The sequence below is a fragment of the Williamsia sp. Y844 genome (genome assembly GCF_056786475.1).
Genome location: NZ_JBXCJB010000002.1, coordinates 229,135 through 286,805, shown reverse-complemented (window position 1 = coordinate 286,805; position 57,671 = coordinate 229,135). Strand labels below are relative to the sequence as shown.

Here is a 57,671-nt window from a genome sequence, read left to right as displayed (position 1 = left end):
GCGCGCTGGTCACCTGATTCGCAGCCCCGATCTACCAGCGCAACATCTTGCGCACCGTTGCCCGGGTCAAGTGGGCCGAGGCGATCGGCCGATCATCAAGACGACGGTGCCGATGATCTGGAACGTCGATGCATCACCGGTGGCGATCCGGATCGGCATGATGGACGCCGAGAACGGGGGATCCACGCCAGTGTCTGCATGATGGTGCTGTCGAGGGAGCCGATGCCGAAGATCGCCGAGTAGTCAACTGCTCCGGTCCACAGATGACGTCGACTCGGCCCGCCGGACCGCCAGCTACCAGCGTGACCACTCTGGCGGCGGCCTCCTCTGTCGCGATCGGCAAAAGCCGGATTGACGGACAGACGGTCCCGGGCGAGGAGCGTCGTAGAGGTGGGAGACGGGGGCTGCAAGGCCTTCTGTGAGGTAGCCGGGTCGCCGGCGGTCTATTTACGTATCACCTCGGGGGTAAGTCATTGGTGGGCATCCTTTGTGGTCGTAGTGATGGTGTGAGCGTCGTAGAGGTAGCCGGTGTCGCGCACCACCGCGTTGATTGCGTCTTTCGTTCAACGCGGCCTCAGCCGCGGGTATCAATTCGACAAGCAACGGAGTGTTGCTGAGCTTTGGGGACTATCCAACACTGCGCAGAAGAACCGGACGTACTGAACCCGCGGAGACTGCTTGAGCGCCTACACCGTCGCTGCACAACCACCGACCGCATTCCTCGGCGTGCAAAGATCGGCGTCGCCGACAGTGCTCGAGGGAGCTCGTACCCTCTCGGACTAGGCACGAGAAGGTCGAAGCCGCGACTCGACGCTCGCGCCGCACCATCCGAAACAACCAGCGACTCCCGCAGGCCGCACGGCGCGAACCTCGGCGGTGTTGAGCAGCCGAGATGCGTTCAAGACATCGATCCCCGCAGCAAAATTTTCCGATGATTCCCACGAGTACAGAGGGGGCGACAAAAAGCCGAAAATCGACCTTCTCACAAATTCCTGCGGACAAACTGCGGACAATAAGCCACAAGGCAAACTAACACCAGTAGGCAAAAATAGCCTCTGACCTGCGGATATAGAGTGGAGCTAAGGGGAATCGAACCCCTGACCTTCTCGATGCGAACGCGATCAACTGGACGTTTGCAGGCGTTGGTTGGTGTTGAGAGTTGGAATCGTCGCAGTTGGGGGCGTTTTCGGCATTGGCGGTTGACGGCCGGTCTCGGAGATTCTGCGGACAAACTGCGGACAACGAGTCACCCGCCCGAAAGCACCCCCTCGTACCGTCGCCCACCCAACACCACCAACTCGATAGCGACAGCGGTGGCGATACAGGCACCCAGATCGTGAAAGCGATGCTCGCTCCCAACTCCAGGATTGCCGCGTCGTCGCTACAGAGCCGTGCCCAGTTATTATTCAGGTGCGCTAGATGTAGCCCGACGACACCTTGACTACCCAGAAAATTGGATCGACGTCGTTCAAAACGTCACAGGCCGTTCAGATAGCCGATGAGACTGGTTCCGAGCATGAGAGAGCCTGCACCGTATTCCGCTTCGTGTACTGCCGCCGTGAGATCGAATGCAACGAGGCCTGTCCGTTTTACTGCGACGGCACCGAATCGCCAAGGCGGCCGTTGCATACCTCGTGCGCATTCCAAATCGGGTTGCGTGTCCCCAGCCAGGGAACGTCACTGTGGCGACCACGGGACACCGGCTCGTGGGACCGACCCCTAGCTAGAAAGCATGTTTCCGCCAGCACCGCCCAGTGCTCCGATCGCGATCTGCGATGCCGCTCCACCCAGCAATAGCGCGACCTGGCGGAAACGGCTACGTTCATCATCTGGTCGCGAGTCGTCGTCTGCTATGGCCTGTAGCGCGGAGATCAGGCGCTCCAGTTGCACCTCGGGTAACGGCCACTGCCCGGCAACCCTCAGGGCGTCACCGGTCGGCGGGCCAGCGACATAGACACCCCCGTCATAGTCCGTTTCCACATCGAAATACGGTTCTCGACCGAGGGCGCGCACCGCGCGTTTCACCGTATCGAGATCGAACCCACAGGCTCTCGCAAGTTGGGTTGGCTGCGCTGGATCACCGGTTTGGTCGTATATCTCGATAACTGCACGCAATACAGGCAGGTCTCGGCCTGTCCAGGTATCTCCCATAAGCGCGAGTATGCCTCGCAACACTGACATGTCGGGACGAACTTTCACGGCATTGGTAAGACGACGAATCTCACGATAGGCCGACATGACGTTTCGGGCGAACCATCCGAGCGGGTCGGTACAGTTCGGCGGTGACGATGAACGCTAACCACTCCCTAGAAGTCTGCCGAGACCGCGTAGCCCAAGCCGCCGAGATTCGCTCCACGATCGGGTCGCTATGGAACGAGTACATCGACCAGGATCCGCGTCGGTTCGTATTGAAACCGGGGCGCGACGACGACCATCGAATCGTTGCCGTCGAGACCTTCGAGCAGATGCCGGTTCGGCTAAGCACGTTATTCGGCGAGTGGCTGTACGAACTCAGAGCGGCTCTCGACGGCGCGGTCTATTTCATGGCGGTGCGCGACAGTGGCCAGAACCCGCCACCGAATGAGCGGTCGCTGATGTTCCCGACTCTCACCGACGCCGCGAAGTACGACACCAGAGACTTCCGAGGAAAGTTGAAAGCACTCTCAGACAACAGCTTTGATCTGCTGCGGGTCGTCCAGCCGTTCAACCCCCGGCCGAACCACTTCGGTAACGTGCTGTGGTGGCTCGACGAATTGGCGCGGATCGACCGCCACCGCTACGGGCACGCACTGGCCGCTCACGCCGACCGCATCAGGGTCGGGGTGTCACCGCCGCTTGCGATGGTCGAGAGCTTCCTTCCGCCCAACCCAACGGGCCCGATAGTCGTCGACGAGACACAGCCCGTCAAGATCATCGAGGTCAAGGCCCCCGTGGGGTGGGACGACGTCGAAATTCAGAAACACCTGATGATCGACGACGGCTGGTCAAATGGCCTTGACGTCCCCGAGTGGCGGTCGCGGGCAGCGCAGGTGTTGCGTGGGTTGTCACTCGACAAACGTATGTACGCCTGTGAGATCTTCGTCCTCGACGACACCATCGAGCCACTGGTGACGGGCACGGCAACTCTTCCCGAGTCAGGAGACAGAGACCGCAACGCGACCGGCGAAACGTCGCAGTGACACCTCACGCCTTCGGCATCCACCCGTCCTGAATGTCCTTCTCATGCGCCGAGACAATGTAGCCGACTGCGGTGACCACGGCCGGGCAAACCTCGTTCATCGCCTCACCAAGTGGTAGCCACCGCTCATCGCGAGCCGGATCGACGTATCGAAACACTTGCTCGAACGCGAACGTCGGCACCAGGTCGACCTCGCTATTGTCTAGCGGCCGAACGAACTCGGCCCTCGCCAGAACAGCACCGGCGGAGACAACGCCCTCCTGCACTGTCGACTTAACGCCGCCCGGCGGGTGTGGGTACACACGGACCTCACTCATCGCGACGGCGTTGTTCGCAACTACATTGAGTAGCTGGTGCTTGTCAGTGTTCGAGAGGTACTGAAGGATATGAAGAGGGTGGAGCTTCGCGGTGCCCGCATGGTATGGCTGCTGGGAATCAAGCACCTCGACCACGGCCGGCCCGTACCAAGCCTTTCGCTTCCGCATCCACTTCTTGAATCCCTCCTCGGACGTGTGGAGGGGGAACACTACGTCTCGCGGGCAGTTCTCCTGGATTCGTGCCGGAGTGACTGCCCAGACCGCGTGATCCATTGCTGCGCGGAGATTGTGGATCATGTCGCCCATGAGGAGCGACGACTGCGTGTAGTCCGGTACCTCGTCGAGGGTCCACTCAGCCCACACCGTGCGAGAAGTTCGCTCTGAGTTGTTGTCGCGCCGCGTATAACTCCTATCCGCTGTAAGAAGCTCTTCGAGTAAGTCCCGCAATTGGTCTCGCACTTCGAAGGCGCGGCGGATTTTGGCCAGGCCTGGGAGGTTCGCACCATCGCCGTCACTCATCGGACAATCGTACGACTCATTCCGCCGTGGCCCGGACAAGGTGACACGTGCCGAGCAGGCCCTGAAGGACGCTGCCGGATCGGCCAATGAAGTGTTCGCAGACTATGCTGATCGGCTCCCGAATGCGGAGGCCACAAAGGCGTTGGAGGGTATCGCGCGGCGTCTCATCGGCTCGACGACGGCCCGGCCCGTACTGTCTTCCGTTTGGCCCGCCATCTCGGCTTGACTGACGACATCCCTTATTTGGCAGCCCTTGGGTCGTCCTCTCAGGCTATTTCCGGAATGGAACACGGGATCCAGTAACCACATGGGGGTCGTGTCCGTGCATCTTTAACAGCGCCCGGGCTGCTGCTACCTGGCCATCCTTTCCGGAATGAGGGCCGACGACCAGCGCTCCGATGGTGGGGTGCGTGCACTGGGACTCGTCCAACCGTACATTTACACCCACCTCTAGGTAGGGCACCAATCCGGAACGTCCCGAACGGACGTTCACCGGATATCTCGCTTCACTGATCGCCCAGAGCCGCCACTCTTGCTCTTCAACGAACGAATCGTCCTTGACCGTTGCGATTTCACGGAACACCTCACCCGCCAGAAACTGCAGGTGCGGTGCATCGTTCATCCTAATCAATGCGTTAGCTCCGGTGGAGTGCCAGCGGGCGATCGTGGACAACACGAAGAGTTCTGCTCGCCGCTCGGCCTCCGCTTCGCCGTACCCCACTTTGCGTAATTGGGTTGGAAACGGCGTCGTCCCCATAGCAGTCGATTTGGGATGGAAAGCGTAGGTGTGGCCGGCCAGTGCGTCCCAGGTGAAGCCGATCGCGAATCCGCCGGTGCCGCCGCCGTATCCGCGCCACTGCGACAGCAAGTCCGGCTCCGCACTGAGCGACACTGCGAAGCACCCAAACTCCCAGTTGTAGACCGACTGAGAGTCAAAAGCATCCGCGACCGCAGTGAATGCGCCCCCCAGCACGTCGTCGACATCGGGCGACTTGGCCGCTTGACGTAGGTAACGGCAGAACACTTTCGCGCCGAAGAGTAGTTCCTGCTCGTCGTTCATATAACGGGAATCCGAAGCCCACAGCTTCGCGGCAGACCCATAAATCTTCTGGGAGTTCCGGTACTCGATCGGCCATCCCCCAGCCGCGATGATCCCTATCAGAGCAGCTGAATCGGTGTAGTGGTACAGCAGATCAGGTTCGGGAACCGATAGTGCTTCGTTAGGGACGGACCCCGCGGCAAATAACTGACTAATAGGAAAACTGCTCTCCGCTGTGGGATCACCAAATACCATCGCTTGAGTATTACGTAACCGTCGCCCCGCGGTGGCGGGTATGCAGTCGGAGGGCGAGCTTGTCGGTTGGGCGCTAGTGAGTGGGTCAGCAGATGATTCGCGCCCCCGGTCGTCATTGTTCGGGGTGCTGCCATTCATGTGTCGGGTGCGAGGTCCGCGAGGCTCCCCCGGGTTCGGATGGTGTCCGAATGATCGTGACCCAGCCGAGATTCACATGTGGCGAGCAATTGCGATACAACGCGACGGCCTCCTGGGTACGCCCAGGGGCCCGAACGCGACATTATGGGCGAACGTCATCGTATCCGGATGGGACGGGCTCAGTGCGTGTTCCAGCTCGCATAGCACCCCGCTACATGTGTCTCGGATACCGGACCGACCCATCGACGACTGACGACGCTCCTTTTCAACTATTCCGGGGGCGCCTGCTTGCGTTGGCCGGCCACCCGCCTTCATTGAGGCCGTAGGCGCGCCAGATTGAGTCGTCGCCTCGTTGCATCCATATGTTCATCTCCGGCGCACTTCGATGGTCGGACGTCATCGAGGTATTCGCATACCGTAGCGAGACGCCCAGGCAACAGAGAATCAATCGATCAAACCGTCGAGAATGATTGCACAACAATACCTTTCGTTTTCAAAATTAAGGTTTGGCTAGACTCGCCGAATTGCAACCGTTGCCGTATGTTTCGAAGGTGGAACTCACATTGGCAGTCGTGCAGATCATGACACTGTTGGTCGCAGTCGCAGGCCTCGGACGCTTGGTGCGCGAGGCTAAACAGGCAAGTCGACGACAGCAACAGCAAGCCACCGTCGACTACATCACGACAACGATGCAGCGCCAGCACGAGTTGTATAGCAAAACCCACCTGGACAAATCTTTCGCAGCGAAGGCCATGGTCATCGATAGTCCTCAATTCCATGAACTCACTTCATATCTCGGATACCTCGAGTACCTCGCCGCAGGCGTCAACATGGGGATCATGGATCTCGACGTCGTAAATCGTACGATTGGATCCAGGATCATCCGGGCGACGGAGGTCTACAAAGACTGGATAGCGAGAGAACGAGCGCGCCTTACGCCCGCTACCTACCAAGAGATCGAAAAACTCGCTAACAAACTTAGCGCCCTTCGTGTGACCGACTAGGACTCACACCAATTCCCCAATGCTTCCCAAAGAACGGAGTTGCTCGTGTCCGCCACTGCCATCAGTGTCGCCGCCTTGGCGTTGTCCGTCCTCACAGCCGGGCTGTCTGCGATTTTTGCCATCCGACAGACGCGTCTGTCACTGAACGCGAACCATATCCCGACGATGGCGACTGTCATGGCCGAATTTCGGTCTTCCAAGTTCCATGACGACCATGCGACCGTATTGAACCTTGCTACTCCAATTGAGCCACAAGGCTTCTCGAAGCTTCCCGAAGTAGAGAGGTCTGCGTTTATCAATGTGGTGTACTTCTACCAGATGCTCTCGGCGCAGATTGCAATGGGAGTACTCAGCGAAGAGCTCATCCTTGCGCAATTCCGGTCACGATTCATTGCCGTCTGGGCTGCCGCCGAGCCGTACATCCGTGCCGAACGCGATTGCAACCCATACGGAGACGAAAAGATGCTGAGTCTTTTAGAGCGATATGCGGTTCGGGCCGGCAGTATCTGAAGAAGCCACAAAGGCGAGCGCATACGCCCGAACCTCTCGCAAGATGCAAACTTATACAACCCCGGCAGCAATGTTTTGCCAGCTCGCAACAGCACTGGGGGCGTCCCGTTGCGAAGCGCCTGATGCAGCAGAGTCGCTACCAACGGCCGGTCATACAACTACCCAAATCCTGCAGATCGTGTGTACACGCTGAATCGGAATACTCAGATGCGACTCGGCTCGTGACCTCACGCATTCATTCAATGACCGCATGCAGGCCGACGGGCGACCTACTGCCGTCGATGTGGCGTAGCATCACCGTCCACCAAACAAGTGACCTAATCATCCAACCACAGTTCGAGATCGACACGTTGACCGAAGTCTTCACTAATTGCAGCACCGCCCCCACCGACTCTGACTACGCTGCGAGAGGTGCCCCCGAGCACCTGTCTCCTCGCTGCGAGGCACGCGGACCACGCGCCTGGTTGGATCGGTAGCTCTATGCATTAGGGGGATGACGCCACGGCTCCCTGTCGAACTGCTCGACCACCACCTGCGGGCGCACCAACAGCCCGGCCATCTGTCGAAACCGCTCATGATAATCGCTGGGGTCGCCACCAGTCGGGACTACGGTGGTGAACCGTTCGCGCACTTGTATATTCACCTCCGCCAAGTAAGTGTCAACCAACACCGTCTGAAGCGCGGACCACACTTCGGCCCGTCGATCACGATACCGGTCCATCTGCTGAGCAAGTTTGAGAGCACCGGGGTCAACCTCGCGCCGTACGCCCGCCAGAATTGCATCCAACTCCGATTCGAAGATCTGTTCTGCCGGCACACCAGAAGTATCTGGTCGAAGCGCTTCGGCTGCAGCCAGATCGGTAATCGCCGTCACGACAGCCCCTTCGACAAACGCGTCTCCAGGAACCTTCGATAAACCGACCGGTAGCTCTACGGTTCGCACCCGGCCGATGACTCGCGGGTCGATCGCAAGCGAGATGGATCCAACGGCTTCCTGGACATTCACATACCGAACAGCTCGGACGGCACGGTCGCTGAGCTCGGTCATCGACACATCTCCAAACATGCCGGACAGTTCCTTCCCGACGCCTGCGGCGAGGTCTCCGGGCTTCAGATCAAGCTGCACCTGGTGCAGCCAATACGTGTGCTCGGGTGAATCCTGGTAGGCCATGCGCCTCAGAATGTTCTCGACCGCTGCGGCATAGGTACCCAGATGCAGCGCCAGTGAGCACTTGTACCTGAGCTGTTCCGCCTGCTGCGCAGACGTCAACGGTGTTTTGGTGATCATTTTGGCGGTGTCATCAAGGTATGTCCGGGAGGGCCAATCCTGAAATGTGCTGGAGTGGTACCAAACGTGTTGGCCGACAACGTTGTCAATGAAGTCGATGTCGGCCGGGTCACGAACTGCTGGATGCGCCTGGGCGATGTCGATTTCGTTTCCACACTGGCACCTGGGGTACGGCGCGTTGCTCTGGCACTGCAGGTCATAGGCGGCAGCAGCCACCCTGACCCGTTTGCCGCAGTCGCACTCGAACCAGAAGTCGTGATCGAAATTGAGGCCATCAGGATGCCCCTTGGTCGTTTCTGGGATCGAATCCATCCGCGCAGTGTAGGTCAATCACCCAATGTTCACCTTCGTTCGCCTCGGGGCAGCACACCTCCAGAGGTCGCAAAGGACGCTCCGCGATAGTCAATCGACAATCGAATCCCGCAGCTGTTGATACTGGCTCTCAATGTGCGCCTCGGTGATACCCGCCCGGGCAAGCAACCTCTTGAGCACGCGGTCGCACGCCTGATCCGCACTGAGAAGTAAGTCCCGAATTTCGTCCGCGCCGTCGACCATCCGTTGCCGACCACGTACGGTAAGGAAACCCTCCGCGTGATCACGAAAGAAATGGTGTACGAGCCTATTTCGTTCACTGACGGCATTCCGACACAAATCGATATCAGCTGCGCCAAGGCGGTTCTCGCTCTCGGCGTTCGATACAAGCTGCCCAGAGGTCTTACGAAAGTACTTGTCCCAAAGCTCGTCTATCCTTTCGACCGGTATATCGGACTCGACTCGGGTCGCGAAGGCAAGGAGGTTGACGAGTCCGTGGTCAAAGACCTGCGCCTGGTACGTGGCTAGGCCAAACCGGGCGTAGACCTCCTTCTGTTGCGCTCCATCGTCGGAAATATCAGCAATGAGCTCAAATCCAGCGGAGTCCGGCACGCGAGTCAGATTAGACGGCCCGGCAAGCAAGTCGTCTACGCATCGACAGATACGAATCACCGCGACCGACCAAACGAACACAAACCGAGTCCGCCGCTCTGTCAATACCCTTAGCTCCACACCCCGCGCTTACATGAAACCAGGTTGCCGTCGGTATCTAGACCTTCCGTACTTTCCATCGGGCAGGGATCACCTGGGGACACGTTCGGGTAGGCCACCCCCACCCACGTGCCATGGATGCAGATCAGGTTATTGTTGTTCGCCGTCGCTCCGTTGTCACTGCAAGATGTTCCTTTGACCGCGGTCGCTTCGGGCTCCACGACCTCAGGCTCCACGACTTCGGAGTCGGCATTGTTATCGGCCGCGAACATGCCTTCACAGGTGAACTTCCAGGCTCCATCTTGAAGGATCCAGTGCTGGGTTTCATCCACACCACTTCGCCCACGGGTCACCGAGGTGCCGTCAGCGCCATCATCTGCGACAGACAGCAGTTCCACTGCCCCTGTGTCTTCTGGCTCTGCATCGCCGAACGCCGCGTACAGACCCTCAAATACCGTGGCGCACTCCGTTGTTGCGTACTTCCGAATCATCTTCATGTAGTCAACGGTCTCGCCAGTCGCGGCGGCTGATTCGATTGCTCGGCCTTCTGCCATGAACGCTTCAACCGTCTCGCGCAACTCCGGAATCTCGGGGGTCAGGTCAGGCAAGGTCGTGAAGTCGCCGAACCAGTTCTCCGAACCGAATAGCGTAAAAGTCCCCGACTTCAGCACCTCGGGAAGCATCGCAAAACCCCACGAGAGCTCAGCGCGGGCACCGCTTCGGAACACCCCGTCAACACCAGACCGCATATCCTCCAGGACGGTGTAGTCCACGCTCTTCTCGCCCTCGGGCGTGAACGTCGCCATCGGATCCCACTGGGCCGTATCCTCGCCCGTGTTCTCGGCTTCTGCATAGAGCACGACGTAAACCACGTTGGAGTCAGCGGGCCGGAACGTGCCCCACCCGGTGAGATGGAACTTCACACCGTCATCGACAGTGACTTGATCCGCCGGCTTATGGATCCTGTCGTCATCCGCGGCCGCAGACGTGGCAGTGCTGTCTCCCCCATCGGAGCAACCTGCCAGCAGTAGGGCTACGCCAGCGAGAGCAAAGATGATGCGCTTCATGCATGCGTCTTTCGTTCAACGCGGCCCGTAGCCGCGGGTATCAATTCGACAAGCAACGGAATGTTGCTGAGCTTAGGGACTATCCAACACTGCGCTGAAATACGGGGCGTACTGAACCCGCGGAGAATCTGCTTGAACGCCTACACCCGTCGCCGCACAACCACCGACCGATTTCTTCGGCGTGCAACGGTCGGCACACCGACAGTGTTGCCCCACTGCAGTGCGCCACACAGGCGCGTTCAAGAAAGCTTGTACCCTCTCGGACCTAGCACGAGAAGGTCGAAGCCACGACTCGACTCGCACGCCGCACGATCCGAAGCAACCAGCGACCCCCCCCCAGGCTGCACTGCGCGAACCTCGGCGGTGTTGAGCAGCCGAAAAGCGATCAAGACATCGATCCCTGCAGCGAATTGTTCCGATGACTCTCACGAGTACAGAGGGGTGGCAAGATGCCAAAAATCGGCCTTCTCAGAAGTTCCTGCGGACAAACTGCGGACATTAAGCCACAAGGAAACTAACGTCAGTAGGCAAAAATAGTCTCTGAGCTGCGATAATAGAGTGGAGCTAAGGGGAATCGAACCCCTGACCTTCTCGATGCGAACGAGACGCGCTACCAACTGCGCTATAGCCCCTTCGTTGCCCTTGCGAGCAACTTGAACAGGTTAACACTGGGTCGTTACTGGCCCACAACCCGACGGTACGAATGGTCGCGGTCGATGTCTTCGAGGCGCGAAGCGGGCACGTAGCGGGGCAGGTGATCGAAGATCGGGTCTTCGTCGTCGATCTCCAGAACAATCGCTCCGGGCCGGCGCAGGCGTGCCGGGATGTCGGCGCGGGGGTCGACTTCTGGGTGGGCGCGACGCTGTTCTTCCTCACGCCGGGCACGGGCCAGACGACGCATCCGCTGCTGGTAAATCCGTTGCTCGTTGCGTACTGCGCGACGCAGGAAGGACATGTAGCCGACGAGCCCGGCGACCAACAGGCCTGCCGCGACCCAGCCGGCAGTTCCGACCATGACGCCCGCGAGCATGCTGACCAGAGCCAAGGCACCCAGCAGGGCCATCACACGCTGACGGAACCGATAGCGCTTGTCGCTGCGTTCACGATCGGCTTCTGGGTCGAAGCCGCCGCGGCGGGCTCGGCGGGCCGAATTGTCTTCGGCCACTTCCTCGTCGGCGTCGTCTTCTTCGTGGTCGTCGTATTCGGCGTCGTCCTCGAACTCTTCGTCATCGACATCGTCGTACTCAGCTTCTTCGAGGTCAGCCTCGTCGAGCTCGCTGTCTTCGAGTTCAGCTTCTTCGGAGTCGTCGTCGACCTCGGCCTCGATGTCGTCTTCGACCTCGGCGACGGAGTCGTCCGCACCGGCTTCGGCGGTCTCGATGTCATCAGCCTCGTCGACAACCTCAGCGTCAACCGCTGCCTCATCGTCGGCTTCGGCCTCGATGTCAGTATCGGCTTCGTCCTCGACTTCGGCATCAACAACATCAGCGGCGGAATCGACCTCGACGGCAACCTTTTTCATCACCGGGGTCTTCTCGACCTCAGGTGCCTCGACGTCAACGTCCTCGTCAACCTCGGCCACATCAACGTCGGCTTCTTTGACCGCCGTGGCGGTTCCACCCTTCGCGACAACCTTGCGGTATTCGCGAACCGGCGGTTCCCATTCGGCGTCGTGCGGGTGCCGGCCAGAGGCCATGCGTCGTTTGGTCTTCGCAATGGTCCGGCCACCGCGGTGGAGCACGCGCGTTGCCAGCGCTGCATCAGATGTCTTGCGCACGGTCGGCCGCGATTTCACGACCATCGGCACCAAAACAAACAGCCAGATCGCCACCAGACACACCCACAACAGCGAGTTCGGCATGGGCAGCTCCTTCCCTTCGGCAACCTCGCTCGACCAGTCAGTCGAGTGCGCGTTCGTCACACCAGTAACAAGCGCTCCAAGCCAGGCTATGGCCATAGCCTGTTCAAGCAGCGAAGACGCGCCGACAACCCTTCGATTTGTCGAGACTGAGCACAGGGCGTGCAGCGCCTGGGTCAGCTCGTGTTAACCATCGTTCAAATTCAGTCGATTAGGACGGGCCGAGTCCATTAACGTCGGCGGTAGACCGAATCGATCGAAGGTGGAGGGTATGCCAAAGCTTGTGTACTACATCGGGATTTCGATCGACGGCTATATCGCCGGACCCAACGACGAGGTGGACTTCTATCCGATCTCCGACGACTACATGCAGTGGATGCTCGACGAGTTCGGAGACGCTCTGCCAGGGCATGTACGTGCGCAGGCAGGCATCGCTGACAGACCACTGACCAGATTCGGCAGCATCATCATGGGTCGTCGCACCTACGATCCGGCGTTGGCCCAGAACATCACGAGCCCGTATCCACACCTCGACCAATACGTGGTGTCGCGGGAGCTACGCGTGGACGATCCGGCGATCACGGTGATCCGTGGCGATCCCGCCGACACTGTCGACATGCTCAAACACGAGGGCTCCGACTTGGACATCTACCTGGCCGGTGGCGGAAATCTCGCAGGCCAGTTACTCCCCCAGATCGACGTGCTGGTGGTCAAGACGTACCCCGTGGTCACCGGTGCAGGCCGGCCCGCGTTCGACACCAGGTTCAACCCGACCCAATTCGCCCTCGAAGACGTCCAGACCTTCTCAGGTGGCCACATCGTGTCGACCTACAGCCAGGAAACATCCAACTTCCTCGACTGACCAGAGCATTACTCCGGCGACGCTCAGCGCGTTGCGCGACCTTGGCGCACAAGCGTTTCGACGGCACCGCCGGGCAGTTCTTCGATGGTCAGCGCCAAGAGAATATGGTCGCGCCACGACCCGTTGACATCCATATAGCGCTTGAGCAACCCCTCGTCGCGGAACCCCACTTTGTGAAGCACCGAGAGCGACGCGGCATTGTCGGGCTGAACGGTCGCTTCGAGCCGGTGCATTCCCGCGGTCGAGAAACAATGGTCGACGCCAAGGGCCAGCGCGCCCGTGGCCACGCCCCGACCGGTGACCGCAGCATCGACCCAATAGCCGATCCAGGCGTTGCGCAGCGCACCGCGCTGAATGTTGCCCACCGTGAGTTGTCCGCAATATTCGCCGTTGAGCTCGATGACCATCGGCAGCATGTTCCCGGCTCTTGCTTCGGCCCGGAGCACAGAGTGCAATCCGGGCCACGCCGCCGGGTTGTGCCTTGCCGACCACAATCCGGTGCCGGTGGGTTCCCACGGCATCAGCGAATTTTGATTCTCGATCCGCAACCGACTCCACGCCCGCGCGTCACGCAGACGGACTGGCCGGACCGTGACGGTGCCACCCGCAACGCCGATCGGACCCAACTTTGCCGGCCACCCTCGCCGCGACGTATCCCCTCTGGTCCAGGACCGCACAGTTGCAGTCCTATCCGCGCTGAGCCAGGAAAGCCACATCAACCTCGTCGCCGGGCCGCAACTCCACATCCTCGGGTTCGATGATCACCAAACAATTCGCCTCGGCCAGCCCGGCCAGCAGATGCGAGCCGCCATCGGGTGCGGAAATCACCTGCGCGAGGTACTCACCGGTCTGTTCGTCGCGCATCAGCTGCCCTCGCAGATATCCGCGGCGACCTTCGACCGACGTGATCGCACCCACGGTCCGCGCGCGCACCACCCGCCGCATCGGCTGACGCTTGCCCATCGCGATCCGGATCAGCGGCCGCACCATGACCTCGAAGGCCACCAACGCGCTGACCGGATTCGCCGGGAGCAGGAACGTCGGGACCTCGTCCCGTCCGAGTTGTCCGAAACCCTGGACCGACGCCGGGTACATCGCGATTCTGGTGATCTCGAGTTCGCCGAGTTCGGCAAGGGCTTCCCTGATCGTTTCCGAGGCAGCGCCGCCGACCGGACCGGTGATGACGACGATCTCGGACCGAATCAGTTGTCCTTCAACGATTTCGCGCAGCTGCGTCGGTTCGCTGTCGGCGATGCCGACCCGGTTCACGTCCGCACCGGCATCGCGCGCGGCCGCCGCGATCGCATAGCTGTTGACGTCATAGACCTGTCCGCCGCCTGCGGTGCGATCGATGTCGACCAGTTCGCCACCGATCGAGATCACCGACAACCGGGGCCGGGGGTGAACCAGAACCCGCTCGCATCCGACCGCGGCGAGCAATCCCACCTGGGCCGGACCGATGATCGTCCCGGCCCGCACAGCCACATCACCGGGCTGCACGTCAGCGCCCTCATGACGGACGTACTGGCCGCTGCGCACCGCGTGACCGACACGCACCTTCGGGAGACCGCCGTCGGTCCAACGACGCGGGACCACAGCGTCCGCGAGGGTCGGCAGCGGCGCGCCCGTTTCCACTCGGACCGCCTGCCGCGGTTGCAGCCGTGTCGGCGTACGCGAACCCGCCTTGAGCTCCCCGACCACCGGCAGGACCACGATCACGTGGTCCCCCGGCGACTCGGAGTCGTCGCCGGCGATACTGCCGGCTTCGGCGACATCGACACTGCGCACCGCGTAGCCGTCGATGGCCGACTGATCAAAACCGGGAAGCGGCCGATCGGCCGTCACATCCTCGGCACAGAGAAGACCTTGCGATTCGGAGATCGCCACCCGCACCGGCCGAGGTGCCACCGCTGCAGCGGTCACCCGACTCAGCTGATCCTCCACCGAACGCACCGATCATCTCCTCTCACCCCGCCCTGACCACGTGAGCCGTACGGCACGGGGAGTCTGCACACGCAAGACATGACGTTAGCGGGTTTCGACGGCCGAATCGGTTCACCGGCCCGGCAGTTCGGGCGCGTTGTCGAAAATTCTCAGGCGGACCTTAGAGACCAAGGCGCTGAACGAGCCACTCCCGAAGTTCGGGACCGTAGTCGTCGCGGTCGAGGGCTAGATCAACCGAAGCCTTCAGGTAACCGCCCGGGTTACCGAGATCGTGACGGGTGCCGCGGTGCACGACCACGTGGACCGGGTGGCCCTCTTCGATCAGCAGTGCGATCGCGTCGGTCAGCTGCAATTCGCCGCCCGCACCCGGCTTGATGCGACGGAGGGCATCGAAGATGGCGCGGTCGAGGATGTACCGACCGGCAGCCGCGTAGTTCGATGGCGCATCTTCGGCCTTCGGCTTCTCGACCATGCCCTTGAGCTTCATGACATTCGGATTGATGGCGTCGGGCAGTTCCTCGACATCGAAGACGCCGTAGGCGCTGAGTTTGTCGGTGGGGACCTCGATCGCGCACAGCACGGTGCCGCCACGCCGCGCGCGGGTCCGCGCCATCACTTCGAGCACACCGGAGGGCATCACGAGGTCGTCGGGCAGCAGGACCGCGACTGCATCCTCATCGTCGTCGAGTTGTGCTTCGACGCAGCCGACCGCGTGGCCGAGGCCGAGGGGCTTTTCCTGGATCACCGAGGCGACCTCCAGCAACGACGGCGCGTTGCGGACCTTCGCCAGCATCTTGTCTTTGCCGCGCGACTCCAGAGTGTGCTCGAGAACGAGGTCCTCGACGAAGTGGGCAACGACCCCGTCCTTGCCGGGCGAGGTGATGATCAGCAGGCGTTCGGCGCCTGCAGCCTTGGCCTCTTCGGCCACGAGCTCGATACCCGGGGTATCAACGACCGGCAGAAGCTCTTTCGGGACCGTTTTGGTCGCGGGCAGAAAGCGTGTTCCCAAACCGGCGGCAGGAACTATTGCGGTCCTCGGAATAGGGGGTGTTCCGGGAACCGATTCGTATTCCATCTCGTCAGTCGGACTCATCTTCGCATCAATCATTTTCCACCCTACTTTGCTTAATAACGGCATCCAGGGATAAACCTATCGGCAGAACGCTTCGGATGAGAGGCTGCACCCATCAATTTTACGAAGATTACTTTGCGAAAACACCTACAGCGGGCACGCGAGAATATGTCACCGCAGGTTAAACGGGCGGCAGACGCCCGACTTGTGACATGGATCGCCCATCTAGAGGACACCGACCAGCTGGCCGGCGAAAAAGCCACCACGATTGCCGCCTACGTTCCGGTCGGCACTGAGCCCGGATCCGTCGCCATGCTCGACGCTCTGCGCGAGCGCGGCCACCGGGTCGTGCTCCCCGTTGTCAGTCCCGGTCCGCCGGCACCTCTGGGCTGGTCGAACTACGACGGACCCGACTCATTGACAACCGGTCGCTTCGGCCTGTTGGAACCGGCAGGGGCTACCTTGCCGAGCGAGGTCATCGACACCGCCCACCTGGTGCTGGTCCCGGCGTTGGCCGTGGACCGCAGCGGTGTCCGCCTCGGTCGAGGCGCGGGCTACTACGACCGAACGATCCCGTCGGTCGACACAAAACGCCTGGTGGCCGTCGTATATGACGATGAGCTTCTCGACGAGATCCCCGCAGACGATCTGGACGTGCCGATGGGTTGGAGCCTGACGCCGTCGGGCGGTTTTCGCCGCCTCGGAACAACCTGACCCTGGCACTCGTTAACCTAGAGTGCCAACTGCGCTGTAGAATCCACAAAGTTCTCGGCTAAATACTTCCGGAGGTCCTCGGTGCCCACTTATTCGTATGCTTGTACACAGTGCGATAACCGCTTCGACATCGTGCAGTCGTTCAGCGACGATTCGCTGACCGAATGCCCACAATGTGCCGGTAAGCTGCGCAAACTGTTCAACAGCGTCGGTATCGTCTTCAAGGGCAGCGGCTTCTATCGCAACGACAGCCGGTCGACGTCGACCAGCAGCGAAGCGAGCTCCAGCGACTCCTCGAGCAAGAAGGAATCGACCTCGTCGTCGACTTCTTCATCGTCGAGCGACTCGAGCAGCAGCTCATCGACCAGCTCTTCGACCCCCAGCACCCCGGCCGCAACAGCCTCCTGACACCGGCGTTTATCCACAGTGGCGGCGTCTGCCCACAGTTCAGTCGGGCAGGCGCGCACTTATCGGATTTGGCCACCCTGGTGACCTAGCGTTCGGCCATGCCCGACCGCAACCCACTGCAACCCACCGCGCTCGACCGTTTGAGGCATGCACTTCGCCCGGGCTGGACGCGCGCGCTTCTGCTCCGACGGATCTGCGCCGCGGCGTTGGTGGTGATCGCGATCGTCGCGGCCCTGAGCGCCCAGCGCGACAAAGAGCTGCAGTCGGTTGTCGTCGCCGCCCGCGAGATCGCACCCGGAATCCATCTGACCTCCGCCGACCTGGAAGTTCGCAGAGTCGACGCAGCCGCGATCCCCGTCGGCGCGATCACCGACCTCTCGCACCTGGTCGAACAAACGGTCACCGGCCCTGTTCATCCCGGTGAGATATTCACCGATACCCGCGTGCTGTCCAGTCGCCTGCCTGCCGCCCTGTTGGGCCGCGACGATGCCCGCCTGGTCCCGGTCACCTTGTCCGACTCATCCATCGTGGACCTTCTACGCGAGGGCGACGTGGTGGACGTCCTGAGCATCGACGAGTCCAACGATGGCGAAGCACCTTCAACTTCAACCGTTCTGGTGAAGAACGCCGTGGTGGCGCTTGTATTCACACCCGGCACAGCGCGATCCGGCCGAGATACCCGACCGACAATTTTGGCCATGCCCGAGCGGGATGCGCACCGTGTCGCCGTCGCAACGCTCGCTGCGCCGATCACCGTGGTCTTTCACTGAATCCGCATGTTCCATCCACGATCTGGGTCGATAGATGGTTAAGATCGAAAAATGCACCCAAGCATATGCGCGTTTTCCCAGGTGGGAAGGTCCACGACATGTTAAAGGGTTTTAAAGACTTCCTCATGCGGGGAAACGTCGTTGACCTGGCCACCGCCGTTGTTGTCGGTACAGCATTCACCGCCATTGTGACTGCGTTCACCACCAACATCATTGAACCTCTGATCAATTCACTCGGAGGGACAGATGCGGCACAGGGCCTCGGCTTCACCATTCGCGACGGCAACTCCGAGACATTTGTAGATATCGGCGGATTGATAACCGCAATCATCAACTTCGTGATCATTGCCGCAATTGTGTACTTCGTCATTGTGATGCCGTACGAAAAATTGAAGGCGTTTGCCGCCAAGGACGGCGACGACGCGGTCGCTTTGTCCGAATCCGAATTGCTCACCGAGATCCGCGACATTCTGCAAGGCAAAGATGCGTCGGAGGAGAAGGCCAAGATCGCTGCGGCCAAGAGCACACAGACCGACAAGGACGACGCCTACATCGAGCGGGCCCACGAGGGCCACGCATCGCAGCCCCTGGTGGGAGCGGCCGGAGCTGCCGGTGGCCTCAGCGCATCAGAGGCAGGCACCCAGCAGTTCTCGGCCCAGCCCGAACAGGCCCGTCGCCCGCCGTCATATTCGCAGAACCCCCCGCCGGGCTACCAACCACCGGCAGGCCCACCGCCCGCGAATGATCCGCTGAGCGGTCCCCCACCGGGCTACCAACCGCCGGCAGGCCCACCTCCCGGCTACAACCCGAACCAGCCGCCACAGCGTCCGGGACCACCCCAGTACGGGCCACCCGATTACGGTTCACAGAACCCCGGCTACCGACCCGATCCGCTGACCGGTCCTCCCCCCGGCTACGGGCCGCCACCGGAGCGCCCCGAAGACGGCCCCGGACGCCACAGCCAGTAACCCATCGACAACATCACGACTGTGCCCCGGCCCCGGCCGGGGCACAGTCAGTTCTGCCTCAATCCGGACAACAGGTCATCGTGCGACCGGACAAACCTGGTCGCACGACACCTTCGAGGTTAAGGCTTGACGCCTCCGGTCAAAGGACTCAGGAGGGCAGCGCCGATGTGCCACGCCACCTCGGTCCGCGCCTGGACGACTTCTTCAACTACGACCCAGGGGTTTTCGAACATATACGCGAAGGTCTCGTTACGCCCCTCCCAGTCAACTTTCGCGGCTTCGTTGAACGTGTAGGACCACGTATTGACCGCGACTCCGGTCAGATACAGCACTGGACTTCCGCGTTTTGCACCGAACTGGGCGAGTTGATCACCAGCGAAGCTCGTCGTGGAGAACGCAGCATCCACATAGGCTCCGCGGTCGACTGCACTGAGTATCCCCATCCACTGCAATGTTGCAGACAGAGCGCCGACGCCGGCTAAGGCGGCAAGGTCACTGTTGATGCCGACTAGTTTTTCAAAGCGTTCACCTTCGAAGACCCCATTCAGCTCTGTGATCGTCTGGTTAGACGAAGGATAGGTGCGAATCGGCGGGGTCACAACAATTGGCGTGGCCGTTGAAAACGACGCTGTATCAAATACCAGCACATTACCCTGGTGGCCCGTCACATAGATGTACTTGCCGTCTGGAGTTATCACGGCGCTGCCATTCGGCAGGTTCGAGTCCTTCGCGGCAATGACATAGGTGCCGATCACACTGTTGTCAGCAGTATCAATCACGGTGACCACTTGATCGGTGCTGAAGTCGGTAAGGGATGCGAAGACGTAGAGGCGGCTGCCGTCAGGACTCACCACCAGGTCGCTGATTTGGCCACCCTCATACGTGACGGGCACCGCGACTACTGAATTCGTGTCGGTATCAATCACCGAGACAACCGTATCGTTGGCACTCGCGGTGTAGAGGTATCGCCCGTCGGGGCTCATCACCAGATGATTCATCGCACCCGTACCCGCCACCGGCGGACCGAAGTACACCGGCACAGTTGAGATCACTTCACCACTGGATGCATCGACGACCGAGACCGCCCCTAGATCGATTGGCTGACCATCGACGTAGGTACGACCTTGGGTCGGCACGTATAGCCGGGTGCCATCGGGACTGATCGCCACTTCTCCAAAAACCGTTGTAGATCCGTCGATTTCAAAGCGATCGATCACAGTATTGGATGCAGTATCGACTACCGTCACCCATTGCAATTCATTTGCGATGTTGCCGTCAAGATCAGTGGCCTGACCCACGACATAAGCACGGCTGCCGTCGGGACTGAAAACAATGCCGGAAACATCTCCATCGATGGCAATCGAGTCCGGTAGGACTGAGTTTGTCGACGTGTCAATGATGTAGACGACGCGCTCGACACCCGATATTCCGGTCACGTAGACCCGCTTACCGTCGGGACTGACAACCACCCCGTTCTCAACCGCCGATCCACCGCCCTGAATGTGAACGACCGTATTCGTTGTGGTGTCGATAACCCACAACCGACTGTCCTGCATGCTTCCGACGTATATGCGGGTCCCGTCCGGGCTGACAGCGATGGGATAACTGGAATTGAAGGCGGGGAGATCGATGATCTGTGGGTCGATCACCGTTCCTTCGCTGCTGGTCACTTCATCGGCAACCGCAGCGGACATCAATGGCGTACCTGCGGTCTCAGAGCCCAAGAACTGCAGCTCTTCGAGGTGGAAATCAGCGACTGCTGTGGCAGTCGAAACGTCGGGAAGCCGGTGCCGGCCAACGTATTCGGTACCCGATTCAGCGCCCGGAACTACTGAGGTCTCCTGTTGGAACTCAACGACATCGCCGACTTCATCTTCAACTTCTTTGGCCGGTGCCGCGTCGGAACTGGAGGCCGGTGTATCCGTCGTCGCCGGAGCGGCCGAGAGTTGGGTGTCGACCACCGGCACCTCTGGTCCATTCGCCGGCATCGAAGCAAGTCTCTCAGCATCAACTGCCGAGCCGGACGACTCAACGACGGCGACCGTCGACGGCGCCTCATCCGGGGTATCCGCCGAGGCGGCACCGTTACCTATCGCGCACGCCCCTGCAACCGCGATTCCACCGCCCGCGAGTTTCGCCGCCACCATCCATCGTTTCGATGACTTCATCGTGCCCCTTCGAATTGGCCGACCTCAACTAGGCGCGCGCTCTCGCCGCAAAAATTCCAGCCGTCGTCAGATTCTTAATCTGAGTGCGCAAACTAACCTGTTCCGGACGATTTCCGAATCTGAACGTACCAGTGCCGCAATAGATCTCGCGTCACCTGATCGTATGGAAGAGGGTCAATCGGCCAACAATGCACCCCGAGACAAGCGTTCACGCGTTAACAAATCGATCGACGAGAACTCAGTCGGTTTCTGTCGCAAACCCCGGGCGAGAATGAAATCTGGCGCACAACAAAAGCCGGGACACCTTGTGGCGTCCCGGCTTTCGTTGATATTCAGTTGTCGAGCAGGCTTGCTATCAGCCGATGCTGAACGGCTTGCCCCACAGGGTAACGATGCCGGTGGTCGATTCGGTCTCGACGGTCACCTTCACGTAGGCCTTGGCCTCAGCAAATCCGGCGCAGCTGGGAATTCCGATGGTCTCCTGGCTATAAACCAGACCACCTGATGCACCTTCGAATTCGAAGCCGCTGCCGTTGCTCTCATCGAAGAATGGGTACGACTTGGCTTCACCGGGCGCAAGCGTGAAACCTGCGTCGCCCTTGCCTTCGTCAGGTGCAACGTTGAAAGATCCACCCGGGGTCTCCGGGAAAGCTCCACCAATGCCACCCTTGGCCCCAGCGGAGGCACCGAACTGGAGCTGGCAGCCAACAAGGTAACCAGCTTCAATGGTGCCGCCTTCGGCACCACCGGAGACGTTGACGGCAATCTTGCCGTCCATCCATACGTTGCGACTGGTCGGGACAGCAGCCATCGACGGGGTGTAACTGACATTCTCGCCGAACAGGCTGACCGTCACCGAGGTGCCGTCGTCGAGGGTCTGGGTGGTTTTGCCACCGGGAAGCGGTCCGGCAGCAGCGGCGCCGACGCCCATCGAGGCGAGCGCCACAGCGGAGACACCGGCGATACCGGCGGCCGCCGCGATACGACGCGAAGTTGTGTTCTTCATAATTCCCCTTACGGAAATATCAATCTGCTTGCGGCAGATAAAGTGTTTCAAGACTTGGGCGGGATTATCTGCCGACGATCAGTTGAGGCTGAACGGCTGGCCGTAGAGGGTCGACTTCACAACGAAGTCACCGCTGGTGACGACGGTCGAGAAGGCGCGTGCCTGGGCGTATCCACCGCACTGCTGCACATCGATGCTCTGGTTCTTGTACTGGATCGACGCGTCAGTTCCGTCGAAGTCCTTGCTGCCCAGCGACACGAAAACAGCCTGGCCCGGATTCAGCGGGATCGACAACGAACCTGAGACACCACCGGACAACGCTAGAACGTTCAGGTTAGCCCCGAGACCGCCCGAGAATCCGGTGATGTCGACCTGGCAGCCCACGATGTAGCCGGTGGTCAGCGTTCCTGCTGAGCCGCCCGAGTAGACCTTGACCTTGCCGTTGACCTCTGCGGCGCGGCCTGCGCCGTTGTTGGCCACCGACGGAACCGGGTAAGCGCTCTCGCCGGTGCGCTCGATCTTGATCACGGTGCCATCGATGCCTTCAGTGACCTTGCTGCCCGAAGCCAGCGGGCCTGCGGCGGCGTTTCCGGCGCCCATGCTGGCCAAGCCGATGGCAGCAACCGCGGTAATGGCTCCAGCGCCGACAACGCGGCGTAGACCGAACATGCTGAACTTGCTCATTCGTTCCCTCTCACAGGATTGCTGTGTAATCCAGACTCAACCAAATCGCGAGCCTGAAGTGACCTGACGGTTGGTCGGAATAATCCACGGGATGCGTTAACGGGCGGAGAGCCCAACGTTTCCCAGAAGTTAATTCCAGCCGTACGTTTCAGTCCTTCCACGAACACCCTCGGGGGCGCATCGCGGGACACTTCCAGCCCCCGCACTGGTACTGGACGTATCGAGCGGAACGTTAGTGCGCTGGGCGAATGCAAGCAACAGTTAGCAGTGAGCGTGTCCTAAACACCGGGATACGCTGGCGTACATTTCCAGTTGTCAATACTGGATGGAATTTAGTTACCAATCCGTTAAACCGCTGGACCGGGCTGTGATTAAAACGCTATTCACTCGTGATGTGGCGGCCGATTCGCGATAAACCACTCGTCAGACCGCCTATCCACACCACTGTGATCTTCATCACACCCGCCGTTGGGGCGCTCGTCTCGGGTGGTCGCAGGTAGTTCGTCGCCGAAGATTCTGTCCAACTCCGCACGCGACAATTTGCGTTTGCCTACCGATTTATCCGACACGACAACCTGATTCAGAAGTCAGAGATCGACGCGATGAGATGTTTGGCCATCGGCGTGATGGTGGCCATTCCGTCGCGTACGGCGGCCCGCGAGTTGGCGAGATTGACAACGATCGTCTGCCCGGAGATGCCTGCCAATCCGCGCGACAAACCGGCGTCCATCGCGCCCGCCGCCAAACCCGAACTACGCAAGGCCTCTTCAATACCCGGCAACTTGCGATCGAGCAGATCTGCGGTCGCCTCCGGAGCCACATCACGTCCACCGACACCGACTGCGCCGACGGAGATCACCAAGTCGACGCCACCGATCACCGCGGTGTTGAGCGCGTTGCGAATCTCGACCTCGTCAGATTCGACGGCCACGACGGCGTCCACATGAAAACCCGCCTCTTCGAGCAATTCCCCGACCAGCGGCCCGATCAGAGCTTGATCTTCGCCGTGCGCGGCGCGATCGTCGACGATGACCACCAGAGCCCGTCCCAGATCCTCTTCGGCCAGATTCAACGACCTCATCTGAATTCCTTCCGCCTCGATCACTCCTGCCTGGGCGGCAAGCCGAGCAGCCGCGGCATCTGCCGCAACCACATCTGCCTCGCCGATACCCAGGTCGGAGATGTCACTACCTCCGAGTGGAACTCTATCGGTCGGGATGACCGACACCGATTGCAGTCGTCCGCCCACCGCAGTGTCGGTTGATTTCGAATCGCTGATTGACAGGTCAGGGAATTTCACGATGCTATCTGCCTCCGGTATTCAGGGTGTCAAGGGTTACGTCGACTGTTTTGCTCTGCCCGTTCACCTCATAGGTGATTTTGACCTTGTCGCCGGGTGCGTACGACCGAACCGCAGCGATCAGAGCGTCGCCCGAGGTGATCACCCGATCGTCGACCTTGGTGACCAGCGCCCCGTTCGGGATGCCGGCATCGGCAGCCGCGCCGCCTGGCTGCACCTCACTGATCAACGCACCGGGCTCATCGGCCGACGGCGAACCCGAACGCACCGACACGCCCAGGCCCGCCTGGGTGGCCTTGCCTGTCTTCTCGAGTTCGTTGGCGACCCGGATCGCCTGGTCTACGGGAATCGCGAACCCGAGGCCGATGCTGCCACCGGTCTCGCCCTCGGAAAGGCTGGCGATGGCCGTATTGATACCGATCAGTGCCCCGTTCGCATTCACCAGCGCACCGCCGGAATTGCCCGGGTTGATTGCGGCGTCGGTCTGGATCGCATCCATCACCGATGCCTGACCGCTCTCTGCGCCCTGTGTCGACACCGGCCGATTCAAGGCACTGATGATGCCTGTGGTCACCGTGCCATCCAGACCCAGCGGTGCACCGATCGCGATGACTTCCTGGCCGACGGCCAAGTTGTCCGACGTGCCGATCTGAATTGGGGTGAGCCCGGTCTTGTCGACCTTGATCACCGCGATGTCGGAGATGGTGTCGGCCCCGATAATCGTTGCGCTGGCAGTACTTTGGTCATTGAAGACCACTATCACCTGAGGGTTGGAACCGGCACCGGACACCACATGGTTATTGGTCATGATCGTGCCGTCCGCGGTGAGCACCACACCGGAGCCCGAACCTGCCGATTGGCTGCCGATCACCTTGATGGACACCACCGACGGGAGCACCTTCTGCGCCACCGCCTGTACGGATCCTTCCGGAGCGGCTACCGGTTGCGTGTTGTCTCGATCGCCGCCGAGAACGCCTTCGCTGCTGGAAGAGCTCGACGAGTCATCGGCGATGTTCGCACCGACAACGCCACCAACACCGCCGGCGACCAGTGCCACCGCAACTGCTGCGATGGCGATCCCGGTCTTGAATCCACCCGACCGTCCGGCCGGCCGAGATGCCGGTGCCGACCCCGGCGGGTAGGACTGTGGGCCAACCGATTGAGCGTCACTGTGACCGGCGAACTGGCCGGTCGGGTTGCTTGCTGCATATCCGGGATTGGGCTCGTGTTGCCCGGGGTGTGCACCCGATGAGTACGGATCTGGTTGCGCGCCATAGGGATTGCCGGGAGGCGGCCCGTAACCCGAAGGCTGCTGCGCAGATCGGGGATCAAACGACGTGGTGCGGCCATAGGGATCGTTGCCGGGACCGTTGCCGCCCTGCCCCCATCCCGCCGGTCCGGTGGGACCACCGGCGTCTGGTTGATTCGGGAATCCGCCACCCTCAGGGGTGTTGGATCCGCGTTCGTTGTCGTCGTTGCCGCCCATGTCCCACGCTTGCTTTCTGCCACGCGCACCGCTGCGCTCGGTTGCCGCCCAAGATCCGGCACTGATACATACCCTGCTACGTCGGCCTGAGATGTCGCTGAGACCCCGCTGTTGGTTTGCCCCTCAATTCTCGCACTCGTTCGGGTCGGCATTGAGCAGTTCGGCCCCTCGAATGACGGTGAGCGGGGATGAAGCAAGACACGCCTGCGCGTGGTGCCGCGGGGGGATGTCTACTGCTGAACGACGCGCGGAGCGATCTCGGCTGCGGTCGGTGAACCGGGCAGGGTGATGGTCAGCAGGGCGCCGCCGGCCTCGGATTGCCCGGCGACCACAGTGCCACCGTGCCGGACCACCACCTGACGGACGATCGCCAGACCGAGCCCCGAACCAGGCATCGACCGGGCCGCGGTCGACCGGTAGAAGCGTTCGAAGATCAGCTGCCGGTCTTCCGGCGGAATGCCTGGTCCGGCGTCGGCGACGGTCAATTCAGCACGGTTGGGCTCGACCTGGACCAGTTTCACCACCACCGGGCATCCGGGTGGACTCCACTTTGCCGCGTTGTCGAGGACGTTGAGTACCGCACGCGAGAGGCCCGCGCTCTCCCCGAACACGAACCACGGGCTGACATGGACATCAAAGTCCACATCGCTGCGGCGCCGACGCACCCGTTCCAGGCAACGATCGATCACCTCCGCCAGGTCGATCTCCTCATGGACCACCTCGGGGGCGTCCTCGCGGGCGAGATCGACGAGGTCGCCGACCAATGTGGAGAGCTCCTCGATCTGCGCCATCAGGTCGGCGCGCAACTCGGCCATGTCCGAGTCGGGAACGGCACGGGCACCGGGCTCGGACGACGCGATCAGCAGTTCGAGGTTGGTCCGCAGCGATGTCAGCGGCGTCCGCAGCTCGTGGCCGGCATCGGCGACCAACCGGGACTGCCGGTCGCGCGATTCGGCCAATGCGCGCAGCATCAGGTTGAAACTCTCGGTGAGTCTTGCCAACTCGTCGTTGCCGATCACCGGTATCGGTGTCAGATCGTCGGTTCTGGCCACCCGTTCGGCGGCGCGCGTCAACCGCGCCACCGGCCGCAAACCCGCTCTGGCGACGGTTGTTCCGGCCACCGCCGCCAGGATGATGCCGCAGGCACCGATCACCCCGAGCACCCAGGCCAGCCGCCCGAGCACCTCGTCGGTGTCCCCGAGGCTCTGCGAGATGATCAGGGTGTTGCCGTCCACGAGCTTGCGCGCGAGCACCCGTTGGTTGTTCGAGGTACGCAACGACGACTCGGATTCGCCATCGACGACCTCTTGCTCGGCATCGCCGTAGGGCACACTCCCGATCTGGAAGCCCCGGCCGCCGGGCATGACCAACGCCACGGACATGTCGGTGGAGTACACCGTGCCTGCCACCAGGGACTCCGGCGAATCGTCGAGGACGCCGATGCGGGCCAACTCGGTCATCCCGTTGGCCCGGTTGGTCAGCTGGGAATCGACATCGGCGTACATCGCCCGGTACACCACCGCGAAAGCGGCAGCAGCCATGACGGCCACCGCGATACCGACCACGGTCGCGGCCAGGATGGTGATGCGCCACCGCAGAGAGATGGTGCGGGTCAGCGGCATCGGCTTACGCATCTGCCTCGGCAATTCATTGGCCGGGACGAGATTCATCGGACGTTGCGGTGTGATCGGCTCGGTCGGGGTCGACTGCCGATGATAAAGGCTCACGGTTTACAGCTCACGATCTACGGCGGGGTCTCCCGCAGGACGTAACCGACGCCCCGCACGGTGTGGATGAGTCTGATCTCGCCCTCGGCTTCGGTCTTACGACGCAGGTAGCCCACGTAGACCTCGAGCGCGTTACCCGACGTCGGAAAGTCGTAGCCCCACACCTCTTCCAGGATGCGACTACGGGTCAGAACACGCCGCGGGTTGGCCATCAGCATCTCCAGAAGCGCAAACTCGGTGCGCGTCAGGCTGATCGGCCGCTCGTTGCGGGTGACGTCCCGAGTGACCGGGTCCATCGTGAGGTCTTCGAAGGTCATGGCCTCCGAGTCGGGCGGGGCTTCGGTTGTCGCGCGACGCATCAACGCCCGCAGTCGCGCCAGGAGTTCTTCGAGGGCAAACGGCTTGGGCAGATAGTCGTCGGCACCGGCATCGAGGCCCGCCACGCGCTCGGACACGGAGTCGCGTGCTGTGAGGACCAGGATCGGCAGATCGTCGCCGGTGCTGCGGAGTCGACGGCAGACCTCCAACCCGTCCAGCCGCGGCATCATCACATCGAGCACCACCGCATCGGGCCGTTCGCTGCTGATTTTCTCCAGAGCTTCCACACCGTCTCCGGCAGTGACCACCGTGTACCCGTTGAACGTCAGGGACCGGCGCAGAGATTCGCGAACGGCGCGATCGTCGTCCACAACAAGAATGCGCATGACAACAGTCTTACGTGACCTGCTGAGAGAGCGCTGAGTAATCCCCCCGGCGCGCCACGGTTTCATCGTCTCGGGTAGGCCTTGCGACATATCCGGGCGCGAGCCCGACACCGGGTCAGGACTGCCGCCGCGGGGCCGTCGGAAGATGCCAATTGAACTGCAGACTCGCCATTCGCAACGCGGCCGCCACGACTGCGCCGCCGACCAGGCCCGTCCACTCCGGCCAATCGAGCCCGATGACGATCACCACCACCAGGGCCCCGCACATCGCCGGTACCGCGTAGAGGTCGGTCGGGCGCAGCAGCAACGGCACCTCATTGGCGAGGACGTCGCGGAGGACGCCACCCCCGACCGCAGTGGTGATACCGATCAGGACTGCGGCCATCGCACTCGCGTCGTGGTCGAGGGCAAAAGATGCGCCGGTGACCGCGAACACGGCCATGCCGATCGCGTCGAGGACCAGGATCGCCCTGAACAACTTGTTGAAAGCCGGATGGAAAAAATATGTGACCAGGCCGGAGATCAACGCGATGGTCAGATTGGGCCAGTGCTGCACGGATGTGGGCGGCGTAATGCCGAGCAAAAGGTCGCGGACGATGCCGCCACCGACCCCGGTGGCAGCCCCCATCGACAAGATCCCGAACAGGTCGAAGTCTTTTCGGATGCCGACCAGCGCACCCGAGCATGCGAATACCGCGATGCCCGCGTAGTTCAGTACGTCCTGCAACACCGCAGGCCTTTCCCGCCTCGGGGTCCGGGCACAACAAAAGGCTGACCGTCAGTTCGACGGCCAGCCTGAAGTGTTGAGCCTTGGGGCTAGATCAGCGACGATCGAGATCGACGAGGCCCAGCTTCACAGCTTTGACCAGGCGACGGGGCACGCGATGAGCGACGCCACCAACCTTGACCTCTTGCAAGACCGGGTTGTCGGCCTTCCACTGCGAGCGGCGGCTACGAGTATTCGACCGCGACATCCGGCGCTTCGGTACAGCCATGATTCAGCCCTTCATTTCTTCGTATACGTATTGGGGTTTGTGCGTGTCCGTTTACCATTTCTGGCGCTCGGACTTCTGCACTCGTCCTGCGGTGCCTGGTACCCGATGCGCACCCTGTGGAGAATGGGTGCGAGTCGGAGCTGACATCGACAACCTCTAGAGGGTACCGGTTACCCCCCTCCCAAGCCAAAGCGAGTCCCAATACAGGGTCGGACCAGGAACATCGCGTCCGTCGACGGGAACTTTCCACTTGCAGAAGTGGAAAGTTATTCCTAAGCTTTCCGGTATGGAAAGTGACGACGCGCGTGAACTCCTGAGAGTCGCCGAACGCGCCGAAGCCGCGCCCTATGTCGACTACCCACCGACACCGTGGTGGTACTACCCCTCAGTCGGCGGCTGGGCGGCGGCGATGATCGGGGTCTTCGGCTGGTTGCACGAACACAAGGCCCTGTTCTTCGGAGCACTTGCCACGCTGATCGTTGTCGAATTCGTGTTCCTCGGTTGGATGAGCAGACGGCACGGCGCCCTTCCCATGCCAGGCAAGGGCACGCCGCCTGCCGAAATCCGGGTGGAATGGAATCGCTACTTCCTGGCCCTGCCGATTGTTGCCGGACTGATCGCCCTGGCGTGGTGGCTCGTCGGCCTTGTGCCGGCAGCGGTGGTCGCCTTTGTGGTCATCACCTGCGGGCTGATGATCTACGAACGGCGCTACGCCAGGGCAGCGGCGGCGGTTCGGGTGCGGCTCGCATGATCGATGGCCTCGACCCGGTGATCCATGCCCCGAAACGTCTTGCCGCCATGGCGATTCTGGCCAACAGCACCACTGCGTCGTTCAAATTTCTCAAGGAACACCTGGACCTCACCGACTCGGACCTGTCGAAGCAGATGTCGGCCCTCGAGTCGGCCGGTTACCTCACGCCGTCCAAAGCCGGCCACGGCCGGGGCAGCAGCACCACTTACCGGATCACCACGTCCGGCAAACGTGCCTATCTCGCCCACAGAACTGCACTACAGATCTTGCTCGACGGCGCCCCCGACCCCCGATGATGTGCTGTTTTGGCGAGAGAAAGTCCAGGTCGGCTCCGCCAAAACAGCACATCATCCACTACGGTGAGCGGGTGAGCGATCTGACACCCACCGGAGATTCCGAACCTGCCATCGATCTGAGCAACGTCCGAGCCGGCGACGCAGACCGACGCCTGGCGCGCGACATCCTCTCGTTGGCGATGACCCGAGGACACCTGAGTCCGGCTGAGTACGAGGAACGAGCCGACAAGGCGATCGCGGCAAAGACCTTCGGTGAACTCGACGCTCTCACCGACGATCTACCGACCAATCAGCTCAGGCCGCCGACGGCGCCGACCACCGCGCCCACCACTCATCCCGTCGACGTCGAGGTGACCCTCAACCGGATCGCCGTCATGAGCGGCTCCGAGCTCAAAGGTCGGGCGGCGGTCGGTGAGCACCTGAACGCCTTTGCTCTCATGGGTGGTGTCGAGATCGACCTGCGCGACGCAGTGTTCACCTCTCCAACACTGACGATCCGTGCCACCGCCATCATGGGCGGCATAGAAATCGTCGTCCCGCACGATGCCACCGTCCGGATCAACGGCATCGGAATCATGGGCGGCTTCGGCGGCGACCACGACGACGCCGAAGGACCCGGATCCCCTGGCGCGCCGATCATCACCATCAGCGGGCTCGCGCTCCTGGGCGGTGTCGGTGTGGCTCGCCGCCCGCGGCCCGGCCAGAGCCCGCCGTCGCTGAAGAAGGACTGACAGACCGCGCTGCTCAGACTGCGGTCGATTCCTTTTCCTGGTCGACTCCGTCGGCGCTGCCGGGTTTGGGAGTACCCGCTTTCGACGGCCACCAGAAGTACTTGCCGAGCAGAATCGACAGCGCGGGCACCAGGACCGGGGCCATCACGAGCGACGCCAACAGGACACCGACGGCCACACCGACGCCGAGTTCTTGCAAATTGTTCAACCCGGTCAGGGCCAGCGAGGCGAACGTCAACGCCAGCACCGTGCCTGCTGCGACCACGGTCGGAGCATCGTTGGCGATCGCGATCTTCGCCGCCTCCCGCGGTGAGTACCCGTTCTTGAACTCCTCGCGCAGCCTTGCCGCGATCAGGATGTTGTAGTCGGTGCCTATCGCAACGACGAACAGGTACAACACAATCGGCGTCGAGAAGTCAATGCCTTCGAGGCCCGCACCTTTCAGGAACACCAGGACCAGCGCGCCGAGGGTCGCCGCGAAGGTCAGGCCCACACATACCAGCAAACCCAAAGGTGCCGGGACCGAGAGCAACAGCAGTCCGAGGATCACCGCAACGATCGCAAACGCCACCGGGAACACATGTTTGGTGTCTGAATCCAGCTGTGCCCGTACATCGACCAGCATCGAGGTCTGGCCACCGACAAACACCTGCGCGTCGGTGATCGCCGCGTGGGCGGCATCTCGGACCGGCCCCTCGACCAGATCCAATGACGCGGTGGAATAGGGATCGTCACCGAGGACGACGTTCACCATCGCCGCGGTTCCGTCCTGGCTGAAGCGCGGCTGGCCGACCGACGCGACTCCGTCGACGGCACCCACCGCCGAGATCATCGCCGACAACTGATCCTGCGGCACCGGTCCGGGTGCCTTCACCAGGATCTGGGTGGGGCTGAGCGCGCCAGAGGGGAACGATTCGGCCATGGTGTTGAACGTCTGCTGTGACGCTGTGTCCGAGGGCAATTCCTCGAGCGTGTTGTACGTCGCCTTGTATCCGGTGGCGAAGACGGCCAGCGTCGCCAACGCGACGATCACCATCGCGACCACCGCCGCAGGTCGGCGTGCAACCAGCGAACCGACGGCACCGAAAGCGGACTGTTCCGAATCCCTGCCGGGGCCCAGCGGCCAGAACAAGTGGTCACCCAGAATCGCGAACAAGGCCGGAACGAGCGTCAGCGCGGTCAGCAACATCGCTGCCACGCCGATGATCAAGCCCGGCGCCAAGGTCGTCAGCGACCCCAACTTCGCGAGGAACAGGGCAGCGAAGGCGCCGATCACCGTCAATGCCGACGACGCGACCACCTTTCCGACCACCGACGCCGAGGTGATGAGACCTGTCATCGTCTCGGCACCGCGACGCAACTCTTCCCGGTAGCGGAACAGTAGGAAGACAACATAATCGGTGCCAACACCGAACAGCACCACCACCAGGATCGCATCCAGGGAGGTGCTCACCTCGAAGTCGAAGAGGTCGGCGGCCAGGGCGGTCAGGCCCTGCGCCGCGCGGTAGACCAATCCGATGATGATCACCGGGAGGATCGCGACGATCGGGCTGCGGAAGACCAGGCCGAGCAACACGACGATCACTCCGATGGTGGCGATCGTGATGATCTTCTCCGCACCGTCATAAGCGGTATTGGTGTCGACGAGGATGGCCGCGTTACCGGTCAGACCCGACGTCAGGCCGGTTCCCTCGAGTTGCGCTTCGGCGGTCGAACGCACTTCCGGGACAGCATCGTTGACGGCTTCATCGCCGGGCTGTCCGGCGAATGTGACCTGAAGCGCCATGGCCTTGCCGTCCTCGGACAGCGACTGCGACGACGCATTGACGCCCGTGACACCGGCTATCGCGTCGGATTGCAGTGTCGCGGCAAGGCCCGTGACCGTCTGCTGGTCGTCGGATGACAGTGGTGCGCCGTCGTCTCGGGTGACCACCAGCGAACCCGACGCTCCGGACGAACCAGGGAAGGAAGAGTTCGCGATGTCTTGGGCCTGAACCGATTCGAAGGATCCTGGAAGAAAGGTTTGCTGGTTGCCGTTGGTGTAACTCTCCAAACTCGGCGACAGCACGATGATGGCGACCACTGCGACCAGCCAGCCGGCCACCACCCGCCAAGGATGAGTGACCACGTAGCGGGCGATAAACGCGAACATTCTCGAATCCTCCTGAAGTACCGACCGCGAAGCTGCGAAGCCCATCTGAACAAGGATCACCTCGCGAACGCATGGCGAATACCCAGGGCGACAGCAGCTTACCGATCCGGCAGGCCGTGACGACATCCTTTTGTGCTCGGGCGCAGCAGAATCGACCCCCGCCCAATGCCTGGCGTGATCGACCCACTCACGGCAGGACTTTCACACCATATCTTCGATCGACTGCCCATTTCAGCCCGTGAGCAGGGGTGTTCGGCGATCAAGGACAACCGCCGCCGCGTCGTGCACACACCACCGAATCGCCGGCACGACAAAGAGGCCGGGCGAACGCACTACTGCAGTCGCAGTATGTGCGGAATGGTCGATGTGAAGTAGCCCCACCGACCGAGACACGGTGGCGAAAGCCGCAATCTGCCCTTGGGCCAGGCATTTTCTGCGTGCACGCCTCCGAGCGCCGACGAGCCCGGGCTGCCCGAGCACCGCCGGAGCCGGCCCAGGTGTCCGTTTCCGGGCGCTAAGGTTGGCCCCTGTTCGATCTGTGCCGGCATGTCCGCACGGGATCCTGTGATGAGGTGGTCCGGTTTGTCTCGCAATACCTTTCGTTCGCTGACGATTGTCTTCAGTTGTTTTCTACTGGTTTTTGCCGGTTCGGCGTCGGTCACGGCCGCGCCCACGCCCGCGGCAGGCGACACACTGAACGGCGAGGTGCGATCGGCGGCCGGCGACGCCAACTGGAATGTCACGGCCTGGATCTCGGGCGTTGAAGGACAACGCGCACCTGCACAAGTGGGGACCGCCGTCAGTGGCGCCGATGGCCGCTTCTCGATGAGCGTCGGTGAACAGCCACCGAACGGCTCGGTCCTCTATCTGCTGGCCCGTCCCGCCAAGGCCGGCAACGGCACCGCGCCCACCCTCGCCTCTGTCGCAGGCGTCGGATCATCACCGTTTGTGGTGCTGAGCGAACGAACCACAGTCGCAACCGGATATGCGATGGCGCAGTTCATCGACAACACTGGGATCAACGGAACAGATCCGGGTATCTCCAACTCCGCCGCGATGATCACGAACCTGGTCGATCCGGCGACCGGACAACTCGGCCGGGTGTTGACCGGCTCCCCCAACGGATCTCAAACGTCCACACTCGCCACCTTCAACAGCCTCACCGACATGCACGCCGCATGCTCGATCGACCACGGGCGTTGTGCCGAACTCATCTCCGAGTCCGCGGTTGCCGGTTCGGCACGCCCCGCCGACACCCTGCGGGCGTTCTCCCAGATCGCCCGGAGCCCTTCGGATTCCGTACTGCCCCTGTTCGCCCTCTCCAAATACGTGACCTCGCCGAACACGCCGGTCCTGACTCTTCCCCCGGTGGCATGGACACTTGCCCTGCGGTTCGACGGCGGCGGCGGATTACTCTCCGGCCCAGGGAACTTCGCGATCGACCATCTCGGCAACATCTGGGTCGACAACAACTATCAGTTCAACGCGGACCCGCAAGCCCCGGTCTGTGGCAGCGACCTGCTGTTCAAGTTCGGACCCACCGGCCAGCTCGTCGACGGAGCCCCGTTCACCGGTGGTGGCCTGAGCGGTGCCGGCTTCGGGATCGACCTCGACAACAGCGGCAATGTCTGGGTCAGCAACTACGGCTTCGCCGCACCCGAACCCGGGTGCGCCACCGAGGATCAGCCGCCGCACAATTCGCTGTCGAAGTTCACCCCGGACGGAACAGCGCTGTCCCCGAACGACACCGGATTCACCCAGGGTGGCGTGACCTGGCCGCAGGGCATGGAGGTCTCCGCCAATGACGATGTGTGGGTGACCAACTGCGCCGACAACAGCGTCACCGTGTACCGCGGCGGCAATCCGGATCAGGCAGAGAACTTCAATGGCTTGGGGCTCGATCAGCCATTCGACATCGTCGACAACGGCACGAACATCTTTGTCTCCGGCATCGTCAGCGACAACATCGCGATTCTGGGCAGCGACGGCAAGCCGCGTGCCAACTCTCCGGTCAGCGGACCGCATCTGGACCATCCGATGGGCCTGGCCACCGACAACGCAGGCAATGTGTGGATTGCGAACTCCGGTGTGATCACACTCCCCTGCCCCGACCGGCCCACCGGAACCGGTGGCAGCGGTTCGGTCGCCGCACTCGGACCAGACGGCCAGATACTCGTCGGTCCACTGCAGGGTGGGGGCGTCACGGTGCCCTGGGGTCTGACCACCGACGGCGATGGAAACGTGTGGGTTGCCAACTTCGCAGGCAAGCGGATCTCGAGCTTCTGCGGTGTCGACACCTCGACCTGTCCGCCCGGATCATCGACCGGCGACGCACTCTCACCGGACGGCCTCGGCTACTTCTTCGACGGTCTCGAACGCAGCACCGGGATCGCGGTGGATCAGTCGGGCAACGTCTGGGTGACCAACAACTGGAAAGAAGTTCCGTTGGAGGCCAACCCGGGTGGCGAACACATCGTCGTCTACCTGGGGATGGCTGCGCCGGTCTCGATTCCCGCGCCACGCTGATCATCGGCCTCTCCGGTGGGGGTTTCGGTGCGCTCGGTGATCGCACTGTCGTCGTCGGCCGCGATCGGTAGCTCCACCAGCACCTGAAAAGCCGAGGATCCCCGGATCGACCGCAGCGTCCCGCCAACCACGTTGGCGCGCTCGGTCATCCCGATCAGTCCGTACCCGGGTGAAGCCGAATCACTGGTGGCCGGTGCACGGTTGACCACTTCGATCAGCAAGGTGTCCACGCCGTAGCGCAGACGCAACCGCACCGATTCACCGTTGGCATGCTTTGCGGCGTTGGTAAGTGATTCTTGAACAATCCGGTACGCGGTCAGGTCGGTGCCCGGCGCCAACGATCGCGCACGACCCTGACGGGTGAGGTCGATGGTCATCCCGCCGCTGCGGAAGTCCGCGAGCAGGTCGTCGAGGTCGGCCATCCCCGGCACCGGGTGCAGTGCCGGCTCGTCGGCTCCCTCCCGCAGCATTCCGACGGTGGCCTTGATGTCCTTCAGTGCCGTCTCGGTGGTCTGATGGACATGTGTCAGGGCAGTTTTGGCCAGTTCCGGATCGACCGACAGCAGGTGCACCGCTGTACCGATCTGCATGTTCAGTGACGTCAGATGATGTGCCGCCACATCGTGCAGGTCGCGCGCGATGCGGACGCGTTCTTCGATCACCCTGGTGTGCGCCTCGGCGTCGCGCATCAGTTCGGCCGCCGTCGCCCGATACTCCACCGCCGCAACGTAACGCCGCCGCATCCGGCTCAGGACTCCGAACAGGAACCCGATGCCGATCCAGCCCACCGCGCCGATCCGCTCCACCTCCATCCACGACGACGTCGTAAACAGTGACACCACCAGCACCACACCGCATGGCACCATCAGCGCGACAATCGTCACCGCTGCCGATCGCGTGGCGGCGATCGCGGCACCGCACACGGTGATCGGTATCTCGACAGCAGGATTGAACACACCACCAAAAGCCAAGTACGCCGCGGCGACCACCGTGGTCCCACATAACGCGAGCCACTGACGGTCGGTTCGCCAGTAGACGAACACGCTGCCCGCGGCGGCGAACAGCACACCGATGAGCGAGGCGTCCCCGCCCCGGCCCGCGCGTTGGTCGTACGGCAATGCCCACACCACAAACGCAAATACCAACAGACACACGACGACTCGCGCCACGCGAGGATGACCGCTGCGAAAACGATCCCACCGCTCGACTACATCCACGCGCGAACGATACCTCGCACAGTCCACGGATCCTCCGGATCGGCGACGGGGGCAATCGAATTGATGCACAAAACTAACGATCGCGCTAACTTGAAGGCGTGAAATCCAATGGGCTCCCGGCAATTGACGGTGAGCGCCCAATGCCGATCCGCGTCGTCGTCGCCGACGATCAGGCGCTGTTCCGCAGTACCCTCACCCTGTTGATCAACAGCGAAGCCGGACTGCAGGTGGTGGCCGAGGCCTCGGACGGCGCAGAGGCGGTGCGAGCGGCCCGAAATCACATCCCCGACGTCATCGTCATGGACATCCGGATGCCCGGTATCGACGGTCTGCAGGCCACCAAGGCGATCGTCGACGACCCCCGCCTGCGCGAGTGCCGCATCCTCATCCTCACCACGTTTGAGCAGGACGCGTACGTGATGCTCGCGCTCCGAGCGGGCGCCAGCGGATTCGTCGGCAAAGACCTGGCGCCGGCCGCACTGCTCGCCGCGATCCGAACCGTCGCGCGCGGGGACGCCCTGCTGTCACCGTCGGCCACGAAATTGCTGATCTCCCAGTTCCTCTCACACCCGACCGTCGGCAGCGGTCGCGGCGCGTTCGACGTGCTCACGCCCCGAGAACGGGAAGTGGTGATACTGGTGGCGACCGGACTGTCGAACAGTGAACTCGCCGGACAACTCGGGATCAGCACCCTGACCGCGAAGACCCACGTCAACCGCGCCATGACCAAACTCGGGGTACGCGATCGCGCGCAGTTGGTGATCGCCGCGTATCAGGAGGGCATGGTCCGGCCCGGTCGCCTGGGCTAACGGTTGTTCCGGCGTCGCTTTCCGCCGAGGTAGTCACCGACCACGGCAGCACCGAGACCGTCGAGGTCGGGCGCCACCACGCGGCCCGACACCCTGCGCGCCATCTGATCCACGAAGTGGACCAGCCCGGGGTCGTCGCCGAGCCGGAAGAAGCTGACCTGAGCACCCATCCGCCCGACATTGTCGAGTTCGCGGACGGTGGCACCGAGCGTCGCCGGATGCGGCGGGTAGTAGAAGAACGGCTCGCCGCCGGGCAACAGATGCGCGGTCGGCTCACCATCGGTGACGATCAGTACCACCGGCTGGGCATTGGGGTGGCGACGAAAGTGCCGCTGTGCGAGCAGGAGCGCGTGATGAAGATTCGTACCCTGTTGGCGCATACCGTCCAGGCCGATGAGTTCGCTCATCTCCAGGGTCCGGGCGTAGTGACCGAACGAGATCAGTTGCAGTTCATCGCTGCGGAACCGGGTGGAGATCAGATGGTTGAGCGCCATCGCCGTCCGCTTCATCGGCGTCCAGCGATTCTCGAGCCACATCGAGAACGACGTGTCCACGAGCAGCGCTACCGCGGCCTGACTGCGGGCTTCGGTTTCGGCGACCTCGACATCGCGGACGTCGATCCGCACACCGTCGCGGATCATCGCGTTGCCTGCATGCCGTTTGTCGCGGTCCTCGGTCATGGTGCGCAACACCGCATTGGACACCGTGCGGGTGACGTCCCAGGGTTCGGTGTCGCCGAACTCCCATTCCCGCGACGACCCTGTCGGCTCGCCGGCCAATCCGGCGCGGCGGGTCTGCCGGTCACCGTGGCGTCCCGAGAGTTGTTCGGCCACATCCCGGAAGATGGACTGCCCCAGTTGTCGCATCGCCTTGGGTGAGAGCTTGAGCTGACCGTCACTGCCGCGTTCGAGGAGTCCCTCCTCTTTGAGGGCCTTTTCGAGTTCGGCCAGTGTTCGGGCGTCGACCGCCGCGTCTTCCCCGAGCTGGCGGGCCAGCGCATCGAGGTCGACGTCATCGAGTTGTGCACCCGAATACTGTTGTGAGAGTTGGTCCGACAAGGACTCGAGTTCAGCGAGATCCTGGAGGGCACCGGCACCTTCACCCATGCCCATCCCCTGCTGGCCTTCGAAACTCTGGCCCTCGTCCCAGCCCATACCCGGACGAGCCTGCCGCAGTTGGGAATCCATCTGCGAGAGCTGACCCATCAGATCCGGTGAACCGAAAGCCTGCTGCGACAACTGGTCGAGCTCGGCCCGCTGTTCGGGCGACAACGAGTTGTAGAACTGCTGCGCAGCTGCGCTGCGGGCCGCCAGCGAATCGATCAGCTCTTCGGTGTTGCTCGGGTTCTCGGGAAAGAAGTCCCCGTGGTTGTCCATGAACTCATCGAATTGCTCGGTGGTGTCCTCGCCACGGTTGTGCGCGGCGAGGAGCTCATTGAGGTCCTTGAGCATGTCCGTGATGCGCTGCCGGTCTTCCTCGGTCGCGCCTTCGAGGGCTTCTTTCATCCCCGCAAAACGCTGATCGAGTAACTCCCGGCCCAGCAGATCTTTTATCTTGTCGTACTTCTCCTTCGCCTCCGGACTGCGCCAGTTGTACTCGGACAGATCCTGGACCGCCTGCGCGGTCGACGGGGGAAGGTTCTCGATCTGCATCTCGGCGAACCGGGCGTCGTCGTCGAGGGCCCGCGCGAGTTGCTTGCGCTCGTCGAGCACGGCCTCGTCGAGCAGCTTGCGGATCTCTTCGAAGGTCCCGTTCAGGTTGCGGGACTTGAGGATCTGCTCGCGACGCTTGTTGGCCATCTCCCGCAGTTCATCGAGTCCCCGCATGTTGTTGCTTCCGCGGCGCAGGAACTCCCGCATCGCGGACTGTGGGGATCCACCGGCCATCACGTCGTCGCCGATGGCGTCGAGCGCTTCGCGCAGGTCCACCGGTGGTGCCAACGGATCTGGACCACCGGTGTACCGCAGATAGCGTGAGCGGTGAAAATTATTGCGGGGCATGTCGAATTCTCTCGGTTCAGCCGTACACGGTCTGGCCGGTGCCGTCGGCTTCTTTGCCGATCCGCCGGGCCAGGAACAGACCCTCGAGCGCCAACTCGAGGGCACTGGCACGTTCTCCGTCGTCGATGACATCGAGTCGCTCGGCGATCTTGTTCACCACCGGCTCGGTGCCTTCCGGCATCGACGTCAGCAGATCGTTGGCAGAGACCCGGTCACCGGTCACCACCGGTTCACTGGCCTCGAGTGCGGTGACCAGCGTCGCCAGATCGACACCACCGAGGTGCTCGCGAACCGTGTCTGCGGTCGACTTACGCAGGAGATGCTCGAGGATCTCGATCTCACGGCCTTCTTCACCCGATTCGAACTCGACCTTGCCCCGGAGCACCTCGATCACCGACGAGAGGTCGACAACGCGTGCCACCGCAAGGTCCTCACCGAGCACCGCGGCCCGGTGCAGTGCCGCGGCGGCAACGGTTTCGGCGCCTGCGATGGCAAAGCGGGCCGAGACGCCCGATCGCTGATCGATCGCCGGGTTGTCGCGGACGTACCGGGTGAACCGCGCGATGATCTCGATGAGGAAGGTCGGCACGGTCGCCGTCAGGTCGGCTTCCTGCTCGATGACCGCGATCTCGTCCTCGAGTTCGATCGGATAGTGGGTACGGATCTCCGCACCGAAACGGTCTTTGAGGGGCGAGATGATCCGGCCGCGGTTGGTGTAGTCCTCGGGGTTGGCGCTGGCCATCAACACGACGTCGAGCGGCAACCGGAGGCTGTAGCCGCGGACCTGGATGTCGCGCTCCTCCATCACGTTGAGCATGGAGACCTGGATGCGTTCGGCGAGGTCGGGCAGCTCGTTGATCGCGATGATGCCGCGGTGCGCCCGCGGGATGAGCCCGAAGTGGATGGTCTCCGGATCCCCGAGGCTCCGTCCCTCGGCGACCTTCATCGGATCGACATCGCCAACCAGGTCACCCACCGAGGTGTCCGGGGTGGCGAGCTTCTCGGAGTAACGCTCGCTGCGGTGCCGCCAGCCGATCGGCAGGTCGTCGAGCAGGTTCGCGGCTTTGCGGATCGATGCCGGGGTGATCGGTTCGAACGGGTGCTCGTCGAGTTCCGAACCCTCGATGACCGGGGTCCACTCGTCGAGCAGGCCGACTATCGTCCGCAGCAAACGGGTCTTGCCTTGTCCACGTTCACCCAGCATCACCACGTCATGCCCGGCGAGCAGGGCCCGCTCGAGATGCGGGATCACGGTGGTCTCGAAACCCAGGATCCCGGGCCACGGGTCGACGCCTGACCGCAGTGCGGTCAGCAGGTTGTTGCGGATCTCGTCCTTCACGCTTCGCTGCACATGACCCGAGGCACGAAGCTCGCCGAGGGTCCGTGGAGAAGGGTGTGCCGAGCGGATTGTCGTCGTGTGGGGTGTGCTCACCTCTTCTACGCTACGAGGCCGCGCCCGGAAGTGCACTTGTTACGCCCGCAGAGGAACTCCTGGCGCCTTCTCAAAGCCCTCTCGAGTTACCCTTCCGCGACGCGCCCGACCGAGCCCGATTGCCGCCTGCGGCCAGCGATTCGACAAACTGAGGAGATGACAAGCACCACATCGTCTCAAGCGCAGGCATCGGGATCCGAGCCGGCAGTCCCCACCGGGGCACTCGACGGGATCCGGGTCCTGGAGCTGGGTTCGCTCATCGCCGGCCCTTTTGGTGCCCGTCTGCTGGGTGATCTCGGGGCGGACGTGATCAAGATCGAGGCGCCGAACTCCCCGGACCCGCTGCGCGGTTGGGGCCAGGCCGAACGCGACGGACACCACTTCCTGTGGACCGTCTACGCCCGCAACAAGCGAGCCATAACGCTGAACCTGCGCAGCGAACGCGGCCGCGAGATCTTTCTCGAGCTGGTGGAGCAGGCCGACATGATCGTCGAGAACTTTCGTCCCGGCACCCTCGAAAAACTCGACATCGGCTACGACGTACTCCGCGAACGCAATCGGGGCATCATCCTCGTCCGCGTGTCGGGATACGGACAGACCGGACCCGATGCAGGCCGCGCGGGATACGCCTCGGTTGCCGAAGCCGAAAGCGGTCTACGGCACCTCAACGGCTATCCCGACCAGCCGCCGCCACGCATCGCACTGTCGCTCGGGGACACGCTCGCCGGGATGTTCGCCGTGCACGGAGCGCTCGCCGCGCTCTACCGCCGCACCGTCACCGGCGAAGGTCAGATCGTGGACGTGGCGCTGAACGAGGCCTGCCTCGCGGTCCAGGAATCAACCATCCCCGACTACGACCAGGGCGGTGTGGTCCGCGGACCATCCGGCACCCGGCTCGCGGGCATCGCACCGTCGAACATCTACCCCACCGGTGACGGCAGCATGGTTGTCATCGGCGCCAATCAGGACACCGTCTTCCGACGCCTCTGCGCGGCGATGGGCAAACCCGAATTGGCGACCGATCCCCGATTTGCCGATCACGGGGCCCGCGGAGCGAACCAGGACGAGATCGACGAGATCATCGCCAAGTGGACCGCAGAGCAGCCCAAAGACCATCTCATCGCGCTGCTCAAAGAGGCCGGGGTGGTTGTCGGGCCGATCAACACCGTCGCCGAGGTGGTCACCGATCCCCAACTGCTGGCCCGGGACATGATCACCCCGCACTTCGACGAACGGATCGGCGAAGACGTCCTCGGTCCGGGCATCGTCCCCAAATTGACGGGCACCCCGGGCCGGATCCGCAATGCGGGGCCGTCTGTCCCCGGTCGTCACAACACCGAGGTCTTGAGTGAACTCCTGCACCTCGACGACGCGGCGATCAAGGCGTTGAAAGACGACGGCGTCCTCTGACCCACCCACTGTCAAGCAGACGCTCCGGATTTACGAGGACGCTCCACATATTTGTGGAGCGTCCTCGTATATCTGGAGCGTTTGGGGAAGTTCGGAAGCCGATCAGCGATAGGCCAACCAGATCGCCAGCCCAAAACCGGCGAATGCGATGGCAATTCGCAGCGGTGTCGCCGGGATCCGGGCCACCACCGGTGGTCCGACCCAGCCGCCTGCCAGGCATCCGACACCCATCGCGGCGGCGGCACCCCAGTCGATGGATCCGAAGAACACGAACACCAGGGCGGCAACGGCATTCGATGCGGCCAGCAACACCGACTTGAACAGCGTTGCCTGCCATATCGTCTGCGTCGTGGCGATGAGTGAGACGGCCAGGAAGATGATCCCGGCGCCGGCACCGAAATAGCCGCCATAGATGGCGATCACGAACACCGCGACGGGCAGAATCCCGGGAATGTCTCGATGGCCGGACATCCGGCGAATCATCGGCTGGCACAACACCGCAAGGGCCGCGACCGCCACCAGGTACGGGACCACGGTCTCGAACGTGCTCGCCGACGTCAGCAACAGGACCACCGCGCCGACAAGACCACCGGCACCGGCACAGCCCAGCAACGCCAGCAGGCGTCGGTCGAACGAGATGGATGCCCGCGCCGACGTCGCACTGCCGATACCGACCGGGATCAGGGCCACCGTATTGGTGACATTGGCGGTAATCGGTGGCAACCCCGCCAGCAACAGGGCCGGATAACTGACGAGGGATGCAAGTCCGGTCACGTAACCAACCACACCGGCAAGGAAGCCGGCGGCAATCAAGAACGCCAGTTCCGCCACCGCCGCAACCTACCTCACTGCCCCTCACTCCCGCTCCCCCGCAAACGCTCCGGAAATACGAAGACGCTCCACATATTTGTGGAGCGTCTTCGTATAGATGGAGCGTTTGCGGGTGGGGCTAGTGGGCGAAGTGCCGGGCCCCGGTCAGATAGAGGGTGATGCCTGCCTCGTTGGCGGCCGCGATCACCTCGTTGTCACGAATCGAACCACCGGGCTGCACAACAGCTTTCACGCCACCGTCGATGAGCACCTGCAGTCCGTCCGGGAACGGGAAGAACGCATCGGAGGCACCGACACTGCCACGAGCTCGGTCACCGGCACGCGTCACCGCGAGGTGCGCGGAGTCGACGCGATTGACCTGACCCATACCGACACCGACCGACGCCCGATCGGACGCCAGCAGGATCGCGTTGGACTTCACCGAGCGGCAGGCCCGCCAAGCAAACTCGAGGTCGGCCAGGGTTGCCGCATCGGCAGCTTCGCCTGCCGCCAACTGCCAGTTCTCCGGCGAGTCACCCTCGGCGTCGAGGATGTCGCGGTGCTGAACCAGCACCCCACCGCTCACCGGCTTCAGTTCGACGGCATCGCGGCGCGGGGGCTGCGCAAGCAACACCCGGACGTTCTTCTTGCGGGTCAGAACCGAAAGAGCACCATCTTCGAATCCCGGGGCGACGACGACCTCGGTGAAGATCTCCGCGATCTGCTCGGCCATCTGCAGGCTCACCGGCCGGTTCGCGGCGATCACTCCGCCGTACGCACTGACCGGATCGCACGCGTGCGCCTTGCGGTGCGCCTCTGCGACGTCGTCCGACGTGGCGATGCCACAGGGGTTGGCGTGCTTGATGATCGCCACCGCAGGGTCGGTGAAGTCATAGGCGGCGCGCCAGGCGGCGTCGGCGTCGGTGTAGTTGTTGTAGCTCATCTCCTTGCCGTGCAGCTGCTCGGCTTGGGCCAGGCCCGGGGCCTCGGTGCTGCTGACATACAGCGCGGCCGGCTGATGCGGGTTCTCGCCGTAGCGCAACACCGACGAGCGCTCCCAGCTCTTGCCCGCCCAGACGGGGAACTCGCTGTCGGGCTCGGGCGCGACGACGCGACCCATCCACTCCGCGACCGCGATGTCGTAGTCGGCGGTGTGGCGGAATGCCTTCGCGGCCAGCGACTTACGCTCGGAAAGCGTGAATCCCCCGGCCTCGACCGCAGCCAGGACGTCTGCGTAGTCGGTGGGGTCGACCACCACGCCGACGGACGGATGATTCTTGGCGGCACCGCGCACCATCGACGGTCCGCCGATATCGATCTGTTCGACGCACTCGTCAGGGGTCGCACCCGAAGCCACCGTCTCGGTGAACGGGTAGAGGTTCACGATGACCAGCTCGAACGCGGCGATGCCGAGTTCGGCGAGCTTCTCGACGTGCGCGTCCTTGCGGGTGTCGGCCAGGATGCCGGCGTGCACCACCGGGTGCAGGGTCTTGACCCGACCTTCCAGGCACTCCGGGAAGCCGGTCAGTTCGGAGACCTCGATGACCGGGACACCGGCCTCGGCGATCTTCTTGGCCGTCGAACCGGTCGACACGATCTCGACGCCGCCGGCATGCAGGCCCTTGGCCAGTTCGGTCAGCCCGGATTTGTCGTACACGCTGACCAACGCCCGACGGAAGGGCTTGCGCTGCAGGTCATTACTCACGGAATGTGGGCCTTTCGTCCTTCGATGACAACACCTTTGGTGGCAATCGAACGAACCACCGCTACAAGCAGCACCCGTTCGACCATCTTGATTCGTTCATGCAACGTGATTTCGTCGTCACTGGACTGCACGGCGACCGGGGCCTGCGCGAGAATCGGGCCGGTGTCCACGCCGCTGTCGACCAGGTGAATGGTCGAGCCGGTCACCTTGACACCGTGGGCCAGTGCATCGGCCACCGCGTGCGCGCCGGGGAACGACGGCAGCAACGCGGGGTGGGCATTGATGATGCGGCCACCGAAACGGGCGATGAACTCCGGCCCCAGGATCTTCATGAATCCCGCGGCCACCACCAGGTCGGGGTTGAACGCGGCGACGGTGTCGGCGAGCTTGCGATCCCATTCGGAGCGGTCGCTCGTCATCGGGACGATCGCAGTGTCCACGCCGCGTCGTCGCGCCGCCTGCTCGGCCGCACACTCACGGTCGGTCACCATCGCGACAACGTTGCCCGGATAGTCGTCGTCCTCGGCTGCGTCGAGCAATGCCGAAGCCAGCGAACCCGCGCCCGACGCGAGGATGACAACGGACACCGGGGTGACTGACGGCATGGCGTCCAGTGTGGAACTCCTCGAACTCTGGTTTGAACGGAAATCTACGACGACGCGGGCCCCTCATCGAGTGGTCCGCAGATGCCTCGTCTCGCGCTGTCGAGCCTAATCGCTGCTGTTTCAGCGAGGCCGTCGGGTACCGAACTCGTCGGTCGAGACCAATTCCTCGCCGCCGACGGCGTCGATCATCCCGGAGTCGGCATCATCCCAGTCGGTCTCGGTGACCCAATCGTCGACATCCCAGCCGTCGATCGCCGGGGCGACGTCGATCAGGACACCGGCGTCTGAATCGAGGATCGGGATCTCGGCCGGTTCGCGATACTCGATCTCCAGCTCTGCCGGGACCGCCTCTGCGGCTTCATCCAGGTCGTCGAACTCGTCGAGGTCCCGCGGGGCATAGTCGTCGTAGATCAGGTTCATGGCCCGCGCGCGAGCCCGCCGGGTCGACGGCAGCGCGCTGTGGATCAGGGCCATGACCGAACCGACAACGGCAATCCAGCCGAATGCGAAGACCCCCACCACCGGCAGGTTGACGCCGACCTCACCGAGCACACCGAGCTTTCCACCGGACACAGCCGAGGCCGCCACGATCGCCAAGGACGTCAGACCCGCGGCCACCACTACGGTGCGGATGTTGCGCAGCAGCGACAGATCCACGCACAGTCGGGCGACGATCAGCGACACCATCGCCGCGCCGGCAAGCAAGATCAGACCCCACCGGCCACCACCGCCGTCGGGAAGCACCGCCAGGATCGGCAGCGGCGGCACCTGTCCGCCGACCGAACCGAAGAGGTCGACGGTCGCGCCGCCGACCTGCACGGGCGCCCCGACCAACGCGGCCGCCGAACCGATCACCACGTTGGGCAGGTAGAGCAGCGAGAGCAAGAACAATCCGAGGACACCGGCCACACCATTGCTTGCCGACAGCAGCTCACCGGCGACGGACCAGTTGATGATCAGCCGGAAGGCGACAACCAATGCGCCCAGCGTGAACATCGCGATCACCGCGATAAAGCCACAGCGCAGACCCTTGAGTACCCAGTCGGCCACGCCGGTCCGCACCACAATCGTCGGCCACCACTTGTAGGCAACACCGCCGAGCGCGCCCACGGCCTGGACCGCGAACGTGCAGACGAAGGCCAGCAGCGCATTCGGGCTCTGCAAGGTCATCACCGTCGATGCATCCATCACCACGGCCAGCGACAGCACCGTGGCGAGCAGTGGTCCGCCAACGGCGGCGAGGATCACGGCCGCGACCTCGGAGTGCGGACGGTCGATGTCGGTCGCCCGGGCGGTGGACCGTCCCACCACGAACATCATCAGCAACGTGGGTGCCAGGGGCATCACACCGACGGTCACGTCGCCGACGGTCATGGGTACCTGATGAATTGCGAACCACATCGACGCCACCGTCGCGGGCAGACTCCCGAGGCCGTCCCCCACGCTCAGCAGGATGACGATCGTGACCAGGATCAGAAGCGCCAGAGTGGCAGCTGTGGTCCCGAAGGCAAGCCGGACCAGCGCCCGGGTCGAATCCGCGGCACCAACCTCATCGGCGCGGCGCGAGCGGCGTATCTCGCGCAGACGCGCGGCGAGGTTTTCCGCTGTAGAACTGACCACTTGACCAGGGTGTCATTCGCATCGCGTACCGATGGTCAGGCGCGCCGAAGATATGCAGTTTACGAATTGATGAATTGACACACCTGGATAAAAAAACACACCGAACAGTTGTGACCTCAGGCCATAACTGTCCGGTGTGTACTTCGGTACGGGAATTGTTTCCGCACCCGATTCAGCAGGTTTCTAGCGCTCCGGTGACTTGAACTGAGTTGTCGGATCGCCGCCCTGGCTCGGGCGGTCCTCGGAGCTCGAAGCTCCCGGCACCTGATACGAGGTTGCCCCCGGATGTGCACCGGATGACGGAGCACTCGGCTGCGCGGACGAGGGGCTACTCGGCTGCGGTGTGGCAGATGGGTTCGCGGTCGGAACAGCCGTCGTCGCATCCGAACTGCCGGACTTGCTCTGCCCGCCCGTGTCTGCGGCGGACGGAGCATTCTGGCCGTAACCGGTCTGCGCGTATGGATTGCTCTGCGCGGCCTGGTGGCTACCGGAGCTCGATGCGCTCTGGCCGGACGATGCCTGGCCGTAGCCTGCGCCGTACCCGCTCGCCTGTCCGTATCCGCCACTCTGTCCGTAGCTCGGAGCCGATTCTGCTGCGGCCTGCTGCGAGCCGGTCGATCTGGACGATGTGGTCGCCGAGGCATCCGCCGATGCGGTCTTGATGATTCCGGCTTCGACCAGCAACCATGCCACCGCGACGGCAGCCTGGATGATGCCGAAGACGATCACCAGGATGAATCCGATGCCTGCGTCGCCCTCACCCTTGGTGAGGAACTGGAACAGGATCAGCAGTCCGCCGATCACCGAGAGGCCGGCAACCACACCGCTGAACTTTGTCTCCTGCTTGAGGAGCAACGTCGACAGTGCGACCAGGCCGGCGGCACCGAGGATGGTCAGCGCCGTCGCCTCCCACTGGAACATGTGGTTGTTCTCGAGGCCCTCCATGTCGATCACCGGGGCAAAGCCGAGGAAGAAGTTGATCAGACCGAGGGCGCCGAGCGCGTAAACCAGGTACGTCCCGATTGCGGCGGGCAGACCTTGCCGCGCCGCCGGCTGTGAGTAGCCCTGCTGGCCATAGCCATAGCCCTGCTGGCCATAGCCCTGCTGTCCGGCAGGTTGCTGCCCGGCAGGCTGCTGGCCGTATCCCTGCGGGGGCTGCTGGCCGTAACCCTGTTGCCCGGCAGGCTGCTGGCCGTATCCCTGCGGGGGCTGCTGGCCGTAGCCCTGTTGCCCGGCAGGCTGTTGTCCGTATCCCTGGGTCGGCTGCTGGCCGTAACCCTGGCCGTATTGCGGCGCTCCGGCTTCGGGTTGTCCCGCGCCGGGGTACTGGGAGCCTTGGTACGGCTGCTGCGAGCCGTAGCCGGACCCCCCGGGTTGATAGCTCATTTTCCACTCCTGCGTTTGAGGACTTGGGTGTCGCGCCCCACGCTAGTACATCCGTCTGGGCCGACGGCGGCCGATTTGGTCGGGTTGTCCTACTTACAACCTACGGTCAGCGCCTGAACAGGTCGAACACTCTGATCGTCAGACCACAGGTCGGCACCCGAGGTCGGCGTATTTGCCACTTTGATCACCATATTTGATACCGGCCACCGTGGGCCGAACTCGCCGATTTCAGTCTGCGGATCCCGCCCGGACCGCTACACGCGCGCGCGGCCGAATCCGCCAGGCATGGAAGTGAAATGAATCGACCGGACCGTGAGAAACGTCGAATTGGACGCTGTGACCCAATTCAAAACAACCCGGCCACAATTTGTTTGAGTCCACGAAGAATATTCGGTCTCGCAGGCTGCGAATCGAATTACTGCCCAGAAACTTCCACGATCCGTACCGTCAGCTATCGAGGATCTCCAGTGCCTGCGCTCGCATCTGGACCTTGCGGACCTTGCCGGTCACGGTCATCGGGAACTCGTCGACCAAATGCACGTATTTGGGGATCTTGTGGCGGGCGATCTTGCCGTCCGCAAACGCATTGAGGTCGTCGACGGTGAAAGTGCCTGCACCGTCGCGCAATTGAATCCACGCCATCAGTTCCTCGCCGTACTTCTCATCGGGTACGCCGATCACCTGTGCATCGAGGATGTCCGGGTGCGTATACAGGAACTCTTCGATCTCACGCGGATAGATGTTCTCTCCCCCGCGGATCACCATGTCCTTGATGCGGCCGGTGATCTGGACGTAGCCGTGGCTGTCCATGACCGCCAGATCGCCGGTGTGCATCCAACCGTCGGCGTCGAGCACGTCAGCAGTCTTGTCCGGCTGGTTCCAGTACCCGATCATCACGCTGTACCCGCGGGTACAGAACTCGCCGGTCTCACCGCGGGCGACGATGTCACCGGTCACCGGGTCGATGATCTTGATCTCCAGGTGTGGTCCGACCCGTCCCACGGTGCCGACCCGTCGCTCGAACGTGTCGTCGGTGCGCGTCTGGGTCGACACCGGCGCGGTCTCGGTCATGCCATAACAAATCGACACCTCCGCCATGTGCATCTTGTCGATGACCTGCCGCATCACCTCGGCCGGACACGGTGATCCGGCCATGATGCCGGTCCGCAGCGAACTGAGGTCGTAGCTGTCGAAATCGGCCAGTGCCAGCTCGGCGATGAACATCGTCGGCACACCGTAGAGACTCGTACACTTCTCGGCTGCAACAGCTTTCAGCGACAATGACGGGTCGAAGCCCGGCGCCGGGATGACCATCGCGGCACCGTGGGTCGTGGCCGCGAGGTTACCCATCACCATGCCGAAGCAGTGATAAAACGGCACCGGGATACAGATGCGGTCCGCTTCGGTGTAGCCGCACAGCTCGCCGACCAGGTAGCCGTTGTTGAGGATGTTCCGGTGGGACAGTGTGGCGCCCTTGGGCTTCCCCGTGGTTCCCGATGTGTACTGGATGTTGATTGCGTCATCCTGACTCAGCGACGCGGCAATCTTGTCCAGGGCGGCGAGCTCGGATTCGGTTGGCGTGGCCAACAACTCATCCCACGCAGGGCTGTCGAGCAACACCACCGATTGCAATGCGTCGCAGTTGCCGAGAGCGGCGGAAAGCATGCCTGCGTAATCAGCACCGCGGAACTCACGGGCAGCGATGACCATGCGGGTACCGGATTGGGCCAGCGCGAACTCGATCTCGGTTTGCCGGTATGCCGGATTGAGGTTCACCAGGATGACGCCGAGTTCCGCAGCGGCGTATTGGGTCAGCACCCATTCGGCACAGTTCGGAGCCCACAGTCCCAGGCGATCACCGGGCCCCAACCCACTGCGCGACAGCCCGGCGGCAAGTGCACGAACCTGCTGCCGGAGTTCTTCATACGTCCACCGGCGACCCGTCGGAACGTCAACCAGGGCTTCGCTGTCGGGGAATCGCTCCGCGGTATCACGAAGCGATTCGCCGATGGTCAGCGTCAGCAGCGGTGGTTCTTCTTCACCTTTGGCGTACGAGCGCGGCACGCTTTCGGCACCCCTCGTAGACGAGCGGTCAGACATCGTTGTCTCCTCACCGGTCACACCTGGTCAAGCTGTTGCTGGATCAACCCTTCGCATGATGGCCTCGGCCTGTCCGAGCAGTGGCGAATCGATCATCTGACCGCCCACCCGAAAGACACCGCCGACATTGTCTGCAGCGGCCGCGAGCACTTCGCGTGCCCACTTGACCTCGCCATCGGTGGGGCGATATGCCGCCCGCACGATGTCGACCTGGGACGGATGGATACATGCCGTCGCCTCGTAGCCCAGATTCACCGCGTCGAGGGCTTCCAACTGCAAACCTTCGGTGTCGGCGATCTCGATGTGTACCGAGTCGATGGCAAAACGTCCGTGACTGGCACAGGCCAACCGGACCATGCCGCGAACCTGGCGGGCCACGTCGCGGTACCGGCCGGCGTTTTCCTCGGCGGCGGTGAACCGGCTCGACCGGCCACCCATCGCGGCGATCAGATCTTCGGCACCCCACATCAGTCCGATGCAGTTGGGCGCCGCGGCGATCTGATCCGCCTGGGTGGCCCCGAGCGGGGTCTCCACCAGCGCAACCACCTGGTATCCGATCGCCAGCAACTGGTCCGCGCTTTCGGCTTTCGCCAGCATCACGACGCGATAGTCGGTCTGTGCCAGCGCCTTGAGATCCTTGAGATGATCGCCGGTGCCGGCCGGATTGATCCGGACCATGGTGATGTTGGGGTCGATCGGGTTGTTGATCAACGCCTCGCGCGCATCGTCGCGGGCTTCGGGACGGACCGCATCCTCGAGATCGATGATCACCGCGTCGGCACGTTCGGCAGCCTTGGCGTATCGCTCCGGCCGATCAGCCGGGACGAACAAAATCGCCGGCCCCGGTGGACTCCAGTTCGTCACCGATTTCCCTCCTGTGCGTTCTACCTCAATGGTCACGGGTTCTTCCGAACCAATGTCGATCGCTGTGCAAGAGCAACTATGTCACCATGCTGATTCTTTCCTATATGACGCAGGGACACCACGCCTTCACCGGGCCTTGATTTGCTTTCCCTCTTCCCGGTGCAGACGGTTTCCGCGTACAGCGTGTCGCCACCGAAGAGCGGCTTGGGGAAGGCGATCTCCGAAAAACCGAGGTTGGCCACCAAGGTGCCCTGGGTCAGCTGACTCACCGACAGTCCCACGATGGTGGACAACGTGAACATCGAATTGATCAGGCGCTGACCACCGAATCCCGGCTGCTCTGCGGCGAACGCCGCGTCGAGGTGCAGGGCCTGGGTGTTCATCGTCAGCGTTGTGAACAGCACGTTGTCGGCCTCGGTGACCGTCCGGCCGGGACGGTGTTCGTAGACGGTGTCGATCTCGAACTCTTCGAAGTACAGACCGCGCTGCGTGACGCGTTTCGGTTCCCCACCGGAGTTGGTGTTCATTTCACTGCCCGACGTGGTGCTCATGCGAACCCCAGCTCACGTGCGATCAGCATCAACTGGACCTCGGTGGTGCCCTCACCGATCTCGAGGATCTTCGAGTCGCGGTAGTGGCGTGCCACGGGGTACTCGTTCATGAATCCGTAGCCACCGTGAATCTGGGTTGCCATGCGGGCATTGTCCATCGCCGCCTCGCTGGACACGAGCTTGGCGATCGCGGCTTCCTTCTTGAAAGGCTTGCCTGCCAGCATCTTCGATGCAGCGTGGTAGTAGGCCGTGCGTGCCGTGTGGGCCCGCGCCTCCATCCGCGCAATCGAGAACGACACCGATTGGTAGTCGCCGATGGGGCGGCCGAACGATTGGCGCTCCTTGGCGTACTTCACGCTCTCGTCCACACACCCCTGAGCAACACCGGTCGCCAGCGCGGCGATCGCAATCCGTCCCTCATCGAGGATCGACAGGAAGTTGGCGTAACCCCGACCGCGTTCGCCGAGGAGGTTCTCCGCGGGCACCCGCGCGTCGTCGAAGCTCAGCGGGTGCGTGTCAGAGGCATTCCAGCCAACCTTGTTGTACGCCGGTTCAGCGGTGAATCCCGGTGTGCCACTGGGCACGATGATGGTCGAGAGCTCCTTGCGGGGACGGCCGTCAGCGCCGGGCGAACGAGTACCGGTGACAGCGGTGACCGTGACCAGCGAGGTGATGTCGGTGCCGGAGTTGGTGATGAACTGCTTGGAGCCGTTGATAACCCACTGATCGCCGTCTTCCTTGGCGGTGGTGGCGGTGGCCCCGGCATCAGAACCGGCGCCGGGTTCGGTGAGACCGAATCCGGCCAACTTCTTTCCGGCGGTCAGGTCGGGCAGCCAGGTCTGCTTCTGCTCCTCGTTGCCGAATCGGTAGATCGGCATCGCACCCAGGCCGACGCCTGCCTCGAGGGTTATGGCAACGGACTGATCGACTTTGCCGAGTTCTTCCAGTGCCAGTGCCAGGGCGAAGTAGTCGCCGCCCATGCCGCCGTACTCTTCCGGGAAGGGCAGACCGAACAGGCCCATCTCCCCCATCTGGCGAACCACGTCGTACGGAAAGCTGTGCTCGGCATCATGTTTGGCCGATACCGGTGCAACCACCTGCTGCGCAAAATCGGCAACGGTTTTGCGGAGTTCGTCGTATTCCGCGGTCAAGTCGTCGGTGACGGTCATTCGGGTGTTCCTTCCGGGTTGTCTGTCGCTGTGTGATCGATCACGACCGCCAGCGCTTGGCCGGCGGTGACTTTGTCACCGACCTTCACATTGACAGTGAGATCGCCGCCGCGCGGAGCGGTCAGGGTGTGTTCCATCTTCATTGCTTCGACCACCAGTACCGGCGCACCGGCCTCGACCGCTTCGCCACCGGGATTGAGCACCGCCACAACCGTTCCCGGCATCGGACTGGTGATCTCACTGAGGGCTTCGTCATCGGCCGACGAACGCAGGAGATGCGCCGTCGCGACCTCCCAGATGCCATCGGGACCGCTGATCCAATACTTCTGGTGGTTCTCGTGGCCCAACTCGGCGTCCGGATCGGATTCGGCGATGAGCCAGCGGGCACCGTCACCGTCAACCGTGAGTCGCTCGCCGTGCAGCGCCGCCGACGCCTTCCAGTCCCCGATCTCCACGTGCGCATCGGTCTCCGGTCCGGTCACTGACACGGTGACTTTCTCGTCGCCGACCTGCAGGCGCGTCCGGGTGGCAGCGGCGCCGCCGATCCGCCAGCCGACCTCAGAGGTCCACGGCGTGCCCGCATGTCGCGCGCGGCGGGTCCGGTGCAGGCCGACGAGGGCCAACGCTTCGGCCGGGACGGCGGGGGGCGTGTAGTCGACGATGAGACGATCGAGCAGTTCGGTGTCGAGGTCACCATCGCGAACCCGGGGTTCATCGAGCACAAACCGACAGAAATCGATATTGGTGCGCAACCCGAGGACGTGGGTGTCGGCCAGTGCGGCGCCCAGTCGTTCGATGGCATCAGCGCGATCTTCGCCGTGGACGATGACCTTCGCCAGCATGGGGTCGTAATCGCTGCCGACGACCCCACCGGTGACGATGCCGGAGTCGACCCGGATTCCGGGTCCGCTCGGCTCGTCGACCAACAGCAGTTGCCCGCCGGTCGGCAGGAATCCGGCTGCCGGATCCTCCGCGTAGACGCGCGCCTCGATGGCATGACCGGTCATGGTCACGTCGTCCTGACCGAAGTCCAGCTTTTCGCCTGCGGCAACCCGTAGCTGCCATTCGACCAGATCGATGCCGGTGACCAACTCGGTGACCGGATGTTCCACCTGCAGACGGGTGTTCATCTCCATGAAGAAGAACTCGTCGGGGCGATGCGCCGAGACGATGAACTCCACCGTTCCGGCACCGGTGTAGCCGACCGATCGAGCGGCGTCGCAGGCCGACGCGCCGATCCGGGCCCGCGTTGCGGGATCCAGCAGCGCGGACGGGGCCTCTTCGATGACCTTCTGATGCCGTCGCTGCAGCGAACACTCACGTTCCCCGAGGTGCACGACGTTGCCGTGCGTATCGGCGAGGACCTGCACCTCGATGTGGCGCGGGGTGTCGACGAACCGCTCCAGGAACAGGGTGTCGTCGCCGAATGCGGCTCCGGCCTCACGACGGGCGGTGTTCAATGCGGCCGGAAGTCCGGCCGCATCCTCGACCCGATGCATACCCTTGCCGCCACCGCCTGCGCTCGGCTTGATCAGTACCGGGAACCCGATATCAGATGCTGCCGCGATCAATTCATCGTCGGTCAGACCCGGTCGAGAGATGCCCGGAACCACCGGGACGTCGCGCTCCGCGACCGCCGCGCGGGCAGCTATCTTGTCACCCATGACCTCGATGGCCTGGGTCGGCGGGCCGAGGAACAGGATCGAGGCTTCTTGCAGTGCTCGCGCGAAAGCTGCGTTCTCCGAGAGGAATCCGTACCCGGGGTGCACCGCATCGGCGCCAACACGCTTGGCCGCGTCGATCACCTTGCCGATATCGAGGTAGCTCGCCGTGGCCGCCGCGGGTCCGATGTGCACGGCCTCGTCGGCAAGGCGTACGTGCAGCGAATCGGCATCAGCATCGGAATACACTGCAACGCTGCGGATTCCCTGCGCCCGCAGGGTACGGATGACCCGGCAGGCGATCTCGCCCCGGTTGGCGATGAGAACTTTTTTGATTGTCTTGGTTGCCATGGAGGTGCCTCTCACATCCGGAAGACGCCGTAGGACACCGGCGCCAACGGCGCGCGGCGTGCGGAAGCCAGCGCCAGCCCGAGCACGGTGCGGGTGTCGGCCGGGTCGATGACACCGTCGTCCCACAACCGAGCGGTCGAGTAGTAAGCGCCGGACTGATTCTCGAACTGTTCCCGGATCGGAGCCTTGAAGGCTTCCTCGTCGGCGGGGTCCCACTGCTCGCCACCGCGTTCGATCTGGTTGCGGCGCACCGTTCCCAGAGTGTCGGCGGCCTGCGGCCCACCCATCACCGAGATCCTGGCATTCGGCCACATCCACAGGAAGCGAGGCGAATACGCCCGGCCACACATCGAGTAGTTGCCTGCTCCGAACGAGCCGCCGATGATCACGGTGAACTTGGGCACCCGGGCACAGGCCACCGCGGTGACCATCTTGGCACCGTTCTTGGCGATACCACCCTGCTCGTATTCCCGTCCGACCATGAAGCCGGTGATGTTCTGCAGGAACACGAGCGGGATCTTGCGCTTGTCGCACAGCTCGATGAAATGTGCGCCCTTGAGGGCACTTTCACTGAACAGCACGCCATTGTTGGCGATGATCCCGACCGGATGTCCATGGATGTGGGCAAACGCCGTCACCAGCGTGGTGCCGTATCCGGCCTTGAACTCGTTGTATTCGCCGCCGTCGACAACTGTTTCGATCACGCCGCGCACGTCGTAGGGGGTGCGGGCATCCGTCGGAACGATGTCGTAGAGGTCCGTCTGCGAAACTTTCGGTTCCCGCACCGGCTGCACCTCCCACTGCGGCGCCTCCTGCGGACCGAGGGTCGACACGATGCGACGAACCCGCTCGAGAGCGTCTTCGTCGTTGTCGGCGAGGTGGTCGGTCACGCCCGACACCGTCGAGTGCATGAGACCGCCACCGAGATCTTCGGCGGTGACGTCTTCACCGGTGGCCGCCTTCACCAGCGGCGGACCGGCCAGGAAGATGGTGCCCTGATCACGCACGATCACCGTCTCGTCACTCATCGCAGGCACATACGCACCACCGGCGGTCGAGGAGCCCAGGACCGCCGAGATCTGCGCGATGCCCGCGGCGCTCATGTTGGCCTGGTTGTAGAAGATCCGACCGAAGTGGTCGCGGTCTGGGAACACCTCGTCCTGCTCCAGCAGCATCGCGCCGCCCGAATCCACCAGGTAGATGCAGGGCAGCCGATTGGCGGCCGCGATCTCCTGCGCGCGCAGGTGCTTCTTGACCGTCACCGGGTAGTAGGTGCCGCCCGATACGGTGGCATCGTTCGCGATGATCAGGCATTCCCGCCCGGCCACCCTGCCGATACCGGCGATCACGCCGGAAGCAGGCGCCTTGCCGCCGTACATGTCCTCGGCCGCCAGCGGAGCGATCTCGAGAAACGGGCTGCCGGCGTCGAGCAACGTGTCGATCCGGTCGCGGGGCAGCAACTTGCCCCGGGACAGGTGACGCTCGCGGGCCTTGTCACCGCCGCCACGTGCGACGCGACTGAGCCGTTCTCGCAGCTCGGTGACGTTTTTTTCGTGCGCCTGCCGCCACTGGCCTGCGACTGCGGTTGTGGACACCTGCGCCCACCTTTCAGTTAGGAGCGATTAACTGAATTGGACGTTACGCGCCTTCCGGTCCAATTGTCACGTGTTTCCGAACGGCGATGTCGCGGTTGCCCACATCGGCCGTCGCCGAGCGATGCCCGTGTCGGCCTCGACGCGAGTCGGCATATGTGGGCGCGGTCACAGGCTGCAGTACGATCGGCTTACCGAATTGCACGTCCTCGTCCCACCACCCCCGGGGCGATTACAAACGAAATAGAGAGCCGGGTAAACAGCCATGACCCTCGTCCAGCACCACCGCAGCGACGGCGATCACGATCGCGATCCACTCGACGGCAACGGCGCCCGAGACGGAGCTCGACCCGACACCGGTGTTGAGTCCTTTTCGCTCGATGACCGCTATACCCGGGAGACCGGGACCGTCTATCTCACCGGCATCCAGGCCTTGGTCCGCATGGTCCGTGACCGCGCCCGCCTCGATCGCCGCCAGAACCTGAACACCTCGTCGTTCATCTCCGGATACGAAGGTTCACCGCTGGCCGGATACGACCTCGAGATCGCCCGCCGTGCGAAGTACCTCGACCCGTTCGACATCGTCCACCGCCCCGGTCTGAACGAAGACCTCGCCGCGACCTCGGTGATGGGTTCGCAGGTGGCGGCGCAGGTCGGCACACTGGCCGCCGGTACAGATGGCATCCCCCGGGACGGTGTCGTTGGCTACTGGTACGGCAAGGCGCCAGGACTCGACCGGGCCACCGACGCACTGCGCCACGCCAACATCATCGGCACCCACCCTGTCGGCGGTGCCGTGGCTCTCGTCGGCGACGACCCCGGCGCCAAGAGCTCCACGATCCCCTGCGCGTCCGAGATGGCGCTTGCCGACCTCTACATGCCGATCCTCTACCCCGCCGATTCCCAGGACATCCTCGATCTCGGAGTCC

Annotated in this window: 49 protein-coding genes, 1 tRNA gene and 1 pseudogene (1 of these 51 running past the window's edge); 15 read left to right on the top strand and 36 right to left on the bottom strand. The window is 62.9% G+C overall.

Annotated elements, in window-relative coordinates:
- Positions 1-1,719 precede the first annotated feature (1,719 nt).
- A complete protein-coding gene (locus AC1TQG_RS13700; RefSeq protein ID WP_482137709.1) occupies positions 1,720-2,238 on the bottom strand; it encodes a hypothetical protein in 519 nt (172 codons plus the stop codon).
- Positions 2,239-2,282: 44 nt separating this feature from the next.
- Between AC1TQG_RS13700 and AC1TQG_RS13695 the strand changes: the two genes are divergently transcribed.
- Positions 2,283-3,179, top strand: a complete 897-nt coding sequence (locus AC1TQG_RS13695) for a hypothetical protein (protein ID WP_482137707.1) — start codon at positions 2,283-2,285, stop codon at positions 3,177-3,179.
- 4 nt (positions 3,180-3,183) lie between these two features.
- Here AC1TQG_RS13695 and AC1TQG_RS13690 read toward each other — a convergent pair whose 3' ends face one another.
- Both AC1TQG_RS13690 and AC1TQG_RS13685 read right to left on the bottom strand, forming a co-directional pair.
- Positions 3,184-4,014: a hypothetical protein gene (locus tag AC1TQG_RS13690; RefSeq protein ID WP_482137705.1), complete on the bottom strand. Its 831-nt coding sequence runs from the start codon at positions 4,012-4,014 to the stop codon at positions 3,184-3,186.
- 271 nt (positions 4,015-4,285) lie between these two features.
- Positions 4,286-5,308, bottom strand: a complete 1,023-nt coding sequence (locus AC1TQG_RS13685) for a DUF2971 domain-containing protein (protein WP_482137703.1) — start codon at positions 5,306-5,308, stop codon at positions 4,286-4,288.
- A 689-nt stretch (positions 5,309-5,997) separates the two neighbouring features.
- Between AC1TQG_RS13685 and AC1TQG_RS13680 the strand changes: the two genes are divergently transcribed.
- On the top strand, positions 5,998-6,450 hold the full coding sequence (locus AC1TQG_RS13680) for a DUF4760 domain-containing protein (RefSeq protein WP_482137701.1): 453 nt from the start codon (positions 5,998-6,000) through the stop codon (positions 6,448-6,450).
- Positions 6,451-6,495: 45 nt separating this feature from the next.
- Complete coding sequence (locus tag AC1TQG_RS13675) at positions 6,496-6,960, top strand: DUF4760 domain-containing protein (protein ID WP_482137699.1); 465 nt, start codon at positions 6,496-6,498, stop codon at positions 6,958-6,960.
- A 478-nt stretch (positions 6,961-7,438) separates the two neighbouring features.
- Here the strand turns inward: AC1TQG_RS13675 and AC1TQG_RS13670 are convergent, their stop codons facing one another.
- From AC1TQG_RS13670 to sepX, 5 genes are all read right to left on the bottom strand, one after another.
- Complete coding sequence (locus tag AC1TQG_RS13670) at positions 7,439-8,560, bottom strand: hypothetical protein (RefSeq protein WP_482137697.1); 1,122 nt, start codon at positions 8,558-8,560, stop codon at positions 7,439-7,441.
- Between the two features lie 90 nt (positions 8,561-8,650).
- Complete coding sequence (locus AC1TQG_RS13665) at positions 8,651-9,172, bottom strand: hypothetical protein (protein ID WP_482137695.1); 522 nt, start codon at positions 9,170-9,172, stop codon at positions 8,651-8,653.
- A gap of 110 nt (positions 9,173-9,282) precedes the next feature.
- Positions 9,283-10,338, bottom strand: coding sequence for a hypothetical protein (locus AC1TQG_RS13660; protein ID WP_482137694.1), 1,056 nt, complete (start codon positions 10,336-10,338; stop codon positions 9,283-9,285).
- A gap of 559 nt (positions 10,339-10,897) precedes the next feature.
- Positions 10,898-10,970, bottom strand: a tRNA-Ala gene (locus AC1TQG_RS13655).
- Positions 10,971-11,014: 44 nt separating this feature from the next.
- On the bottom strand, positions 11,015-12,199 hold the full coding sequence (gene sepX, locus AC1TQG_RS13650) for a divisome protein SepX/GlpR (RefSeq protein WP_482137692.1): 1,185 nt from the start codon (positions 12,197-12,199) through the stop codon (positions 11,015-11,017).
- A 268-nt stretch (positions 12,200-12,467) separates the two neighbouring features.
- Here sepX and AC1TQG_RS13645 point away from each other — a divergent pair, with 268 nt between their 5' ends.
- Complete coding sequence (locus tag AC1TQG_RS13645; protein WP_482137690.1) at positions 12,468-13,058, top strand: dihydrofolate reductase family protein; 591 nt, start codon at positions 12,468-12,470, stop codon at positions 13,056-13,058.
- 23 nt (positions 13,059-13,081) lie between these two features.
- Here AC1TQG_RS13645 and AC1TQG_RS13640 read toward each other — a convergent pair whose 3' ends face one another.
- The 3 genes from AC1TQG_RS13640 to AC1TQG_RS13630 form a co-directional block, all read right to left on the bottom strand.
- Positions 13,082-13,684, bottom strand: coding sequence for a GNAT family N-acetyltransferase (locus AC1TQG_RS13640; protein WP_482137689.1), 603 nt, complete (start codon positions 13,682-13,684; stop codon positions 13,082-13,084).
- Positions 13,685-13,745: 61 nt separating this feature from the next.
- Positions 13,746-15,011 (bottom strand): molybdotransferase-like divisome protein Glp, encoded by a 1,266-nt coding sequence (gene glp, locus AC1TQG_RS13635; RefSeq protein WP_482137687.1) that lies wholly within the window; start codon positions 15,009-15,011, stop codon positions 13,746-13,748.
- A gap of 151 nt (positions 15,012-15,162) precedes the next feature.
- Entirely contained in the window at positions 15,163-16,110 is a 948-nt protein-coding gene (locus AC1TQG_RS13630; RefSeq protein ID WP_482137685.1) for a UTP--glucose-1-phosphate uridylyltransferase, read from the bottom strand.
- 99 nt (positions 16,111-16,209) lie between these two features.
- Between AC1TQG_RS13630 and AC1TQG_RS13625 the strand changes: the two genes are divergently transcribed.
- The 4 genes from AC1TQG_RS13625 (at position 16,210) to mscL (ending at position 18,934) form a co-directional block, all read left to right on the top strand.
- Positions 16,210-16,788 (top strand): 5-formyltetrahydrofolate cyclo-ligase, encoded by a 579-nt coding sequence (locus AC1TQG_RS13625; RefSeq protein ID WP_482137683.1) that lies wholly within the window; start codon positions 16,210-16,212, stop codon positions 16,786-16,788.
- An 81-nt stretch (positions 16,789-16,869) separates the two neighbouring features.
- A complete protein-coding gene (locus AC1TQG_RS13620) occupies positions 16,870-17,196 on the top strand; it encodes an FmdB family zinc ribbon protein (protein ID WP_482137681.1) in 327 nt (108 codons plus the stop codon).
- A gap of 98 nt (positions 17,197-17,294) precedes the next feature.
- Positions 17,295-17,966, top strand: a complete 672-nt coding sequence (locus AC1TQG_RS13615; protein WP_482137680.1) for an SAF domain-containing protein — start codon at positions 17,295-17,297, stop codon at positions 17,964-17,966.
- A 98-nt stretch (positions 17,967-18,064) separates the two neighbouring features.
- The gene (gene mscL, locus AC1TQG_RS13610) at positions 18,065-18,934 is read left to right on the top strand and encodes a large conductance mechanosensitive channel protein MscL (protein ID WP_482137678.1); all 870 of its coding nucleotides are present in this window, start codon (positions 18,065-18,067) and stop codon (positions 18,932-18,934) included.
- A gap of 119 nt (positions 18,935-19,053) precedes the next feature.
- Here the strand turns inward: mscL and AC1TQG_RS13605 are convergent, their stop codons facing one another.
- The 10 genes and pseudogenes from AC1TQG_RS13605 to AC1TQG_RS13560 form a co-directional block, all read right to left on the bottom strand.
- Positions 19,054-21,102, bottom strand: a complete 2,049-nt coding sequence (locus AC1TQG_RS13605) for a WD40 repeat domain-containing protein (protein ID WP_482137676.1) — start codon at positions 21,100-21,102, stop codon at positions 19,054-19,056.
- Between the two features lie 355 nt (positions 21,103-21,457).
- Complete coding sequence (locus AC1TQG_RS13600) at positions 21,458-22,108, bottom strand: MspA family porin (protein WP_482137674.1); 651 nt, start codon at positions 22,106-22,108, stop codon at positions 21,458-21,460.
- A 78-nt stretch (positions 22,109-22,186) separates the two neighbouring features.
- The gene (locus AC1TQG_RS13595; RefSeq protein ID WP_482137672.1) at positions 22,187-22,792 is read right to left on the bottom strand and encodes an MspA family porin; all 606 of its coding nucleotides are present in this window, start codon (positions 22,790-22,792) and stop codon (positions 22,187-22,189) included.
- A gap of 580 nt (positions 22,793-23,372) precedes the next feature.
- The gene (locus AC1TQG_RS13590; protein WP_482138734.1) at positions 23,373-24,020 is read right to left on the bottom strand and encodes a MogA/MoaB family molybdenum cofactor biosynthesis protein; all 648 of its coding nucleotides are present in this window, start codon (positions 24,018-24,020) and stop codon (positions 23,373-23,375) included.
- A gap of 76 nt (positions 24,021-24,096) precedes the next feature.
- Entirely contained in the window at positions 24,097-25,578 is a 1,482-nt protein-coding gene (locus AC1TQG_RS13585) for a S1C family serine protease (protein WP_482137670.1), read from the bottom strand.
- A 230-nt stretch (positions 25,579-25,808) separates the two neighbouring features.
- The gene (locus tag AC1TQG_RS13580; protein ID WP_482138732.1) at positions 25,809-27,248 is read right to left on the bottom strand and encodes an ATP-binding protein; all 1,440 of its coding nucleotides are present in this window, start codon (positions 27,246-27,248) and stop codon (positions 25,809-25,811) included.
- Between the two features lie 74 nt (positions 27,249-27,322).
- Entirely contained in the window at positions 27,323-28,009 is a 687-nt protein-coding gene (locus tag AC1TQG_RS13575) for a response regulator transcription factor (RefSeq protein WP_482137668.1), read from the bottom strand.
- Positions 28,010-28,124: 115 nt separating this feature from the next.
- Complete coding sequence (locus AC1TQG_RS13570; RefSeq protein ID WP_482137666.1) at positions 28,125-28,739, bottom strand: trimeric intracellular cation channel family protein; 615 nt, start codon at positions 28,737-28,739, stop codon at positions 28,125-28,127.
- A 91-nt stretch (positions 28,740-28,830) separates the two neighbouring features.
- On the bottom strand, positions 28,831-29,004 hold the full coding sequence (gene rpmF, locus AC1TQG_RS13565; RefSeq protein ID WP_482137664.1) for a 50S ribosomal protein L32: 174 nt from the start codon (positions 29,002-29,004) through the stop codon (positions 28,831-28,833).
- Between the two features lie 51 nt (positions 29,005-29,055).
- Positions 29,056-29,194 (bottom strand): annotated as a pseudogene (locus AC1TQG_RS13560) (50S ribosomal protein L31); the annotation flags it as partial.
- Positions 29,195-29,290: 96 nt separating this feature from the next.
- On the opposite strand from AC1TQG_RS13560, the gene AC1TQG_RS13555 reads away from it, so the two are divergent.
- From AC1TQG_RS13555 to AC1TQG_RS13545, 3 genes are all read left to right on the top strand, one after another.
- Positions 29,291-29,755: a hypothetical protein gene (locus AC1TQG_RS13555; protein ID WP_482137663.1), complete on the top strand. Its 465-nt coding sequence runs from the start codon at positions 29,291-29,293 to the stop codon at positions 29,753-29,755.
- A complete protein-coding gene (locus AC1TQG_RS13550; protein ID WP_482137661.1) occupies positions 29,752-30,051 on the top strand; it encodes a transcriptional regulator in 300 nt (99 codons plus the stop codon). Before AC1TQG_RS13555 ends, AC1TQG_RS13550 begins: the two co-directional genes overlap by 4 nt.
- A 71-nt stretch (positions 30,052-30,122) precedes the next feature.
- Positions 30,123-30,782, top strand: a complete 660-nt coding sequence (locus AC1TQG_RS13545) for a DUF1707 SHOCT-like domain-containing protein (RefSeq protein ID WP_482137659.1) — start codon at positions 30,123-30,125, stop codon at positions 30,780-30,782.
- A gap of 13 nt (positions 30,783-30,795) precedes the next feature.
- Here AC1TQG_RS13545 and AC1TQG_RS13540 read toward each other — a convergent pair whose 3' ends face one another.
- A complete protein-coding gene (locus AC1TQG_RS13540; RefSeq protein WP_482137658.1) occupies positions 30,796-32,934 on the bottom strand; it encodes an MMPL family transporter in 2,139 nt (712 codons plus the stop codon).
- A gap of 582 nt (positions 32,935-33,516) precedes the next feature.
- On the opposite strand from AC1TQG_RS13540, the gene AC1TQG_RS13535 reads away from it, so the two are divergent.
- Complete coding sequence (locus AC1TQG_RS13535) at positions 33,517-35,460, top strand: NHL repeat-containing protein (RefSeq protein WP_482137656.1); 1,944 nt, start codon at positions 33,517-33,519, stop codon at positions 35,458-35,460.
- On the opposite strand, the gene AC1TQG_RS13530 is transcribed toward AC1TQG_RS13535, so the two are convergent.
- Positions 35,415-36,677 carry a sensor histidine kinase gene (locus tag AC1TQG_RS13530; protein ID WP_482137654.1) on the bottom strand — a complete coding sequence of 421 codons (1,263 nt, stop codon included), beginning with the start codon at positions 36,675-36,677 and terminating at the stop codon, positions 35,415-35,417. The two genes, AC1TQG_RS13535 and AC1TQG_RS13530, sit on opposite strands and share 46 nt — an antisense overlap.
- 140 nt (positions 36,678-36,817) lie before the next feature.
- Between AC1TQG_RS13530 and AC1TQG_RS13525 the strand changes: the two genes are divergently transcribed.
- A complete protein-coding gene (locus AC1TQG_RS13525) occupies positions 36,818-37,486 on the top strand; it encodes a response regulator (protein WP_482138730.1) in 669 nt (222 codons plus the stop codon).
- Here AC1TQG_RS13525 and AC1TQG_RS13520 read toward each other — a convergent pair.
- Together AC1TQG_RS13520 and AC1TQG_RS13515 are read right to left on the bottom strand one after the other, a co-directional pair.
- Positions 37,483-39,486: a vWA domain-containing protein gene (locus AC1TQG_RS13520; RefSeq protein ID WP_482137652.1), complete on the bottom strand. Its 2,004-nt coding sequence runs from the start codon at positions 39,484-39,486 to the stop codon at positions 37,483-37,485. The genes AC1TQG_RS13525 and AC1TQG_RS13520 overlap by 4 nt on opposite strands.
- A gap of 16 nt (positions 39,487-39,502) precedes the next feature.
- The gene (locus AC1TQG_RS13515) at positions 39,503-40,918 is read right to left on the bottom strand and encodes a sigma 54-interacting transcriptional regulator (protein WP_482137651.1); all 1,416 of its coding nucleotides are present in this window, start codon (positions 40,916-40,918) and stop codon (positions 39,503-39,505) included.
- 156 nt (positions 40,919-41,074) lie between these two features.
- Between AC1TQG_RS13515 and AC1TQG_RS13510 the strand changes: the two genes are divergently transcribed.
- Positions 41,075-42,328, top strand: coding sequence for a CaiB/BaiF CoA transferase family protein (locus AC1TQG_RS13510; protein WP_482137649.1), 1,254 nt, complete (start codon positions 41,075-41,077; stop codon positions 42,326-42,328).
- A 102-nt stretch (positions 42,329-42,430) separates the two neighbouring features.
- On the opposite strand, the gene AC1TQG_RS13505 is transcribed toward AC1TQG_RS13510, so the two are convergent.
- The 11 genes from AC1TQG_RS13505 to AC1TQG_RS13455 all read right to left on the bottom strand — a co-directional run bounded on the left by AC1TQG_RS13505 (position 42,431) and on the right by AC1TQG_RS13455 (position 56,745).
- Entirely contained in the window at positions 42,431-43,159 is a 729-nt protein-coding gene (locus tag AC1TQG_RS13505; protein WP_482137647.1) for a sulfite exporter TauE/SafE family protein, read from the bottom strand.
- Positions 43,160-43,277: 118 nt separating this feature from the next.
- Positions 43,278-44,843 (bottom strand): bifunctional phosphoribosylaminoimidazolecarboxamide formyltransferase/IMP cyclohydrolase, encoded by a 1,566-nt coding sequence (purH, locus tag AC1TQG_RS13500; RefSeq protein ID WP_482137646.1) that lies wholly within the window; start codon positions 44,841-44,843, stop codon positions 43,278-43,280.
- On the bottom strand, positions 44,840-45,448 hold the full coding sequence (gene purN, locus AC1TQG_RS13495) for a phosphoribosylglycinamide formyltransferase (RefSeq protein ID WP_482137644.1): 609 nt from the start codon (positions 45,446-45,448) through the stop codon (positions 44,840-44,842). The genes purH and purN overlap by 4 nt, the downstream gene beginning before the upstream one ends.
- 120 nt (positions 45,449-45,568) lie before the next feature.
- Positions 45,569-47,068 (bottom strand): cell division protein PerM, encoded by a 1,500-nt coding sequence (locus AC1TQG_RS13490; protein ID WP_482137642.1) that lies wholly within the window; start codon positions 47,066-47,068, stop codon positions 45,569-45,571.
- A gap of 183 nt (positions 47,069-47,251) precedes the next feature.
- Entirely contained in the window at positions 47,252-48,454 is a 1,203-nt protein-coding gene (locus tag AC1TQG_RS13485) for a DUF5336 domain-containing protein (protein ID WP_482137641.1), read from the bottom strand.
- A 447-nt stretch (positions 48,455-48,901) separates the two neighbouring features.
- Positions 48,902-50,554 carry an AMP-binding protein gene (locus tag AC1TQG_RS13480; protein WP_482137639.1) on the bottom strand — a complete coding sequence of 551 codons (1,653 nt, stop codon included), beginning with the start codon at positions 50,552-50,554 and terminating at the stop codon, positions 48,902-48,904.
- 27 nt (positions 50,555-50,581) lie between these two features.
- Entirely contained in the window at positions 50,582-51,418 is an 837-nt protein-coding gene (locus AC1TQG_RS13475; protein ID WP_482137637.1) for an HpcH/HpaI aldolase/citrate lyase family protein, read from the bottom strand.
- 32 nt (positions 51,419-51,450) lie between these two features.
- Entirely contained in the window at positions 51,451-51,969 is a 519-nt protein-coding gene (locus tag AC1TQG_RS13470) for a MaoC family dehydratase (protein ID WP_482137635.1), read from the bottom strand.
- Complete coding sequence (locus AC1TQG_RS13465; protein ID WP_482137634.1) at positions 51,966-53,138, bottom strand: acyl-CoA dehydrogenase family protein; 1,173 nt, start codon at positions 53,136-53,138, stop codon at positions 51,966-51,968. Before AC1TQG_RS13465 ends, AC1TQG_RS13470 begins: the two co-directional genes overlap by 4 nt.
- Complete coding sequence (locus AC1TQG_RS13460; protein ID WP_482137632.1) at positions 53,135-55,150, bottom strand: ATP-binding protein; 2,016 nt, start codon at positions 55,148-55,150, stop codon at positions 53,135-53,137. The genes AC1TQG_RS13465 and AC1TQG_RS13460 overlap by 4 nt, the downstream gene beginning before the upstream one ends.
- Positions 55,151-55,161: 11 nt before the next feature.
- Positions 55,162-56,745 carry a carboxyl transferase domain-containing protein gene (locus AC1TQG_RS13455; RefSeq protein ID WP_482137630.1) on the bottom strand — a complete coding sequence of 528 codons (1,584 nt, stop codon included), beginning with the start codon at positions 56,743-56,745 and terminating at the stop codon, positions 55,162-55,164.
- Between the two features lie 262 nt (positions 56,746-57,007).
- Here AC1TQG_RS13455 and AC1TQG_RS13450 point away from each other — a divergent pair, with 262 nt between their 5' ends.
- Positions 57,008-57,671 carry the 5' portion of an indolepyruvate ferredoxin oxidoreductase family protein gene (locus AC1TQG_RS13450; protein ID WP_482137628.1) on the top strand. It continues 2,918 nt past the right edge of the window, so only the first 664 of its 3,582 coding nucleotides appear in the window; it begins with the start codon at positions 57,008-57,010; its stop codon lies off the right edge, out of view.

What these genes read in the sequence shown, in the direction of transcription:
- AC1TQG_RS13700 (WP_482137709.1), bottom strand. Translation starts at nt 2,238, where the DNA reads ATGTCGGCCTATCGTGAGATTCGTCGTCTTACCAATGCCGTGAAAGTT.
- AC1TQG_RS13690 (WP_482137705.1), bottom strand. Translation starts at nt 4,014, where the DNA reads ATGAGTGACGGCGATGGTGCGAACCTCCCAGGCCTGGCCAAAATCCGC.
- AC1TQG_RS13685 (WP_482137703.1), bottom strand. Translation starts at nt 5,308, where the DNA reads ATGGTATTTGGTGATCCCACAGCGGAGAGCAGTTTTCCTATTAGTCAG.
- AC1TQG_RS13670 (WP_482137697.1), bottom strand. Translation starts at nt 8,560, where the DNA reads ATGGATTCGATCCCAGAAACGACCAAGGGGCATCCTGATGGCCTCAAT.
- AC1TQG_RS13660 (WP_482137694.1), bottom strand. Translation starts at nt 10,338, where the DNA reads ATGAAGCGCATCATCTTTGCTCTCGCTGGCGTAGCCCTACTGCTGGCA.
- sepX (WP_482137692.1), bottom strand. Translation starts at nt 12,199, where the DNA reads ATGCCGAACTCGCTGTTGTGGGTGTGTCTGGTGGCGATCTGGCTGTTT.
- AC1TQG_RS13645 (WP_482137690.1), top strand. Translation starts at nt 12,468, where the DNA reads ATGCCAAAGCTTGTGTACTACATCGGGATTTCGATCGACGGCTATATC.
- AC1TQG_RS13630 (WP_482137685.1), bottom strand. Translation starts at nt 16,110, where the DNA reads ATGATTGATGCGAAGATGAGTCCGACTGACGAGATGGAATACGAATCG.
- AC1TQG_RS13615 (WP_482137680.1), top strand. Translation starts at nt 17,295, where the DNA reads ATGCCCGACCGCAACCCACTGCAACCCACCGCGCTCGACCGTTTGAGG.
- mscL (WP_482137678.1), top strand. Translation starts at nt 18,065, where the DNA reads ATGTTAAAGGGTTTTAAAGACTTCCTCATGCGGGGAAACGTCGTTGAC.
- AC1TQG_RS13605 (WP_482137676.1), bottom strand. Translation starts at nt 21,102, where the DNA reads ATGAAGTCATCGAAACGATGGATGGTGGCGGCGAAACTCGCGGGCGGT.
- AC1TQG_RS13600 (WP_482137674.1), bottom strand. Translation starts at nt 22,108, where the DNA reads ATGAAGAACACAACTTCGCGTCGTATCGCGGCGGCCGCCGGTATCGCC.
- AC1TQG_RS13595 (WP_482137672.1), bottom strand. Translation starts at nt 22,792, where the DNA reads ATGAGCAAGTTCAGCATGTTCGGTCTACGCCGCGTTGTCGGCGCTGGA.
- AC1TQG_RS13585 (WP_482137670.1), bottom strand. Translation starts at nt 25,578, where the DNA reads ATGGGCGGCAACGACGACAACGAACGCGGATCCAACACCCCTGAGGGT.
- AC1TQG_RS13580 (WP_482138732.1), bottom strand. Translation starts at nt 27,248, where the DNA reads ATGAATCTCGTCCCGGCCAATGAATTGCCGAGGCAGATGCGTAAGCCG.
- AC1TQG_RS13575 (WP_482137668.1), bottom strand. Translation starts at nt 28,009, where the DNA reads ATGCGCATTCTTGTTGTGGACGACGATCGCGCCGTTCGCGAATCTCTG.
- rpmF (WP_482137664.1), bottom strand. Translation starts at nt 29,004, where the DNA reads ATGGCTGTACCGAAGCGCCGGATGTCGCGGTCGAATACTCGTAGCCGC.
- AC1TQG_RS13555 (WP_482137663.1), top strand. Translation starts at nt 29,291, where the DNA reads ATGGAAAGTGACGACGCGCGTGAACTCCTGAGAGTCGCCGAACGCGCC.
- AC1TQG_RS13550 (WP_482137661.1), top strand. Translation starts at nt 29,752, where the DNA reads ATGATCGATGGCCTCGACCCGGTGATCCATGCCCCGAAACGTCTTGCC.
- AC1TQG_RS13540 (WP_482137658.1), bottom strand. Translation starts at nt 32,934, where the DNA reads ATGTTCGCGTTTATCGCCCGCTACGTGGTCACTCATCCTTGGCGGGTG.
- AC1TQG_RS13525 (WP_482138730.1), top strand. Translation starts at nt 36,818, where the DNA reads ATGCCGATCCGCGTCGTCGTCGCCGACGATCAGGCGCTGTTCCGCAGT.
- AC1TQG_RS13520 (WP_482137652.1), bottom strand. Translation starts at nt 39,486, where the DNA reads ATGCCCCGCAATAATTTTCACCGCTCACGCTATCTGCGGTACACCGGT.
- AC1TQG_RS13510 (WP_482137649.1), top strand. Translation starts at nt 41,075, where the DNA reads ATGACAAGCACCACATCGTCTCAAGCGCAGGCATCGGGATCCGAGCCG.
- purN (WP_482137644.1), bottom strand. Translation starts at nt 45,448, where the DNA reads ATGCCGTCAGTCACCCCGGTGTCCGTTGTCATCCTCGCGTCGGGCGCG.
- AC1TQG_RS13485 (WP_482137641.1), bottom strand. Translation starts at nt 48,454, where the DNA reads ATGAGCTATCAACCCGGGGGGTCCGGCTACGGCTCGCAGCAGCCGTAC.
- AC1TQG_RS13480 (WP_482137639.1), bottom strand. Translation starts at nt 50,554, where the DNA reads ATGTCTGACCGCTCGTCTACGAGGGGTGCCGAAAGCGTGCCGCGCTCG.
- AC1TQG_RS13470 (WP_482137635.1), bottom strand. Translation starts at nt 51,969, where the DNA reads ATGAGCACCACGTCGGGCAGTGAAATGAACACCAACTCCGGTGGGGAA.
- AC1TQG_RS13465 (WP_482137634.1), bottom strand. Translation starts at nt 53,138, where the DNA reads ATGACCGTCACCGACGACTTGACCGCGGAATACGACGAACTCCGCAAA.
- AC1TQG_RS13460 (WP_482137632.1), bottom strand. Translation starts at nt 55,150, where the DNA reads ATGGCAACCAAGACAATCAAAAAAGTTCTCATCGCCAACCGGGGCGAG.